General features: G+C 70.9%; 58 protein-coding genes and 1 pseudogene (2 of these 59 only partly in view). 16 read left to right on the top strand and 43 right to left on the bottom strand.

All coding sequences use genetic code 11. From position 1 onward, the window contains the following. A protein-coding gene (locus NON19_RS01135; RefSeq protein ID WP_255924604.1) for a glycosylasparaginase crosses the window boundary here: on the top strand, window positions 1–917 show its 3' portion. The gene continues 43 nt to the left of window position 1, outside the view; 917 of the gene's 960 nt are visible here — the last part of the coding sequence; its start codon lies beyond the left edge, outside the window; the stop codon is at window positions 915–917. On the opposite strand, the gene NON19_RS01130 is transcribed toward NON19_RS01135, so the two are convergent. The 6 genes from NON19_RS01130 to NON19_RS01105 form a co-directional block, all read right to left on the bottom strand. After that, a complete protein-coding gene (locus tag NON19_RS01130; RefSeq protein ID WP_255924603.1) occupies window positions 845–1525 on the bottom strand; it encodes an SMI1/KNR4 family protein in 681 nt (226 codons plus the stop codon). The genes NON19_RS01135 and NON19_RS01130 overlap by 73 nt on opposite strands. A gap of 209 nt (window positions 1526–1734) precedes the next feature. Further along, the gene (locus NON19_RS01125; RefSeq protein ID WP_372513953.1) at window positions 1735–2670 is read right to left on the bottom strand and encodes a L,D-transpeptidase family protein; all 936 of its coding nucleotides are present in this window, start codon (window positions 2668–2670) and stop codon (window positions 1735–1737) included. Window positions 2671–2899: 229 nt separating this feature from the next. Beyond that, complete coding sequence (locus NON19_RS01120; RefSeq protein WP_255924602.1) at window positions 2900–4537, bottom strand: APC family permease; 1638 nt, start codon at window positions 4535–4537, stop codon at window positions 2900–2902. Between the two features lie 13 nt (window positions 4538–4550). Beyond that, window positions 4551–5558 (bottom strand): non-homologous end-joining DNA ligase, encoded by a 1008-nt coding sequence (gene ligD, locus NON19_RS01115; protein WP_255924601.1) that lies wholly within the window; start codon window positions 5556–5558, stop codon window positions 4551–4553. Then, window positions 5555–6196 (bottom strand): DNA polymerase ligase N-terminal domain-containing protein, encoded by a 642-nt coding sequence (locus NON19_RS01110; protein WP_255924600.1) that lies wholly within the window; start codon window positions 6194–6196, stop codon window positions 5555–5557. Before NON19_RS01110 ends, ligD begins: the two co-directional genes overlap by 4 nt. A gap of 133 nt (window positions 6197–6329) precedes the next feature. Then, a complete protein-coding gene (locus tag NON19_RS01105) occupies window positions 6330–7094 on the bottom strand; it encodes a crotonase/enoyl-CoA hydratase family protein (protein WP_255924599.1) in 765 nt (254 codons plus the stop codon). Between the two features lie 580 nt (window positions 7095–7674). On the opposite strand from NON19_RS01105, the gene NON19_RS01100 reads away from it, so the two are divergent. Continuing rightward, window positions 7675–8946 (top strand): YVTN family beta-propeller repeat protein, encoded by a 1272-nt coding sequence (locus NON19_RS01100; protein WP_255924598.1) that lies wholly within the window; start codon window positions 7675–7677, stop codon window positions 8944–8946. Between the two features lie 37 nt (window positions 8947–8983). Here the strand turns inward: NON19_RS01100 and NON19_RS01095 are convergent, their stop codons facing one another. From NON19_RS01095 to NON19_RS01075, 5 genes are all read right to left on the bottom strand, one after another. Beyond that, the gene (locus NON19_RS01095) at window positions 8984–9262 is read right to left on the bottom strand and encodes a DUF6295 family protein (RefSeq protein WP_255924597.1); all 279 of its coding nucleotides are present in this window, start codon (window positions 9260–9262) and stop codon (window positions 8984–8986) included. A 13-nt stretch (window positions 9263–9275) separates the two neighbouring features. Further along, window positions 9276–10019 (bottom strand): dienelactone hydrolase family protein, encoded by a 744-nt coding sequence (locus NON19_RS01090; protein WP_255924596.1) that lies wholly within the window; start codon window positions 10017–10019, stop codon window positions 9276–9278. Window positions 10020–10130: 111 nt separating this feature from the next. Beyond that, complete coding sequence (locus NON19_RS01085) at window positions 10131–11141, bottom strand: M56 family metallopeptidase (protein ID WP_255924595.1); 1011 nt, start codon at window positions 11139–11141, stop codon at window positions 10131–10133. A gap of 129 nt (window positions 11142–11270) precedes the next feature. Next, window positions 11271–12164 carry a class I SAM-dependent methyltransferase gene (locus NON19_RS01080; protein WP_255924594.1) on the bottom strand — a complete coding sequence of 298 codons (894 nt, stop codon included), beginning with the start codon at window positions 12162–12164 and terminating at the stop codon, window positions 11271–11273. Window positions 12165–12298: 134 nt separating this feature from the next. Further along, complete coding sequence (locus NON19_RS01075) at window positions 12299–13792, bottom strand: MFS transporter (protein ID WP_255925001.1); 1494 nt, start codon at window positions 13790–13792, stop codon at window positions 12299–12301. Between the two features lie 150 nt (window positions 13793–13942). Here NON19_RS01075 and NON19_RS01070 point away from each other — a divergent pair, with 150 nt between their 5' ends. Both NON19_RS01070 and NON19_RS01065 read left to right on the top strand, forming a co-directional pair. Beyond that, a complete protein-coding gene (locus NON19_RS01070) occupies window positions 13943–15109 on the top strand; it encodes a winged helix DNA-binding domain-containing protein (protein WP_255924593.1) in 1167 nt (388 codons plus the stop codon). Between the two features lie 166 nt (window positions 15110–15275). Beyond that, window positions 15276–15590, top strand: coding sequence for an STAS domain-containing protein (locus NON19_RS01065; RefSeq protein WP_255924592.1), 315 nt, complete (start codon window positions 15276–15278; stop codon window positions 15588–15590). Between the two features lie 212 nt (window positions 15591–15802). Here the strand turns inward: NON19_RS01065 and NON19_RS01060 are convergent, their stop codons facing one another. Then, a complete protein-coding gene (locus tag NON19_RS01060; protein WP_255924591.1) occupies window positions 15803–16588 on the bottom strand; it encodes an ABC transporter ATP-binding protein in 786 nt (261 codons plus the stop codon). Continuing rightward, complete coding sequence (locus NON19_RS01055) at window positions 16581–17495, bottom strand: ABC transporter permease (protein ID WP_255924590.1); 915 nt, start codon at window positions 17493–17495, stop codon at window positions 16581–16583. Before NON19_RS01055 ends, NON19_RS01060 begins: the two co-directional genes overlap by 8 nt. A gap of 147 nt (window positions 17496–17642) precedes the next feature. Here NON19_RS01055 and NON19_RS01050 point away from each other — a divergent pair, with 147 nt between their 5' ends. Then, window positions 17643–18251 carry a TetR/AcrR family transcriptional regulator gene (locus tag NON19_RS01050; RefSeq protein ID WP_255924589.1) on the top strand — a complete coding sequence of 203 codons (609 nt, stop codon included), beginning with the start codon at window positions 17643–17645 and terminating at the stop codon, window positions 18249–18251. Between the two features lie 193 nt (window positions 18252–18444). On the opposite strand, the gene NON19_RS01045 is transcribed toward NON19_RS01050, so the two are convergent. The 6 genes from NON19_RS01045 to NON19_RS01020 all read right to left on the bottom strand — a co-directional run bounded on the left by NON19_RS01045 (window position 18445) and on the right by NON19_RS01020 (window position 24561). After that, window positions 18445–20193: a carbohydrate binding domain-containing protein gene (locus tag NON19_RS01045; RefSeq protein ID WP_255924588.1), complete on the bottom strand. Its 1749-nt coding sequence runs from the start codon at window positions 20191–20193 to the stop codon at window positions 18445–18447. A 91-nt stretch (window positions 20194–20284) separates the two neighbouring features. After that, a complete protein-coding gene (locus NON19_RS01040) occupies window positions 20285–20953 on the bottom strand; it encodes a response regulator (RefSeq protein ID WP_255924587.1) in 669 nt (222 codons plus the stop codon). Beyond that, complete coding sequence (locus NON19_RS01035; protein ID WP_255924586.1) at window positions 20946–22286, bottom strand: sensor histidine kinase; 1341 nt, start codon at window positions 22284–22286, stop codon at window positions 20946–20948. Before NON19_RS01035 ends, NON19_RS01040 begins: the two co-directional genes overlap by 8 nt. Before the next feature lie 47 nt (window positions 22287–22333). Next, on the bottom strand, window positions 22334–23116 hold the full coding sequence (locus NON19_RS01030; RefSeq protein WP_255924585.1) for an ABC transporter permease: 783 nt from the start codon (window positions 23114–23116) through the stop codon (window positions 22334–22336). Continuing rightward, on the bottom strand, window positions 23113–24015 hold the full coding sequence (locus NON19_RS01025) for an ABC transporter ATP-binding protein (protein WP_255924584.1): 903 nt from the start codon (window positions 24013–24015) through the stop codon (window positions 23113–23115). The genes NON19_RS01030 and NON19_RS01025 overlap by 4 nt, the downstream gene beginning before the upstream one ends. Window positions 24016–24321: 306 nt before the next feature. Further along, window positions 24322–24561 (bottom strand): chaplin, encoded by a 240-nt coding sequence (locus NON19_RS01020; protein WP_255924583.1) that lies wholly within the window; start codon window positions 24559–24561, stop codon window positions 24322–24324. Window positions 24562–24885: 324 nt separating this feature from the next. On the opposite strand from NON19_RS01020, the gene NON19_RS01015 reads away from it, so the two are divergent. After that, window positions 24886–25095: a hypothetical protein gene (locus NON19_RS01015; RefSeq protein WP_255924582.1), complete on the top strand. Its 210-nt coding sequence runs from the start codon at window positions 24886–24888 to the stop codon at window positions 25093–25095. Window positions 25096–25302: 207 nt separating this feature from the next. On the opposite strand, the gene NON19_RS01005 is transcribed toward NON19_RS01015, so the two are convergent. The 3 genes from NON19_RS01005 to NON19_RS00995 all read right to left on the bottom strand — a co-directional run bounded on the left by NON19_RS01005 (window position 25303) and on the right by NON19_RS00995 (window position 28821). Continuing rightward, window positions 25303–25878 carry a TIGR03086 family metal-binding protein gene (locus NON19_RS01005; protein ID WP_255924581.1) on the bottom strand — a complete coding sequence of 192 codons (576 nt, stop codon included), beginning with the start codon at window positions 25876–25878 and terminating at the stop codon, window positions 25303–25305. Between the two features lie 83 nt (window positions 25879–25961). Beyond that, complete coding sequence (locus tag NON19_RS01000; RefSeq protein ID WP_255924580.1) at window positions 25962–26660, bottom strand: ubiquinone/menaquinone biosynthesis methyltransferase; 699 nt, start codon at window positions 26658–26660, stop codon at window positions 25962–25964. A gap of 133 nt (window positions 26661–26793) precedes the next feature. Continuing rightward, the gene (locus NON19_RS00995) at window positions 26794–28821 is read right to left on the bottom strand and encodes a glycoside hydrolase (protein WP_255924579.1); all 2028 of its coding nucleotides are present in this window, start codon (window positions 28819–28821) and stop codon (window positions 26794–26796) included. Between the two features lie 193 nt (window positions 28822–29014). Here NON19_RS00995 and NON19_RS00990 point away from each other — a divergent pair, with 193 nt between their 5' ends. Both NON19_RS00990 and NON19_RS00985 read left to right on the top strand, forming a co-directional pair. Beyond that, window positions 29015–29971 (top strand): trypsin-like serine peptidase, encoded by a 957-nt coding sequence (locus tag NON19_RS00990; protein WP_255924578.1) that lies wholly within the window; start codon window positions 29015–29017, stop codon window positions 29969–29971. Window positions 29972–30103: 132 nt separating this feature from the next. Further along, window positions 30104–30829 (top strand): hypothetical protein, encoded by a 726-nt coding sequence (locus NON19_RS00985; RefSeq protein WP_255924577.1) that lies wholly within the window; start codon window positions 30104–30106, stop codon window positions 30827–30829. Between the two features lie 127 nt (window positions 30830–30956). Here NON19_RS00985 and NON19_RS00980 read toward each other — a convergent pair whose 3' ends face one another. Together NON19_RS00980 and NON19_RS00975 are read right to left on the bottom strand one after the other, a co-directional pair. Next, window positions 30957–32156: a cytochrome P450 gene (locus NON19_RS00980; protein ID WP_255924576.1), complete on the bottom strand. Its 1200-nt coding sequence runs from the start codon at window positions 32154–32156 to the stop codon at window positions 30957–30959. Between the two features lie 72 nt (window positions 32157–32228). Next, the gene (locus tag NON19_RS00975; RefSeq protein ID WP_255924575.1) at window positions 32229–32426 is read right to left on the bottom strand and encodes a ferredoxin; all 198 of its coding nucleotides are present in this window, start codon (window positions 32424–32426) and stop codon (window positions 32229–32231) included. A 189-nt stretch (window positions 32427–32615) separates the two neighbouring features. On the opposite strand from NON19_RS00975, the gene NON19_RS00970 reads away from it, so the two are divergent. After that, window positions 32616–33104, top strand: coding sequence for a MarR family winged helix-turn-helix transcriptional regulator (locus NON19_RS00970; RefSeq protein ID WP_255924574.1), 489 nt, complete (start codon window positions 32616–32618; stop codon window positions 33102–33104). An 84-nt stretch (window positions 33105–33188) separates the two neighbouring features. Here NON19_RS00970 and NON19_RS00965 read toward each other — a convergent pair whose 3' ends face one another. The 4 genes from NON19_RS00965 to NON19_RS00950 all read right to left on the bottom strand — a co-directional run bounded on the left by NON19_RS00965 (window position 33189) and on the right by NON19_RS00950 (window position 37974). After that, the gene (locus tag NON19_RS00965) at window positions 33189–34550 is read right to left on the bottom strand and encodes a S53 family peptidase (RefSeq protein ID WP_255924573.1); all 1362 of its coding nucleotides are present in this window, start codon (window positions 34548–34550) and stop codon (window positions 33189–33191) included. A 267-nt stretch (window positions 34551–34817) separates the two neighbouring features. After that, on the bottom strand, window positions 34818–35087 hold the full coding sequence (locus tag NON19_RS00960; protein WP_255924572.1) for a hypothetical protein: 270 nt from the start codon (window positions 35085–35087) through the stop codon (window positions 34818–34820). 72 nt (window positions 35088–35159) lie between these two features. Continuing rightward, window positions 35160–36410 (bottom strand): S53 family peptidase, encoded by a 1251-nt coding sequence (locus NON19_RS00955; RefSeq protein WP_303653197.1) that lies wholly within the window; start codon window positions 36408–36410, stop codon window positions 35160–35162. 595 nt (window positions 36411–37005) lie between these two features. Next, entirely contained in the window at window positions 37006–37974 is a 969-nt protein-coding gene (locus NON19_RS00950; protein ID WP_255924571.1) for a helix-turn-helix domain-containing protein, read from the bottom strand. 251 nt (window positions 37975–38225) lie between these two features. Here NON19_RS00950 and NON19_RS00945 point away from each other — a divergent pair, with 251 nt between their 5' ends. Further along, window positions 38226–38987 carry a G1 family glutamic endopeptidase gene (locus NON19_RS00945; RefSeq protein WP_255924570.1) on the top strand — a complete coding sequence of 254 codons (762 nt, stop codon included), beginning with the start codon at window positions 38226–38228 and terminating at the stop codon, window positions 38985–38987. A gap of 72 nt (window positions 38988–39059) precedes the next feature. Here the strand turns inward: NON19_RS00945 and fahA are convergent, their stop codons facing one another. The 3 genes from fahA to NON19_RS00930 form a co-directional block, all read right to left on the bottom strand. Continuing rightward, window positions 39060–40286, bottom strand: a complete 1227-nt coding sequence (fahA, locus tag NON19_RS00940; protein WP_255924569.1) for a fumarylacetoacetase — start codon at window positions 40284–40286, stop codon at window positions 39060–39062. Window positions 40287–40525: 239 nt separating this feature from the next. After that, window positions 40526–40657: a hypothetical protein gene (locus NON19_RS00935; protein ID WP_255924568.1), complete on the bottom strand. Its 132-nt coding sequence runs from the start codon at window positions 40655–40657 to the stop codon at window positions 40526–40528. A gap of 145 nt (window positions 40658–40802) precedes the next feature. Next, entirely contained in the window at window positions 40803–41339 is a 537-nt protein-coding gene (locus tag NON19_RS00930; RefSeq protein WP_255924567.1) for a winged helix-turn-helix domain-containing protein, read from the bottom strand. Between the two features lie 358 nt (window positions 41340–41697). Here NON19_RS00930 and NON19_RS00925 point away from each other — a divergent pair, with 358 nt between their 5' ends. Further along, window positions 41698–43758: an FUSC family protein gene (locus NON19_RS00925; protein WP_255924566.1), complete on the top strand. Its 2061-nt coding sequence runs from the start codon at window positions 41698–41700 to the stop codon at window positions 43756–43758. Between the two features lie 235 nt (window positions 43759–43993). Beyond that, window positions 43994–44815 (top strand): MerR family transcriptional regulator, encoded by an 822-nt coding sequence (locus NON19_RS00920; protein ID WP_255924565.1) that lies wholly within the window; start codon window positions 43994–43996, stop codon window positions 44813–44815. A 20-nt stretch (window positions 44816–44835) separates the two neighbouring features. Here NON19_RS00920 and NON19_RS00915 read toward each other — a convergent pair. From NON19_RS00915 to NON19_RS33875, 8 genes and pseudogenes are all read right to left on the bottom strand, one after another. Next, window positions 44836–44925 (bottom strand): annotated as a pseudogene (locus NON19_RS00915) (acyl-CoA dehydrogenase family protein); the annotation flags it as partial. 276 nt (window positions 44926–45201) lie between these two features. After that, on the bottom strand, window positions 45202–45996 hold the full coding sequence (locus NON19_RS00910; protein WP_255924564.1) for a glycosyl hydrolase family 16: 795 nt from the start codon (window positions 45994–45996) through the stop codon (window positions 45202–45204). A gap of 387 nt (window positions 45997–46383) precedes the next feature. Further along, window positions 46384–46884 carry a hypothetical protein gene (locus NON19_RS00905; protein ID WP_255924563.1) on the bottom strand — a complete coding sequence of 167 codons (501 nt, stop codon included), beginning with the start codon at window positions 46882–46884 and terminating at the stop codon, window positions 46384–46386. Between the two features lie 467 nt (window positions 46885–47351). Then, entirely contained in the window at window positions 47352–47522 is a 171-nt protein-coding gene (locus tag NON19_RS00900; protein WP_255924562.1) for a hypothetical protein, read from the bottom strand. A gap of 69 nt (window positions 47523–47591) precedes the next feature. Further along, window positions 47592–48011 carry a DUF6221 family protein gene (locus NON19_RS00895; protein ID WP_255924561.1) on the bottom strand — a complete coding sequence of 140 codons (420 nt, stop codon included), beginning with the start codon at window positions 48009–48011 and terminating at the stop codon, window positions 47592–47594. 105 nt (window positions 48012–48116) lie between these two features. Beyond that, window positions 48117–48251, bottom strand: coding sequence for a hypothetical protein (locus NON19_RS00890; RefSeq protein ID WP_255924560.1), 135 nt, complete (start codon window positions 48249–48251; stop codon window positions 48117–48119). A 95-nt stretch (window positions 48252–48346) separates the two neighbouring features. Then, on the bottom strand, window positions 48347–48712 hold the full coding sequence (locus NON19_RS00885) for a restriction endonuclease (RefSeq protein WP_308213644.1): 366 nt from the start codon (window positions 48710–48712) through the stop codon (window positions 48347–48349). Next, window positions 48709–49089 carry a DUF6197 family protein gene (locus tag NON19_RS33875; protein ID WP_443729328.1) on the bottom strand — a complete coding sequence of 127 codons (381 nt, stop codon included), beginning with the start codon at window positions 49087–49089 and terminating at the stop codon, window positions 48709–48711. Before NON19_RS33875 ends, NON19_RS00885 begins: the two co-directional genes overlap by 4 nt. 264 nt (window positions 49090–49353) lie before the next feature. On the opposite strand from NON19_RS33875, the gene NON19_RS00880 reads away from it, so the two are divergent. Beyond that, the gene (locus NON19_RS00880; RefSeq protein ID WP_255924559.1) at window positions 49354–49827 is read left to right on the top strand and encodes a hypothetical protein; all 474 of its coding nucleotides are present in this window, start codon (window positions 49354–49356) and stop codon (window positions 49825–49827) included. 149 nt (window positions 49828–49976) lie between these two features. Here NON19_RS00880 and NON19_RS00875 read toward each other — a convergent pair whose 3' ends face one another. The 3 genes from NON19_RS00875 to NON19_RS00865 all read right to left on the bottom strand — a co-directional run bounded on the left by NON19_RS00875 (window position 49977) and on the right by NON19_RS00865 (window position 52041). After that, window positions 49977–50213, bottom strand: a complete 237-nt coding sequence (locus NON19_RS00875; RefSeq protein WP_255924558.1) for a hypothetical protein — start codon at window positions 50211–50213, stop codon at window positions 49977–49979. A gap of 296 nt (window positions 50214–50509) precedes the next feature. Continuing rightward, the gene (locus NON19_RS00870; protein ID WP_255924557.1) at window positions 50510–50650 is read right to left on the bottom strand and encodes a hypothetical protein; all 141 of its coding nucleotides are present in this window, start codon (window positions 50648–50650) and stop codon (window positions 50510–50512) included. A gap of 164 nt (window positions 50651–50814) precedes the next feature. After that, complete coding sequence (locus NON19_RS00865) at window positions 50815–52041, bottom strand: acyl-CoA dehydrogenase family protein (RefSeq protein ID WP_255924556.1); 1227 nt, start codon at window positions 52039–52041, stop codon at window positions 50815–50817. A 190-nt stretch (window positions 52042–52231) separates the two neighbouring features. Here NON19_RS00865 and NON19_RS00860 point away from each other — a divergent pair, with 190 nt between their 5' ends. Next, complete coding sequence (locus tag NON19_RS00860; protein WP_255924555.1) at window positions 52232–52873, top strand: TetR/AcrR family transcriptional regulator; 642 nt, start codon at window positions 52232–52234, stop codon at window positions 52871–52873. Window positions 52874–52880: 7 nt separating this feature from the next. Here the strand turns inward: NON19_RS00860 and def are convergent, their stop codons facing one another. Next, window positions 52881–53426, bottom strand: coding sequence for a peptide deformylase (def, locus tag NON19_RS00855; protein WP_255924554.1), 546 nt, complete (start codon window positions 53424–53426; stop codon window positions 52881–52883). A 435-nt stretch (window positions 53427–53861) separates the two neighbouring features. On the opposite strand from def, the gene NON19_RS00850 reads away from it, so the two are divergent. Then, window positions 53862–55100, top strand: a complete 1239-nt coding sequence (locus tag NON19_RS00850) for a Mur ligase family protein (protein ID WP_255924553.1) — start codon at window positions 53862–53864, stop codon at window positions 55098–55100. 38 nt (window positions 55101–55138) lie between these two features. Then, window positions 55139–55345, top strand: the beginning of a protein-coding gene (locus NON19_RS00845) for a type 1 glutamine amidotransferase (RefSeq protein ID WP_255924552.1). The gene runs 525 nt beyond the window's last position; 207 of the gene's 732 nt are visible here — the first part of the coding sequence; its start codon is at window positions 55139–55141; its stop codon lies beyond the right edge, outside the window.

Genomic DNA, 55345 nt, shown 5'->3' with positions numbered 1-55345 from the left:
GCCTGCCAGCGGGGATGGACGTGCTACGGCGCGGTGGCTCCGCCCCTGACGCGGTGGAGGCGGCGATGCACCGCTGCGAGGACAACCCGAACGACCACTACGTGGGCACCGCCGGACTGCCCAACGCCCAGGGCGTGGTGGAGCTGGACGCGTCGATGATGCTCGGCTCCACCCGGCGCTTCGGCGCGGTGGCGGCGCTGCGCGACTACCCGCACCCCATCTCGGTGGCCCGGGCGGTGCTGGAGCAACTGCCGCAGCACTGCCTGCTGGTGGGCGAGGGGGCCGCGCTCTTCGCCCGCGAATGCGGTTTCGAAAAGGCGGAGTTGATCACCGAGAAGTCCCGGACGATGTGGCGGGAGCAGGTCGCGTGGTCCACCGCGTCGGTCGAGGGCGAGAACACCCCGGCGCTCTCCGGCGACCACCACTACCGCGCCAACGCGGTTGAGCTGATCCGCCGGTTGGCCCCGCACGCCGAGCCGTGGGGCACCATCAACATCATCGCCCTGGACTCCTCCGGTGAGATGTGCGTGGGCGTGTCGACATCCGGTTTCCCGTACAAGTACCCCGGGCGGGTGGGCGATTCGGCTGTTCCGGGTGCGGGCAACTGGTGTGACCTGCGGGCGGGCGGCGCGGCGTGCACCGGGCGCGGTGAGCTGGCGATGCGCGGCGGCACCGCGCGTACCGTGGTGGACCTGCTGGCCACCGGGCGCGATCCCGGTGGGGCCTGCCAGATCGCGCTGCGGGACGCGGCCACGCTGCCCGACGCGTTCCGTTCCGAGCTACGGGCGCTGGCCCTCACCCCGGACGGCAGGCACGGTGGCGCGGCCGGACAACCGGGCAGCACCTATGTGGTGATGACCACCTCCTCGACCGAGCCGGAGACACATCCGCGCAGGTCCCTGACCGCCCCGGGCTGAGCCGCCGCCCCACGGGCTCTGGCCTGCGCGCCCCAGGGGCGCGGCTGTATGGGCTCGGCGGCGGGGTCCGCCGCGGCCCAGTCGTCGTCGGCGTCCGGATCGCTGTACCAGCCGGTGCCGTCGAGGGAGGCCTCCAGCCAGTCGGCCAGATTTGGCGAGTCGACGAACCAGGCGTGCGCCCAGTCGTCCTCGGCCGCGTTGGGCTCGAACAGCAGCACGGCTCCCCACGGGCTGCGGCAGTCCACGCAGGCCAGCATGCCGCACCCATAGGTCATGATCGGCACCACGCCCTCCGGCCAGAACCAGCCCGCGTCCGACCGGTCGGGCGCCCGGCGGTCCAGATAGGCGGCGGTGAGCGGTCCCGCCGTCTCGCTCGGCTGACCGCCGTCGGACGCGGACAGCCGGAACAGACCGTATTCGGGGCCGAACCCGCCATCGGCGACCTCCCGGTACAGACGGCTCAGCAGTGGGTGCAGCGGGAACCCCAAAGTCTCCTGCGCCGCCGCCAGCTCGTCGTCGGTCACCGGCGGTCGTAGTGGAGCACAGCGCTCCTTGGCACGGGCGGCCACCCGGGCCAGGAGTTCGTCGTGGCGTGACGGATCTTCCATGCCGCCATCATGCCGTGCGCCACTGACAACACGCTTCGGCCGCCGGGCAGTTGGCCACCCGCCCGCCCGCCTGCCTCCCACCCGTCACCCACCACCACCCTCAACGGAGACCCTCCGGGCCGCTGCGCCCACCCGTCACCCACCACCACCCTCAACGGAGACCCTCCGGGCCGCTGCGCCCACCCGTCACCCGCCACCCTCAACGGCCGTCACTGGCGCAGCGCCGCCCGGTCGCCCATGACGATCACCGGGTGGGCGGCCGGGTCCAGCCTGCGCAGCAGTTCGATCATGTGCTCCCGGGAGAGCGCCACACAGCCGTGGGTCGGGCCTTGGTGGTCCACGTGCACCCACAGGCCCGCGCCGCGTCCCCGGCCGAGCGGTGTGCGCGAGTCGAGCGGTGAGCTGCCCGGGACGCGGTTGTAGTCGATCGCCACCACGTAGTCGAAGGAACCGGTGAGCGGCTCCCCCTCGAAGCCCGCCCCCACCGCGCGGAACGCCGAGGAGTGGTCGTACGGGAGCCTGGTGCCGGGGTTCGGGGCGAGGCCCCCGGCGGCGGTGAGGGAGAAGACGCCGACCGGGCTGCGCAGGTCGTCCACCCGGTGGAAGGAGGTCCAGCCGCGCAGTGCGTTGTGCGCGGTCCAGGTCTGGCCCGGGTGCCAGTTGCCGTGGTCGTCGCGGCTCCACAGGGTCGCACTCGACATCCAGGAGTCCGGTCCCTGGCCGACGACCACCAGCGCCTGCCGGGCGTTCGCCGGGATCGCCGCGCCGAGCCGCGCGCCGATACCGGGCAACCGCCGTACGGACGGCAGTGGTTGTGCGGCGGGACCGGCGGACGGGGCGGCCGGATGGCGCGCCGGGCGCACCGCGACGGACGTCGGCCGAGTGGACCGGAACACCGCGCCCGGGCTGGCGTACAAGGCGGTGGTGCCCAGCACCCCCAGACCGACACCCGCGCAGATCAGCCAGGTCAGCCGGTCCCGTTCCGCTGTCCGGTGCCGGGGCGGCCGCGGGTGCGGCGGGGCGGCGCCCGGGTCGTCGTGCGTCCCGTCCGGCCGCTGGGAGGCGTACCGGGTGCGCTGCTGCGGGGCGGCGGGCGCGCTGCGTGACCGGGGCTCCGGTCCGGCGGCAGGAGCGTATGGGGGCACGCCTCCTCCTTCGGGTCTGCGGCTGCGTACTGCGCGCGTGCGATCGGCGCGGTCGTTCGGGTTCAACGAGCCAACCCCGCGCGGAGCACGGCTTCTTGACTCACGGTCACCGAGAGGTAACCCAACGTCACCGATTGACGCGACGCCCCGCGCGCCTCGGGCGGAGCCTCACCATAGGCATGCCGTCAGCCGCGCGCCCGCACCCCACGCCGGGCGTCAGCCGGAGGCGTTATCGAACCGGCTCGACGGCCCCGACGTACTCCAGGGTCCGCTCGGCGGGCAGCCGGACGAGCTGTGCCCAGTAGTAGATCACCAGGCTGAGCGCCGCGATGACGGCGATGTCCCACCACAGCGGAATGCGGTCGGTGGCACCGCAGGCCACCCGGGACGCGGGGCCGGTGCTGCAGAACCCGCCCTGCCAGGAGATGACGCCCATCCCGATCAGGTACACCGGCAGCCACTGGGCGGACCTGAAGTCCATGCGCGGCGTCCTCGGGTTGAGCCTGAGCGCGGCGGAGCAGCCCAGCAGCAGGTAGCCGAGCACGATCGCCACGCCGAGGCGCCACAGGGTGTCCCAGCCCGCCCAGTAGATGATCAGGTTCGCCACGACGAACGCCACCGGCGCCCAGAAGCCACCGCCCGGCAGCCGATAAGGGCGGAGCCGGTCGGGGTCCTGTCTGCGCAGGCAGCCGAAGGCCAGCGGCGCACCGGCGTACATCAACACGCTGGCGGAGGTGATGAATCCGACGAGCTTCTGCCAGGTGGGGAAGGGCAGGAAGACGATGAGTCCGATGGCGAAGGCGAACAGCAGACTGAACCACGGCACCCCGCGCCTGCTGGTCCGTTCGAACAGTTCCGGCACATAGCCGTTGCGGGACAGGCCGTAGGAGACGCGGGACGTGGCCGTCACATAGATCAGCCCGGTGCCGGTGGGTGAGACGACCGCGTCGATGTACAGCAGGGCGGCCAGCCAGCCCAGCCCGATCGAGCTGGCGAGCCCGGCGAACGGTCCGGCCTTGCCGCTGAACGTCAGGTTGGCCCAGCCGTGTACGAAGGCGCTGTGCGGCAGGGCGGCGATGAAGACCACCTGCAGGGCGACGTAGACCAGGGCGCCGATGAGGATCGAGCCGATCACCGCGCGCGGGATGTCCCTGGCCGGGTGGCGGCTCTCACCGGCCAGTTGGTCGGCCTGCTCGAAGCCGAGCAGCGCGAAGATGACACCGCTGGTGCTCACCGCGGAGAGCACGCCCTTGGCGCCGAACGGGGCGAAGCCCTGGTAGGCGAAGTTGCCGCCGTGGAACCTGGTGGCGGCGAGCACCGCGACGGTGAACAGGGGGACGGCGATCTTCCACCAGGTGGCGGCGCTGTTGGTGTGGGCCAGCCATCTGACGCCCAGGAAGTTGACGACGACGAAGAACGCCATGAAGGCGACCGCCAGGCCGTAGCCGGGCGGGGTGAGGTGGTTCTTGCCGGTCTGCACCCAACTGACGTGCACGCTGAGGTAGTTGAGCGATGCCATGACCTCGATGGGCGCCACGGTGACCGCCTGCAGCCAGGAGAACCAGCCGAAGGAGGCTCCCGCGACGCTGCCGAAGGCGTAGTGCGGGAACCGCGCGGTCCCGCCCGCGACCGGATACATCGCGCCCAGCTCGGCGTGGACGAAGGCCAGCACGATGATGGCCAGCGCGCCGATCCCCCAGGACAGCAGTGCGGCGGTTCCGGCGGCCTGCGCGGCGTAGAGCGAGCCGAACAGCCAGCCGGAGCCGATGATGGACCCCTCAGAGGCCCACACCAGGCCGATCAGTCCGATGTCCCGCCGCAGCCCCGGGTTGCTGGGTGTCACGTGGGTGACCGCGGGTTGCTCCATGCGCACGCACCCCTTACGTCCCGCCGGGCCGTTCGCGCACCACTTCGCGGGCGCTCTTGTCGTCGCGCAGGCCGAGGAAGCGGGGGTGCCGCAGCTTGCCGTCCCGGGTCCACTCGGTGAAGCCGACCTGTGCGACCAGTTCGGGGCGCACCCAGTGCGCGGTGCGCTCCCCGACCTGTTCGGCGAACGGCGAGCGGCCCAACTCCAGCTCCTCCAGCCGCGCCCTGAGGCGGCGCAGGGTGGCGGTGTCGAAGCCGGTGCCCACCTTGCCCGCGTAGCGCAGTTCACCGCCGGAGTAGTAGCCCACCAGCAGCGCGCCCAGGCCGATGCGGCTGCCGGACGGTTCGGTGAAGCCGCCGACCACCATCTCCTGCCCGGCCGCGCACTTGAGCTTCAGCCAGTCCCTGGACCGCACCTGTGCGTAGCGCCCGTCGGCCCGCTTGGCGATCAGTCCCTCCCAGCCCCGCTCACACGCCTGCCGCAGCAGCTCGGGGCCTCCGGCATTGCGGTGGGTGGTGAAGCGCAGCGGTGGCCGGAAGTCGATGGTGCCGCGCAGCAGTGACTTGCGGGTGCGCAACGGCAGCCGGGTGAGGTCCTGGCCGTCCAGCCGCAGCAGGTCGAAGAGGTAGTACGTCACCGCCACGCCGCTCATCCGCACGTCATGCGGCCTGGTCAGGCCCATCCGCCGCTGCAGCAGGGCGAAACTGGTGCGCCCGTGCTCCAGGGCGACGATCTCGCCGTCCACCAGGAAGTCCTGGCACTCCTGCCGGTCCAGGGCCTCGATGATCTCGGGGTAGGTGGCGTCCACATGCCGTCCGGTACGGGACAGCAGCCCGGTGCGTCCGCCGTCGCGGTAGCCCAGCGCCCGCACTCCGTCCAGTTTGCGTTCGAAGATCCAGCCGCCGCCGAAGGACCGCTGATCGGTGAGGACGGCCAGCATCGGGCGCATACCGCGCGGGCTCGGGGCGGGGCGCAGCAGATCGCGCTGGTCCTTGGGCAGGCGCCGCAGTTCGTCGTTCATGACCGGCTGCCGTGCCGGTGCGCGTCATCGGTGCGTCTGCGTCCCTTGCGGCCCGCCCTGGCGTCGGCCGCGACCTGCTTCAGGGTGCGGTGGGTGCGCACCGACTTGGCGCGGCTCGGCTCCGGCGTGCCCGGGCGGGAGGCGTGCTGGTCGTCCTTCTTCACCAGCAGCCAGGCCTCGGAACGGATCCGGGTGAGGGCGAATCCGCCGTGTAGCTTCCTGCCGTCCAGCCAGAACGAGGCATGGCCGTCGGCCAGTGCCTTGGCGAACGGGACCTGTTTGCCGTGGCGCTCGCTCATGTTGCGGTAGGTCCCGGAGTCCCACACCAGTACGGTTCCGGCGCCGTACTGGTCGTCGCCGATGACGCCCTCGAAGTCGCGGTACTCCAGCGGGTGGTCCTCGGTGGGCACCGCCAGCCGCTTGTCGTGCGGGTCGGTGGACGGACCCTTGGGAATCGCCCAGGACTTCAGCACCCCGTCGACCTCCAGGCGGAAGTCGAAGTGGCGGGTACTGGCGTCGTGCAACTGCACCACGAACCGGCCCTCGCCCGACTCGTCGCCCTGGTCGCCCCGGGGCTCCGAGGTCCGGGAGAAGTCGCGTTTGCGGCGGTACTCCGCCAGCGGGTTTCGCGAGGTCATGGCGGTCTTCCTCCGGGTGCGCAGCGACCGCCGCGGACAGCGGGCACCGCCCGTGGCCCTCCCCCTGTAACCCACCGTTGCCCGCCAGGTGCGCGGGCGCAAGCGCTGGCGGCCGGGGGCGGCGGGGCAGGCTTCAGAGCCGGGAGAAGTCCCCGTGGCGTCCGGCGCCCGCGGCGAACCGGGCGGCGCCGCTGACCGCCTCGGCCATGGCCGCCTGGCCGTGCCGCAGCTCCACGGCCATCGCCGCCTCCTCCGTCAGACCGTCCTGGGCGAGGACGGAGGCCCGGTCACCGCGCAGACAGGTCTGCGGGAACCGGGCGATCTGGGCGGCGAGTTCCTCGGCGGCGGCGCGTGAACGGCCGTGCGGCACAAGGCGGTTGGCCAGGCCGATGGCGTGCGCCTCGGCGGCGTCCACCGGTCGGCCGGTGAGGATCAGGTCCAGGGCGCGGCTGGTGCCGATCAGCCGCGGCAGCCGTACCGTGCCGCCGTCGATCAGCGGTACGCCCCAGCGGCGGCAGAAGACGCCGAACACCGCGTCCTCCTCGGCTACCCGCAGGTCGCACCAGAGGGCGAGTTCCAGACCGCCCGCCACGGCGTGGCCGCTGACCGCGGCGATCACGGGCTTGGTCAGCCGCAGCCGGGTGGGACCCATGGGCCCGTCGCCGTCCGGCTCGACCCGGTTGCCGCGCTCGGTGCCGACCGCCTTGAGGTCGGCGCCGGAGCAGAACGTTCCGCCCTCGCCCCACAGCACGGCCACCCGCGCCTGAGGGTCCGCGTCGAAGGCGCGGAACGCCTCGGCGAGCGCGGCGGCGGTCGCCCCGTCGACCGCGTTGCGGCACTCCGGCCGGGACAGCACGACCGTGGTGACCGGACCGTCGCGCTCGACGCGCACACTCATTCCCGCGGCTCCTCGGTCGCCCCAGCGGAATCGCTACGCCGCCCATCCTACGCGGCGGCTGCCCCATACAGCCCGGGCGAACCAAGGGGCTTGACGCCGCATCACCGCCGTCCAGCTATCCACCACCTGGTCACGATCCCGCTCGGCGGAACCGGAACGATCAGCCGCGTCGTCAACGACACTGGTGGGCCGCCGAATTGGCGCACAGTGCGGCCGATCCGGCGTGGCGGCGGGTGTGGTCCGCGGCTCACCAGGGCGGCCACCGCGGCGCGCGTCCTGGTTGAACCGGGGTGGTTTACCGGACGTTGTTCAGGGCAGGCGCGTTACAGGAGTGCACTCTCACAGCAACGCCCCGCCTGTGGTGCCCGGCCGATCCCCCCACTATCGACCGGGCACCACAGGCGGGCTCCCCCTCCCGTGCGGCAGCGCGGAACGCGTACGTCCGCCTCCGCGCTTCCGCGAGTCGATCTTCATCCGTCCGTCCGGACCTGGCCCACGCCCCGGATGACGAGTCGCGACATCAAGGCACTGTGCCTACGTTTGTCCCGTATCGAGTCCCCACGACGACGGGAGAACAGCGGTGCGTGCGTGTCCCCTCCGCATCTCACTGGCCTGCGGCCTCGCGCTCACCGCGGGTGTCCTGGCGGCCAGTACGCTGTCCGCCCCCGAGGACCGCGCCAGCGCGTCCCCCCGCCCCAGCCGCCCGCAGCCGGTGCACGCCGGGCACGCCGTCACCGGTGCCCACCACCCGACCGGCGGGATCCCCTGGATAGCGCAGGGCGGCGCGGTGAACCCGGCGAACCGCCCGCCCGCACTGGCCGACGCCTATGCGTCCACCCGAACCGGAATGCTCAGCCCCACCGTCGCCCACGACCCCGAACTGGTCTACGTGCCCAACAGCGGCGAGACCGGAATGGGCGGCACCAACAACTCGCACAACCGCGACCGCGACACCGTCACCGTGATAGACCCCAGGTCCTTCCGCGTCGTCGGCCACTTCCCGGTCGGCCGCCTGCCCCAGCACGTCACTCCGTCCTGGGACCTGCGGACGCTGTGGGTCGACGCCAGCGGCAGCAACCAGCTCGTACCGCTCGACCCGCGAACCGCCAAGCCCGGCAAGCCGGTTGCCGTCGACGCCCCGTACAACCTGTACTTCACCCCGGACGGCGGGTCCGCCCTCGTCATGGCGGAGCGCCGCGACCACCTGGACGTACGGGATCCGCACACCATGGCGCTGCGGCGCACCGTCGCCGTGCCCTGTTCAGGCATCAACCACGCCGACTTCTCCGCGGACGGCGGCTACTTCATCGTCAGTTGCGAGTTCTCCGGCCAGTTGCTGAAGTACGACACGGCCACGCTGCGGATCCTCGGCGAACTCGACCTCGGCCCTCGGGTGATGCCGCAGGACGTGCGGCTCGGCCCGGACGGGCGCACGTTCTACGTCGCCGGTTTCCACACCGGGAACCTGATACTGGTCGACGGCGACACCATGCGCGAGCGGGGCAGGATCCCGACCGGGGCCGGGGCGCACGGGATATACCCCAACCGCGACGGGACGCTGCTGTACGTCTCCAACCGCCAGGACGGTTCGGTCAGCGTGGTGGACCCGCGTACCCGCACCACCACCGCCACCTGGCGGATACCGGGCGGCGGCTCACCGGACATGGGCGGGGTCAGCGCCGACGGCACGCAACTGTGGCTGTCCGGCCGGGACAACGACGAGGTGTACGTGTTCGGCACCGCGGACGGGCGGCTACTGGCCCGCATCCCGGTCGGCGCCAATCCGCACGGGCTCGCGTTCTTCCCGCAGCCCGGCCGCTACAGCCTGGGGCATACCGGCAACTACCGTTGAGCGTCACGGCGGTTGGCGAAGCGGCCTGTCCGGGTGGCTACTTCGCCGGGTCGGCGGAGGCGAGGCCGGGAGGGGCGGCGGCCAACGCGTCCTGGATGGCGCGTACCAGCGCCAGGGCGGACTCCTCGGTCAGCTCCACCGCCACCCGCGCCCCGGGTCCCTGCTCGGGGTTGATGAAGTCGATGTTCAGGGTGTGTTCCTGCGGCGCGTGCTGCGGGTGGTCCACATAGACCGTCGCATGGGTGAGCGGGAACCACCCCCGCGCCCCCTTTCCGCTGCCGTCTACGGAGACCTTCTCGGTCAGGTAGGTGCACATACCGGGCTCCTGATCAGGCGGAGAGGTGGCGGCCGAAGAAGTCGAAGATCCGCCGCCAGCCGTCGACGGCGGCCTGCGGCCGGTAGCTGGGGCGGTCGACGGCGAAGAACGCGTGCCCGGCGCCGTCGTAGGTGTGGAACTCGTGCTCCTTGCCCAAAGCGTCCAGTTCCGCGGCGAGTTGGGCGGTCTCCTGCGGCGCCGGGTAGGAGTCCTCGGCGCCGAACAGGCCCAGCAGCGGGCACGACAGCCGCGGCGCGAGACCGAGCACCGGCTTCATGGTGGCGGGCATGGTGGCCGGCGGCTCGTTGACGACGAAGGCGCCGTAGCAGTCCACCGCCGCGTCCAGCCGCATGGAACAGGCGGCCAGGAACGCCTGGCGGCCACCTGAGCAGTGGCCGATCACGCCGACTTTGCCGTTGGCGCCGTCCAGTGACTTCAGATGGCGTACCGCGCCCTCCACGTCAGCGATCAGCTGGTCGTCGGCGACGCCTCCGGCGGCCCGGACGGCGGCGGCCGCGTCGTCCGGGCTGGCGCCGGGGGCCTGGCGGGAGTAGAGGTTGGGGCACAGTGCCGCGTAGCCGTGGACCGCGAAGTCGCGCACCATCTGCTTGGTGGCCTCGTCATAGCCCGGCATGTGGTGGATCACCACGATGCCGCCGAACCCGGTGCGGTCCACCGGCCGGGCGAGGTACGCCTCGATGGGGTCGCCGTTTCCGGAGGTGATGGTCACCGTTCCGGCCGTCATGGTGTCGTTCATGTCGTCTCCCGTTGTCCACCGCGCCGCTCGCGTCCCACTCCCCTGCTGGCGACCGCGAGTTCCACGCATGCCTACCACACGTGCCCGTCCGGCTCACCGGACGAACCCGCCTCAGCCGCGCCAGCCCATCGTCAGCAGCGTGTGGAGCCCGGGCGCGAGCGTCACCACTACCGGGACCAGGATCATCAGCAGGCCCACCGCGGTGAGATTGAGCCGTTGCAACGGACGCAGCCGGGGCGCCCCGGTGAGCAGCCGGTCGACCCGCGCGGCCACCTCCTCCACCGGCGGTGGCGGGGGCGTCCCCGGGCTCCAGGCGGCGGGCACCGGGCGGGACGCGCCGAGCCGGGTCTCGTTGAGGTCCAGCAACGCCAGGGCGGTCGCCAGATGGCCGTGCCGGTACGCCGCCGCGTCGTCGGCGGCCAGCTCCACCAGCCGCGCGGAGTGGTCGGCGTAGGCGGTGAACAGCGACGCCTGGGGGAACGCGGTGGCCAGCGCCCCGGCGGACTGCAACAGCAGATGGTGCCTGGCCCTGGCGTGGGCCCGCTCATGGGCGAGCACCGCGTCCAGCTGCTCGCGGCTGAGCCGGCGCATCGCCCCGGTGGACACCACGAGTTGCAGCGGCTTGCGCGGCAGCGGTAGCGACCACGCCTGCGGCCGCGGGCTCTCCATCACCAGGAGCCGCTCGGCGCGCCGCGCCCGCCAGCCGTGGTCCGCCTCGTACGGCAGCGGCGGGGCGGCCTGCCGCAGTTCGCGGTAGCGGCGGCGACGGCTGATGCGGGCGAGGTGCGCCTCCCGCACCAGGTGCAGCACGACGTGGATCGCGGCGGTCACCAGCACCGCGGCGAACACCCCGCGCCAGGCCCCGCCCACCGTCAGGTCGTAGGAGTCCTGCACACCGGGCGGCGCGATCCTGAACAGCCGCTCGCGCAGCGGCGCCCACAGGGCGGCTACGGTGACGAGCAAGGACAGCGCGAAGCACAGCAGTACGGCGGCGACGGCGCACTGCCACACCCACAGCGCCACCACCGGTTCGCGCTCCTGCCAGTCGACCCGCGCCAGGATCCGCGGTGCCGCGATGGCGAACGCGACACCAACGAGCGGCAGCACGAAGGCCGTTCCCACAGTGTCCCTCCTCCCCCAGTTCGCGGTCTGCACACCGCAGCATGCCCGGCGAAACGCCGGATCGCCACGTGGACGTGCCAACCTGAGGAGGATCGCGCCGACTTCACGGCAGGAAGCGTCGTCCGCGGCTCAGCCGCGCCGTCGTGCGGCGCCCACCACCTTGGCCACCGAGGACGGCAGGACCCGGGCGGCCAGTCGGCGCGCCGTGGGCTGCGGGCGGTCCCCAGGCGGCCGCGGCGGCGCACCGGATGAGCGGTGCCGGGACGCGGGATGGGGCGGGGCGACGGCCTTCCTGCCGTCGATCCGGATCAGCGGCGCACCGGCGACGGACTGCACCTCGTGCCACAGGTCGCGGCGTCCGCGCAGCCAGCCGAGGAGTTCGTCGCGCACCGGGTCGGGGTCGCCCCAGGTGCCGTAGAACTTGGTGCTGGTGATGCAGACGGCGTTCAGGCCCCCGCTGGTGACCGCCTGCCAGGTGGCGGCTGCCACACCCGGGCAGTGCTCGGCGCGGAAGTCGTCCAGCGCGACGATGCCGTACGGCCGCAGCAGGGCACGGGCGCACCCGATGTCGGCGTGCACGTGGTCGTACAGGTGCGAGGCGTCGATGTGGACGAAGCGGCAGCTGTTCTGGCTGACATGTTCGGGGACGCGTGAGGACGGCCCCTGTACCACGGTGGGCAGCGCGTCGTGGAAGGAGAGGTAGTTGGCCTCGAAGGCGCGCCGGGTCAGGGTCGAGTAGGACTTCGCCATCTCGGCGCTGTTGGAGGAGTCCTCGGCGGGCGAGTCGAACAGGTCGCACACGGTGAAGCGGTCGCCGTCGCGTACGTAGCAGCCGCAGAAGATCGCGCTCTTGCCCAGGTAGACGCCCACCTCCAACAGGTCGCCGGATTCCTCCCGTTGGCGCTGCCGGGTCAGGAACCAGTCGAAGAGGAGTTGGTCGACCGGGAAGAACCAGCCGGGTACGTCGGCCAGTCGTGCGGGGGCGGGGAGCTGCTCGTCGGTGTCCACAGAAGAAGTGGTCATGAGCGTTCCGTTTTTCGGTCGGCAGGACCCGAGCAGGGTGCCGGACGCCGGTGTTGCCGAGGTGTTCGCCGCGCGTCGGCCCGGTGAACACCTCGGGCTGCCCGCCGGTGCGCGGCCAGTGGCGGCGGAGGTGTTTATTCCGCGCCCGGGTCCAAAGGCGGCGCCGGTACGCCGCAGTTCACCGTGCACTGTGGATGCGCGCAGGGCGCTCCCGGGCGCGGCCCCCGTACGGTGAACCAGGCGAGCGCTCCCCCGGCGGCCATCACCACGGCGCAGATGAGCACCGCCTCCTGGAACGCCCGGTGCACGCTGGGGCCGGAGGCGTACTGGGTGCCGGAGATCCCCACGGCGAGCGGCAGCGCGGCGACGGCGATCAACCCCGCGGCCCTGGCGGCGGCGTTGTTGACGCCGCTGGCGATCCCGGCGCGCCGCACCGGCACGGCGGCCAGCACGGTGGCGGTCAGCGGTGCGACGAACAGCGCCATGCCCAGCCCCTGCACCACGACGGCGGGCAGCACCGTGCTCCAGTACGCGCCCGCGGGTCCCACCCGGTGCAGCAGCGCGATGCCCACGGCCGCCAGCAGCGGGCCCACGGTCAGCGGCAGCCGGGGCCCGATGCGCCGGGCCAGATCCCCGGCGCGGGCGGACAGCGCCAGCATCAGCAGGGTGATCGGCAGCATGGCGACACCGGCCTGCAACGCGCTGTATCCAGAGGCGACTTGGAGCTGGACGGGCAGCAGGAACAGCACACCGCTGAGCGGTGCGTACAGGCACAGGGTGATCACGTTGACGACGGTGAACATCCGGGAGCGGAACAGGTCGGGCGGCAGCATGGGGTGCGGGAGCCGCCGCTCCAGGGCGACGAACGCCGCGCCGAGCAGACAGGCGGCGAGCGCGCAGCCGAGCACCGGTGCGGAGGCGCCCCCCGACGGCGCCTCGACCAGGGCGTAGGTGAGGGCCGCCAGCGCCAGCGCCGCCAGCGCGGCCCCGGCCACGTCGAAGGAGCCGGTGCGCTGCCCTTCCCGGCTCTCCGGGATCCAGCGCACCGCGACGGCCACCACCACCAGCGCGACCGGGCAGTTGATGAGGAACACCCAGCGCCAGCCCGGTCCGTCCACCAGCCAGCCGCCGACGAACGGTCCGATGGCCGCGGCCACCCCGCCCAGCCCCGACCAGGCGCCGACGGCCCGCGCACGGTCCCGCTCGACGTAGGTGGCCTGGATCAACGCCAGCGACCCGGGCGTCAGTAGTGCGCCGCCCACACCCTGCAGCGCGCGGGCCGCGATCAGCGCACCCATGTTCGGGGCGAGCCCGCAGGCCGCCGAGGCGAGCGCGAACCACACCGTGCCGACCACGAAGACCCGGCGCCTGCCGAACCGGTCGCCGAGCGATCCGCCGAGCAGGATGAGCCCGGCCAGGGTGAGCAGGTAGGCGTTGATCGTCCACTGCAGGGCGGCCAGTGAGGCGTGCAGGCTCCGGCCGATACGCGGTAGCGCGACGTTGACCACCGTGCTGTCGAGCAGCGCCATCCCGGAGCCGAGGACCGTGGCCAGCAGCACCCACCGGCCGCGCGGGTCGGCGAGGCGCACGCCTCCGGCCGCGTCGCTGTCCGCCGCGTTCGCCGTCATGGGTCGATCGTCGGCGATCAGCTCGCCTTCGGGCACGAGGCGCGCCACCAGTACGGTGGTCACCTGTTCAGGTCGTTCCTTGAGCCGCCCCCGGAGTCGCCCTATGCCGCCCATCCTCCCGGCCGCCCTGCCCGGCGCGGCGGTCCGCCGGTGAGCGCCCGGCCACGGCTGACGGCGCAGCAGCGGCGGGCTCGGCTGGGCGTGCGGCACCTTCTGTTGCCGGGCGGCAAGGGCGCGGCGGTGGAGCAGGTGGCGCACGCGCTGGTGGGGCTGCACGCCACCGACCCGGCGACGGTCTACCTCGCCGCGTGCGCCCGGCTGGCCGCGCCGGGTGTCGCGGAGGTCGAGCGGGGACTTTACGACGACCTGACGCTGACCCGGATGCTGTGCATGCGCCGCACCATGTTCGTCGTCCCGGCGGAACTCGCGCCGGTGGTGAACGCCTCCACCGCGCGCCGGGTCGCGGCGAAGGAGCGCGCCCACCACGCCCAACTCCTGCTGCGCGCGGGCGGTTTCACCCCCGAGTGGATCGCCGCCACGGAGGAGGCCGCCCTGGCGGCACTGCGGGTACGCGGTCAGGCGACCACGGCGGAACTCGCGGCGGACGTGCCCGCGCTGTGCGAGCGGATAGTCGTCTCGCCGGGAAAGCCGTACGAGAGCACGCAACGGGTGGCCAGCAGGATCATGGGCGTGCTGGCCGCGGAGGGCAGGGTGCGACGCGGCAGGCCGCTGGGCGGCTGGACGTCGAACCAGTTCCGGTGGTCCGCCGCACCGCCGCTCGCGGAGCTGCCCGAGGCGGCGGCGAAGGCGGATCTGGCCCGCCGCTATCTGGCGTCGTTCGGGCCCGCCACGGTCGACGACCTGAAGTGGTGGACCGGCTGGACGCTCACCGACACCCGAAAGGCGGTCGCCGCGACCGGCGCGGTCGCCGTGGACCTGGACGAGGGCACCGGCTATCTGCTGCCGGAGGACACCGAGCCGGTTCCCGAGCCGCAGCCGTGGGCGGCGTTGCTGCCCGCCCTCGACCCCACCGCGATGGGCTGGCGGCACCGGGACTGGTACGCGGACCCGGACGTGCGGCGGCCACTGTTCGACCGGTACGGCAACATCGGCCCCACCGTGTGGTGGAACGGCCGGGTGATCGGCGGTTGGGCACAGCGCCGGGACGGATCCCTCGGTTACCGGCTGCTCACCGACGCCGGTCGGCAGGCTCGGGCGGCGGTCGACGGCGAGGTCGAGCGGCTGGCCGGATGGCTGGGCGCGAGCCGGGTCACACCGAGCTTCCGGACCCCGCTGGAGCGCGAGCTGGCCGGATGACCACGGCGCACGCCCGGCGCACGGGTGCACGGTCAACGCGCTTCGGGCGGTACCGACCCCCCGCTGCGGTGACCTACTTCCGGTAACCGGGGTGAAGCGCACGCCAACGCCTCTACGCTGATCTTCCCCGCCGTTTCCGGCGGCGCGCTCGCGAGAGGAGCACGCCATGGCGACCACTGTGACGCTCGATGGTGAGCTGGACCTGCTCACCACCGCACGCACCACCAACCTGCTCGCCGCCGCGGCGCTCACCACCTCGGACATCGTGGTCGACCTCAGATCGGTGACCTTCATGGACGCCACCGGCCTCGGGCCGCTGGCGCGCACCGCGTGCCAGGTCCGGGGCCGGGGCGGCCGAATGACGCTGGTGGTCGCCGACCCGCGGCTGGAGCGGGTGCTGCGCCTGGCTCGGCTGAACGACCTGTTCACCGTGGTACGGGACGGCGGCGGCACCGACACGCACTGCCAACGACACGCGTGAACAGGGGCGTTCGGGAACGGGATCGCCCCCCGTACCGCCGCCGCGGCGGTACGGGGGGCGCGGCGTTCAGTGCCCGATCGGGAGATCAGCGACCGGACCTGTCCGCCGTCGGCGGGTGCGGGCCTGGCGAGCGCCGCACACAGATGGTGATACCCGCCCTCTGTAGGGATCCGGTGAGTAGGAATCCGGTGAAGACGGCGGCGCGGGCGCGGTCACTTGCCGCCGGTGTGCTCCTCGTACGCCTCAAGCACCTCTTCGGTCGGGCCGTCCATCCACAGCTCGCCCTTCTCCAGCCACAACACCCGATCACAGGTGTCCCGGATCGACTTGTTGTTGTGACTCACCAGGAACACCGTCCCGGCCTCCGCCCGCAACTGACGGATCCGCGCCTCCGACCGCCTCTGAAACGCCCGGTCCCCCGTCGCCAGCGCCTCATCGATCATCAACACATCGTGCTGCTTGGCCGCCGCGATCGAAAACCGCAACCGCGCCGCCATGCCCGACGAATACGTCCGCATCGGCAGCGAGATGAAATCACCCTTCTCATTGATCCCCGAGAAGTCCACAATGTCCTGACACTTCTCACGAATCTCGGAATTACTCATCCCCATGGCCAAGCCACCCAGGATGACGTTCCGCTCCCCCGTCAGGTCATTCATCAACGCCGCGTTAACACCCAGCAGCGACGGCTGCCCATCGGTATAGACCCGACCCCGCTCCGGCGGCAGCAACCCCGCGATCGCCCGCAGCATCGTCGACTTACCCGAACCGTTCGAACCGATCAGCCCGACCGCCTCACCCCGGTACGCCACGAAACTCACCCCGCGCACCGCGTGCACCTCACGCACGTTCGGCGAGGTCTTCCGCTGCACGATCCGGCTCAACGCCGCCGTGGCACTGCCCTTGCCACTACCCGCGCCATGCACCCGGTAGACGATGTGCAGATCGTCCACGATCACCGTGGGAACCCGCTCGGTCCCCTGCTGCCGCTCAGCCACGACCGTACTGCTCCTCAGCCTTCCAGAAGAACACGAAGCCCCCGACGCCCATGACCACCGCCCAGCCCAGCGCCAGCGGCCACACATGCGCGGGCAGGCTCCGCGCGGTCACCGTGTCGATGAGGGCGTACCGCGTCAGCGCCAGGTAGACCAGCCCCGGGTTCGCCTCCAGCACCGCGGCCACCCAGTGCGGGGCGTGCGCCGTGAACACCCGCAGGTCGTAGAAGATCCCGCAGAAGTACATCCAGGTGCGCAGCAGGAACGGCAGGAGCTGGGCGACATCGGTGACCTTCGCCCCGATCCGTGCCAGGGCCAGCGCCATCCCGGCGTTGAACACGCACTGCAGGAGCAGCGCCGGGACCGCGAGCAGCCAGTGCGCGGTGAGCGGCACCCCGCAGGCGAGGACGATCGCGCCCAGCACACCCATGGAGAACAGCAGTTGCTGGAGCTGGATGAGCGTGACGGCGATCGGCAGACAGGCCCGCGGGAAGTGGAGCACCCTGATCAGCCCGAGGTTGTCGGATATCGCCCGCGTCCCGGAAAGCGCCGAGGACTGGGTGAAGTTGAAGACGAAGACGCCGGTGCACAGATAGGGGATGTAGTGCGCGATGCCATGGCTGGTCCCCAGCAGCAGGCCGAACACCAGGTAGTAGACGCCCGCGTTGAGCAGCGGGGTCATCACCTGCCAGGCCTGGCCGAGCTTGGCGGTGGCGTACATCGCGGTCAGCCGCGAGGTGGCGTAGGCGACGACGAAGTGCCGTCGGGCCCACAGCTGCCGGACGTACTCGGGCAGCGGGGGCCGGACGCCGCTCGCGCTGAGGCCGTGGGCGGCGGCCAGTCGCGCTGGGTCGGGCTCCCGCAGCGGGGCGGTGACGACCACCGGCGGCGGCGCTAGGTCAACGGTCACGTGAGGTTGCTTTCGTCCGAGGGCGGGCACAGGGCGGCGACATGGCACGGGCGTCGGAACGAGACCGTCTCGTCGCTTGACTGGGACGCTATCCCGGAAGAGGATGGAACGCAACCGTTCCGTCGCTACGCGGAGTAGGCTCGGCCCATGACCCCGTCGCCCCGCCGAACCCCCGCCGGAGCCGCCGTGCTCCGGGAGGACGTGACCGCCGCCATCCGTACCGCCGTTTTCGAGGAACTGGCCGCGGTGGGATACGCGCGGATGACCATCGAGGGCATCGCCCGCCGCGCCGGGGTCGGCAAGGCGGCGGTCTACCGCCGGTGGCGCTCGAAGCTTCCGCTGGTCCTCGACGTGGTCTCGCAGGTCGCCGTCCAGGGCCTGCCGGTTCCGGCCACCGGCAGCTTGCTCGGCGACGTACGCGCGCTGTTGGAGGTCACCGCCCGGGCGCTGGGGCACCCCATGGCCTCGCAGATCATCCCGGACCTGCTGGCCGAGGCGGCCCGCAACCCGGAGATCGCCGAGGCGCTGCGGACCGCACTGCGCGGCATCCAGCAGGGCATCGCGCAGGCCGTGGTCGGCGGCGCGGTCCAGCGCGGTGAGCTACCCGCCGACATCGACCCCGATCTGGCCCTCGACCTGCTCGCGGGCCCGCTCTACTGGCGCCTGGCGGTCTTCCGCTCCCCGGCGCCCGCCGCCGACCTCGACGCCCTGGCGGCTGCGACGGTCGCCGCCCTCACCGCCGCGCGGCGCGCGTGACGCGGGAGGCCCACGGGGTTGCCTCTCCCCGTGAGCCTCCCGCGTCGTGGCGCGGTCCTACGGCCGCTAAGCAGGTCGGGCGAGGTCCGCTGCGGTTCGGTGGCGCCCTCAACAGGCGCGGGGAACTGCGCGCCCAGCCACCATGGCGCCGCGGACGATCGACGGCACACCGCCCGCACTCCCAGCGGGGCGCCTAGCCGAGCGAGAAGTCGTCCGCGTACACATCGCTCTGGCCGTACCAACCGTGCACGTAGACGGTGACGTTGCCCGACGAGTCGGTGGTGAACGGCACCGTCAGCTTGGTCCAACCGCTCGACGAGGCCCATGTGCTGGCGGTCGCTGCGCCCTTGACGCCGATGTACGCGTAGTCGCCCTGGACCCAACCGGTCAGCGTGTAGGCGGTGTTGGGGCTGAGGGTGAGGGACTGGTCGCACTCTCCGGTCTGGCTCGCGGTCGGCGCCACCTGGAGCGCGTGGTTTCCGGAGTGGACCGGACTGCTGACCACCGTGCCGCCCGGCTGGCAGGTCCACGGACTCGTACCGCCGCTTTCGAAGCCGCCGTTGACGATGGCGCCGGAACCCCCGCCGGAGCCGGTCACCGTGAGGGTGTAGGTGACCGTGTGGCTACCGGAAGTGCCGGATCCGGTGATGGTGATCGGGTAACTGCCGGGCGCGGCCGCCGAGGAGACCGACGCCGTCAGCGTCGCCGTGCCGCCCGCCCTCACCGACGTGGGGTCGAGCTTGACCGCCACCCCCGCGGGCGCACCGCTCGCCGTGAGGGTGAGGTTCTGCGCGGCGCCCGAGGTCACCGCGGTGTTCACGTTGGCGCTCGCCGTACCGCCGGGGGCCACGGAGGCGGACGGCGGCGACACCGCGACGGAGAAGTCGTTGCCCACCGGACCGCTGCCGCCGGTGAAGGGTTCGAAGGTGTGGCTGAAGTACCACTGGCTCTGCGCGACACCGGAGCAGGTGTCGGAGCCCCCGGTGCCCGGGCAGCCGCCGTTGTCACGCTGGAGCGCCCAGAACGACAGGCTGCTGATGCCCTTCTGGACGGCCCAGTTGTAGACCGTGGTCGCGTCGTCGGTGGTGAAGGTCTCCGCGGCGCCGTAGTCGTCGATGCCCGGCATCTCGGTGATGCCCACCATCGCCCACAACTGCGCCGGGGTCTTCGACGGGTAGAGGCTGGCGAGTTGGCCGTACAGGCCGGAGGCGGCGTTCTCGGTGTCCGTCGCCATCTCATGGGTCGCGCCATCGTAGTAGTCGAACGTCATGATGTTGACGATGTCGATGCGCGCCCCGTTGGACACCGCGTTGCGCAACACGGCGAGCCCGCTGTCCGCCAGGCCGCTGGTGGTGGTCGGCAGGGTGTAGGAGAACTGCACCGTACGGCCGCTGGCCGCCGCCCAGTCCTCGACCTGCTTGATCGCCTTGTTGCGGCGGTCGATACCGGCGCTGTCGGTCAGCGAGTTGTCCTCGGTGTCGAGGTCGATGCGGGTGACACCATAGGTGGTGATCACGCTTTCGTACGCCGCGGCGATGGCGGAGACATCGGTGCAGCTGTCCGCGATCTCCGTGCCGGTGTGGTCCGCGGTGTAACCGCCGAACGAGGGTATGACATCTCCGCCGTTCGACTGGATGGTGGCGATGTCCGAGCCGAACGACGAGGCGGCGATCGGCTTCGCGGTGTCCCCGTTCCAGTACGCGGTGCACGAGCCCTTCGACGCGGCCTGGATGAACGCCATGGTCAGGTACTTCGCTCCGGACGCCGCCGACAGTGCGGCAGGACTGTCGCCGTTGTACGCCTCGAAGTAGGGGGCGAAGACGTGCGCGGGAAGCGGGGTCGCGGCGTGCGCCGCGCCGCCGCCGGTCACGATGAGTCCCACGGACGCGGCGGCTGTCGCCACCGCCGTCAGGGCAGCGCGAACCGATGGTATTCGTCTCATGTTTGCTCCCAGCAGGGTGAGGCGGCGTGGGGGGCCTCGGTGCGGCAAACATGATTGGACTAGACCAAGCGACTGTCAATACTCCTAACAATTAACGCGGTTGACCACTGGGTGCCCGCAACAGCCCCTTCTCGTAGGCGACCGCGACCGCGGCGGCCCGGTCCTTCACGCCGAGCTTGGCGTAGATGTGCAGCAGATGGGTCTTGACCGTGGCCTCGCTGATGAACAGCCGAGCCGCCGTCTCCCGGTTGGTGGAACCGGCGGCGACCAGCCCCAGCACCTCGATCTCCCGTGGACTGAGCGGCTCTTGTTCCGGAGCGCGCACCTGCCCGAGCACCCGGCTGGCCACTGTGGGAGACAGCACCGACTCACCCCGCGCCGCCGCCCGCACCGCCCGGACCAGTTCGTCCCGTGCGGTGTCCTTGAGCAGGTAGCCGGTGGCCCCCGCCTTGACCGCGGGCAGCACATCGCTGTCGGTGTCATACGTGGTGAGCACCAACACCCGAGCGGACAGGCCGCGTTCGGCCATGGCGCGGATCGCGCAGACCCCGTCCAGTCGCGGCATCCGCAGATCCATCAGCACCACGTCCGGCCCCAACCGCTCGGCCAGCACCACCGCCTCCGCGCCGTCCCCCGCCTCGGCCACCACCTCGAAACCGGGGTCACCGGCGAACATCCCGCGCAACCCGTCCCGTACCACCGGGTGGTCATCGGCGATCAGCAACCGAACCGGAGCGCCGCACCCGGGGGTCTCAACCATCGAGGCCATCCCGGCCGATCGCCGGAAGCGTGGCGGACACCGCCGTACCGCCGCCGCACTCCGACTCGACCTCCAGCCTCCCGCTGAGCCGCCGCACCCGCTGGCGCATCACGGTCAGCCCGAAGCCACCACCCTCCGCCCCGGCGCTGCCCGGCTCCGGCAGGGTCAGCGGGTCGAAACCCGCGCCGTCGTCACGTACGTCCAGGGTCACCACGTCCTCCATGTACGACAGGGTCAGTCCGACGCGGGACGCCCCCGCGTGCTTTGCCACGTTGGCCAGCGCCTCCTGTGCCGCCCGCAGCAGCGTTATCTCCACCTCGGGGTGGAGCGGCCGGGCGGTGCCGGTGATGGTCAACTTCGCCTCGGTGCCGTGCAGTTCGCGCCACTGGCCGACCGCCTCGGCCAGTGCGGCGGGCAGCCCTGCCTGCTCCAGCGGCTCGGGCCGCAGCGCGCGTACCGCGCGCCGGGCGTCGGCCAGGCCCTCCCTGGCCAACCGCGCCGCGTTCACCAGATGGCGACGGTCGGCGTCCGGGCCGCCGCGCTCGCGTGCCTGGTCGGCGGCGTGCAGCTGGGTGACGATCCCGGCGAGCGCCTGGGCCAGGGTGTCATGGATCTCCCGGGCCATGCGCTGGCGTTCGTCCAGCACACCCGCCTCCCGGGCCTGGCTGATCAGTTGGGCGTGCAGCCCGCGGTTCTCGGCGAGCATCGCCGCCAGCCGTACGGTGGCGGTGCTCAGGGCCGCGTTGGAGGCCTTCCTGCGGTTGCTCTGCCGCTCGGTGATGCCGTCCAGGGCGATCACCGCGCCGACCGAGACCACGTTGAACAAGAACGCCACCGCCAGGTTGACGAAGGCCGCGCTGGTCGTCGGCAGCATCCCACCCGTCTGCGAAACGGACACCGGCATGGCCGTCACCAACCCCCCTACAATCCGCCAGCCCCCGCGCAGATAGCGCATGGCGTGCAGATACCCCGCGAAGCCGAAGTACCCGAAGACCGGGTCAGCCAGGGTCATCAGGAAGATCAGCGCGATAAGGCCGCTGAAGTGCAGCACCGTCACCCACAGGCGCCCATGGTCGTCGCCTGCGAACCGGTCGTAGTGGTCGTAGCGGTCCAGCACCGACCGCAACAGCAGCCAACCGAGCGCCGCCACGGACAGGGAGAGGCAGTACGGGAAAGGCTTCGCCGTCGGAACCGGAACCGTCGCCGCCAGCAGGACGGAGACCACCAGCGCCGTGTACGGCAGATAGACCAGCATGGCCTGCAGCCGCTTCTCCCACAGCTCCAGCCGTGCGTCCTCGTCCGTGGTCGGCTTGACCCCCCTTCCACCGGCCATGGCGTTCGGCCCCCCTCTCCCCGCTGTCTGTTCCTGCTGGTTCGGGCTCACTCCCAGCGGAAGAGTTTGGCCGCCGCGCCCCCGGCGACCAGGGCGAACACCGTCATCATCGCCAGATCACCGGTGTGCGGCCATTGACCGTGCCAGGCGTCAAGCACCGCGTCGGTGGCGGCACCGCTCGGTATGAAGTCCCCTGCGCGGCGCAGTACGCCGGGCATCAGATCGCGCGGCACCCACAGTCCTGAGAAGAACATCAGCGGGAAGAAACACGCGATGCCGATGGCGTTGCCCGCCTTGGCGGACGGCGCCAGCGCCGCGAGCAGCATACCGGCGGCGAACAGTGAGGCCGCGGCCAGCAGGAAGGCGACCAGGAAGGCCAACGGCGCCCGGGGCAGCGCGATGTGGAAGGCGAGCCGCCCCACCACCGCGACCAGCGCCAGGGAGACGACGGAGACCACGGCGTAGAGGATGGTCAGGGCCGCCAAGATCATCGCCGCGGGCACCGGGCTGGCCGATATTCGCCGCAGTACGCCCTTCTCCCGGTAGGCGGTGAGGACCGGCGCCATGCCGTTCATGGCCAGCATGACGAGTGTGAAGACGACCATCACCGGCGCGTAGACCTCTATGGTCGACAGGCCGTGCAGTTTCGGCGTCGTCCTGCGGAACGCGGGGACGGCGCCGAGGACCGCCAGCAGCAGTACCGGAAAGACCAGGGTGAAGAAGGCGGCGGCCGGATCCCGTAGGAACAACCGCCCTTCGGTGATGGTGAGTTTACGTAGGGCGTACATCGTCTTCCCCTGCTGGGCGATGTGGTGGGTGGTGGACTTCACCTGCCGCGTCCGGTGATGGCGACATACGCGTCGTCGAGGCTGCGCTCGTGGATGCGCAGGTTGGACACGACGATCCGGTTGCGGGCGAGCAGGGCGGTGACCTCGTCGATCACCGATCCGGTGCCGCTGACCACCACCGTCTCCGCGCAACGCTCGACCCGGGTGACGCTGGACAACTCGGCCAGCGCCGACAGGTCGAGCTCCTCGATGGTCCGGAAGCTCAGCGCGCTGTGCGCACCGGAGCCGTATATCAGCTCGCCGGGAGTGCCCTCCGCGACGATCCGGCCCCGGTCGAGGATGGCGGCGCGGTCGCACAGCGCGGCCACCTCGTCCATGAAGTGGGAGACCAGGACGACCGTCACCCCGCCGTCTCGCAGTTGCCGGACCAACTCCCAGATGGCGCGGCGGGCCTGCGGGTCCAAACCGGTGGTGAGTTCGTCAAGGAAGACCACACGCGGATCGCCGACCAGCGCGAGCGCTATGAACAGCCGCTGCTTCTGCCCGCCCGACAACTTGCCGAACATCACCTCGCGTTGGTCTTCCAGGCCCCACTCGGCGAGCAGTTCACCCAGGTTCCGAGGACTCGGGTAGAAGGAGGCGTAGAGGTCGAGCGCCTCTCGGACCCGCAGGGTGTCGGGCAGATGCGCCCGCTGTAGCTGTACGCCTATCCGGCGGCGCAGTTCACGCCCCTGCCGCACCGGGTCCAGGCCCAGGACCCGTACCGTGCCCGAATCGGCGCGCCGCAGCCCCTCGACGCACTCCACCGTCGTGGTCTTCCCAGCGCCGTTCGGACCGAGCAGTCCGAAGATCTCGCCGTCCTCGACGGTGAAGGAGACACCGTCCAGCGCGGTGTGTCCGCCGTATGTCTTGGTGAGGTCCGCGACCTCGATGACCGCCATGCCGATCAACTCCTCATCCGCTGTTCCCAGGCCACTCAAAGCGTCCCGTGCGGACCCGCCCCCACGCGTCGCCCGACCGGTTGGACGGGCAGATCGGTGTGGTGGACGCGGCGTGCCCACCGGGTGGTTGATCGGCATCCACCGATCGGTTGATGCGACGTGTTCGCCAACCCACCGGTTCACGCGGCGAGTTCGCCGAAGGACCCAGTGCGCCCCGACACACGACGGCGCCCACCCGGAGGAACCACGGGTGGGCGCCGTGCGCAAGAGCCTTCGGCCGGAGCGGGGCGGGCGCCCCGCGACGGCTTACCTGGTGGTGCAGGCGTTGCCGAAGGCCGGGTTGAGGATGCCGATGATGTCGATCGTGTTGCCGCACAGGTTGATCGGGACGCTGACCGGCACCTGGATGGCATTGCCCGAGATGACACCCGGAGAGCCGACCGCGACGGCCCCCGCACCGGCGTCAGCCGCGGCCATTCCAGCGCTGCTCGCGACAGCGGCCCCACTCACAGCGGTCACCACGAGCGCCTTGGCGATTCGCGACATGGTCAATTCCTTTCATGCATGAAGAACAGCGGATCACGCTCCCCGCCGACAGCGGCCAGGGACACTGACCAACGCGTAGATGCACCGTTTGTGGCGCAATGCCCCTCGAACAGGTGAATACTCGTACAGCAGTCGGCCCAATCGTGACGCAACCGGCGAAATCCCCCGCACCGCACCGCCATCAGATCCGAGCCCCTCCGGTTTGACGACGCACCAGACAGCCCACCGCCCCGATGGAGCAGCGGACACCCAGCTCACCGCGACAGACCGGCACTGCCCACATAGCGCCATAAAGTCTCACTGGCACGTTTCGAGGAGCTCAACGTGAAGAAGTCCCTCGTCCGTGGCGCCGCTGTCGCCTTCATGTCGGCCGCCGTCGTCCTGCCGCTGTCCGGTGTGGCCCAGGCGATGACGCCCGCCTGGCACCACCACAGCCACTGCGGCCATCACCACAACATGCGCCAACTCTGGAACGACGGCTGGTCAGCCCCCTGGGCCTGGCGCGACCACCGGGGCCTGTTCGAGCGCCCCTGACCCGGCGCCCCCAGCGGCACGTCGATCGACGGTCCCCGGCAACCGCCGGGGACCGTCGCATGCCGAGCGGTGAGCCGTGCTGGCCGACGCTGCGTCGACGCTTCGGCGAGGTCCGCCCGGCCGCGGCGATGACGGTGCGCGGTCTGGCGGACGCCCGGATGAAGTCCGAGATCGAGGTCCACGCCCGACCGTCCGCGCTGGGCCGCCCTAGGGGCGCCGCCCCAGCAGGCACAGGAGCTTCGTCTGGTCATCCGCCCCGGCCGGCGGCTTGACCGGCTGTTCGAACAGGCCGCTGCTGGACAGGCCCTTCGCATAGGGCTCGACCTCGCGCAGACAGGCGGCGGCCAGCCCTTCCGGCATCTTCTCGTCGGCGCCGATCGCCCGGGCCAGGTCCCAGGCGTGGACGGCGGCGTCCGTGGTCATCTGGGCGCAGTAGGCGCTCGCCGAGGTGTCGCCGTAGGACAGATGGACGGTGCGCTCCAGTGCGCCCGGGATGCGGAACGCCTCGTAGGACGCGGCCGAGGCACGGTCCCAGGCGCCCACCGGATCGTCACCGAGCTGGTCCCCGTCGTACGCGTCGCCCACGTCCGCGATGGTCGACCCGTCGAGCACCAGGTCGGGCACCCACAGCTGTTCCACGGTCAGATGGTTGACCAGCTCACGCACGGACCACTCGGTGCAGGGAGTGGGAGCGTGCCACTGGTCGTCGCGCACCGCGCGCACCGTGGTGGTGAAGAAGTCGATCGCCTCTTCGTGTCGGCGCAGGATCTCTTTCTCAGACATGCTGCCGATTCTTCCCCCCGCTGCCCGCGCAGGCATTCCGACAGCGCGCGTCGGGGGGCGGCGCGCCGCCCCCCGACGCCCGGTCAGCGCAGCGGGGCGATACCGCTGTGCAGATGGACCACCCCGCCGTCCAGCGGGCGCCAGCGCACCCGGTCCCATCCCGCGGCGGCGATCCGCGCCCCGAGGGCCGCCGGACCCGGCCAGGCCTCTATGGACTCACCCAGGTAGGCATACGCCTCCGGATTGCTGCTCACCCTGCGGGCGATCAGCGGAACGACGTGCCGCAGATAGCCGCGGAACAAGGCGCGCCGCACAGGTGTCACCGGCAGGCTGAACTCGCACACCGCCAGCAGCCCGCCGGGCCGGGTGACCCGCAGCATCTCGGCCAGCACCCGAGGGGAGTCGGCGACGTTGCGCAGCCCGAAGGAGATGGTCACCGCGTCGAACGTCCCGTCGGCGAACGGCAGTTGGTGGCCGTCCCCGACCACGAAGTCCATCGCCGGGTGCCGACGGCGGCCGATGGCCAGCATGCTCGCCGAGAAGTCGCAGGCCACGACCCGCGCGCCGCAGGCGGTCAGCGCCATGCCGGAGGTGCCGGTGCCCGCCGCCACATCGAGGATCCGGCGGCCGGGCCCGGCACAGACACTTGCGGCCATCTGCCGGCCCCAGCTGTTCATGCGGCCCAGCCACAGCCGGGCGCGGGTGCGGTCGTAGCCCTGCGCGACTTCGTCGAACATGGCGGAGACCTCCGCCGGATCCTTCTCCAGGCCTGCTCTGACCACGGTTTTCCTGTCTTCCGGAGGACGGGGGACGGGGGACAACACTCCCATGTCCATGGCGAAAACGCTTCCCCCCTGTCCGGCCGGATCGTCATGGTCAGCCGCGTCAGGTGGCGCCGCGCGTCAACTCACCCCCTCAGCCCGTGACCTTGGCCGGACAGAGCCGCTGACTGCCCTGCCCGCCGCGCAACGCGGCGTCCACGCATCCGCCGGGCAGCCCGTCGTGCGCGGTGGTGCCGAAGTTGGCGGTCACGGTCAGCACTCCGTCGCCGAACTCGCTGCGCTGCACCTGGTGGTCGGCGGTGAGGTAGCGGAACGAGGTCATCGGCTGGGTGCCAGCGGCCTCGTGCAGCGGCGCGAAGTACTTCTGCAGCGCGGCGAGTTCGCCGCCGTGCTGCCGCAACGAGGGTCCGTCCAGCACGAAGTTGAGCGGCACGTTGTACAACATGGCCAGCAGGGCACGGGTGTTCTTCTGCTGCGGCAGCTTGTCGAACGGCAGCTCCCAGCGCTCCACGTTGACCACGGAGTCGTGCAGCGCGGTCTCGTAGAGCGGCACCCGGTACTTCGGGTCGTACATCGCGGTGGCCAGGTCGGCGGGCAGGTCAACCGGTTTGAAGAAGGCCCCGGGCGCCTTCGCCGGGGCATAGCCGCCCCAGGCCTGCTTGTCCTTCTCCAGCGGCCACAGGCCGTCCGCGACGGGTGTGGCGGAACCATGGTCGTAGGCCAGCACCTGGTTGGCCCAGGAGCCTGCCGCCTCCGAGCCGAGGACCAGCTTGTCACCGCTGGACAGCCGCTTCATCCGGGCCAGCCGGTTGGCCCGGTCCTGGGCCTGGGTCATCGGGTGCGCGGCGCTGTGGTCCTGGTACAGCTCGCCAGCGGCGTCCACGTCCAGGAAGTAGCTGTTGACGCCGTTGGCGGTCATCTGCCGGGTGCGGTCGGCCAGGTAGTGGTGGCCCGGCTCGGCCTGCTCGAACGCCTGGGAGCTGAGGTAGCAGCCGCGGTCGTGGAAGCCGGGGACCGGCTTGCCGTCCGCGCCCTGTACGCAGAAGTCGGGGTACACGGTGCCTGGCCAGCTGGAGGTCGGGCTGTCCGAGGTCTTCGGGTCCTGCCCGTTGGCCCATGAGTCGTACGGCCCGACCAGATATCCCGCCTTCTTGGCGGCGGCCACCGCGGCGGCGCTCATCGGCGAGCCGTCGGCGTCGTAGCCGAGCCACATCCGGGACACGCCCAGCTTCTTCAGCTCGGCCACACCCTGGGGGGTACGGGCGTCGCCCCACAGATAGGCGTGGAACGCGCCGAGGAGCTTGGCGTTCTGCGGATTGGCGGCGATCTTCTCGCGCAGGCTGCCGAGTTGGCCGTGCTGGGACAGCCAGCCGCGGTAGTCGACCGCCGGGGCGACCAGGGAGCCGTCGGTCAGCGCGAAGGTGACCGTGTAGTCGTCGGTGGCGCCGGTGCGGGAGAACCGGTGGCTGGTCGTGGTGCGCAGTCGGCCCTGGTCGGAGCTGAAGCGCAGGGTGCTGCCGATGTCGGTGGGCACCAGATAGCTGACGCCGTGCCGGGTGTCGCGCAGGGTGTAGCCCCACATGGGCATGCTCAGGTCGGAGGACATGTCGGCGGCGCTGCCCGCGAGCCCGGCGGCGGAGGAGTTCCAGAAGCGGTCGCCCACGGGGACGGACAGCCCCTCACCGCGCGGGAACTGGACGGCGTCGGCGGCCGGATCGGTGCCGGTGACCGGCCAGTTCAAGGTGGTGTCCCGGTGCGCGGTGGCGGTGACGCTCAGCCGTCCGTGGTCGGCGCGGGCGGTGAAGTCCAGCCCGGATCCGGCGTAGCTCCAGTGTGCGGCGCCGTCGGAGACGGTGACGCGGCCGGGGGTGCCGGGCGCGGTGGCCGGTGCGTCGGACAGCCGCACCGTGCGGCCGTCGTCGGTGCGCGCGATGACCCGCAGTGCCGCGGTGTCGATGCTGGCGGTGCCGCCCTGGACGGGAACGTCGACCCGGTTGCCGTCGACCCGGGGCGCGGTGGCGGGCCGGGCGGGACCGGCGTTGGCGACCACGGCGGTGGCCGCGGCCACCAGTGCGGTGGCGGCGGCGAGGAAGGGTACGGCACGCCGGACCCGGCCGCGCCTGCGGTGTGTCGTCGGTACGTGCGTGGTTGGTGAGTCCATTGAGTCCATGAGGAGTTGATAGGGACCGATCCTGAACGGTTCCTGAGAACGGCCCGGCAACCCCTGGGTTCCGATTCCCCCGGTTTTTCGCGCGCTGACCACTCGTCACTTACCCGCCGTTCGTACGACGATGGCAGCGTTGTGCCGCTCGTGTCGCCGGTCCCGCACCTCGTTTCCCGTGGAGGAACCGCTCATGTGCAGATCGACCGCTCTACGTGCCCTGGCCGCCCTGCTCCTGGCAACCCTGGCCGTCGCCCACGGCGGCCCCGCCTCGTACGCGGCCGCGCCGCCGCCCGCGCCCGGCGCCTCGGCGCCGACGTCCGCGGCCACCGACGACTTGTACTGGACGGCGCAGCGCATGCGGGAGGCCCAACCCGTCCCGGACAGCAAGCCGCTGAAGGCGTCCATACGGTCCGACGCCGTGCCGCCGAGCCATCCGTTCAACGGGATACCGCAGGTGGGCACGTTCTTCTGGACCGACGGCAAGAACGTCGGCCGCTTCTGCGGGGCCACCGTGGTCCGCAGCCCGGGGCGCGACCTGGCGGTCAGCGCCGGGCACTGCCTGAGCCACCCGGACCCCAAGAGGTATCTGTCGTTCGTCCCGCGGTACCACGACGGACTGAAGCCGTACGGCATCTTCCCGGTCACGGCGATATACATCGATCCCCGGTACTACGCGCTGGGGTCGGGCAAGGGAGCCCGCTGGGACTACTCGGTGGAACGGCTGGCGCCGCGGCAGGACGGGCGCGAGGTACAGGATGCGGTCGGCGGCTTCGACCTGGCCGTCTACCCGGGCTACGCGCACTCGCATGTGCGGTTGATCGGATATCCGGGGTTCAGCGACGCCAGCCATCCCAAGCCGTTGGACTGCTGGTCCTCCACGCACAAGTACACCAGCACCGACCCGGGCGCGCCCGGTGACTTCCTGGAGATCGCCTGCGCGGCGTACATCGACGGCACCTCCGGTGGACCGTTCCTGGTACCGGACCCGTTCGGCTACGCGCTGATCGGCGTCATCGGCGGCTACCACACCGGCGGTGACACCCCCGACATCTCCTACAGTTCGTACTTCACCAAGGACACCCTCGCGCTGTACGTCCACGCGGTGCTCGGCGATCCGCCCGCGGGCGGCGGTCAACCGGTTGCCTGACGGTGGTGCTGACGATGGGGCGGGTGACGCCGATCCGCCTCGTCGTCACGTATGGCTGACCACAAGTTGCGCTGTGTGGCGGCCTCTCGCACGGTGGTCGAGTCTGAACCCGCCACGTATGTGAGGGACCCCATGCGTATATCCCGGAAGACCGGCATCCTCATCTCTTCCGCCACCGTCACCGCGATGACGCTCGGCACCGCCGGGACCGCGGCCGCCGTCACCGCCGACCCTCCCGCTCGACGCGTCGCCAAGGCACCGGCGCCCGATCCGACCGTGGTCCTCAACCAGTTGTCGAACATCGGCGCGGTGAGCAAGGTCGTCGAGTCGCTCCAGGCGGCGATGACCGACAAACGGCATCCGGCCAGGGTCAGCCGACTGGTCAGCCAGGCGAAGCTGCAACTCGACGAGATCGCCGCCACGGCCAGGGCCGCCAGACCCGGCGGGACCACGAAGCCGGACAAGGCCCACAAGCCCGGCAAGGCCGTGAAGCACAGCGCCTCAGGCCAGCCCACGGACTCCACGTCCAGCACTGACGCCCTGATCACCAAGGCGGTCAACCAGCTTGAGGCGGAGCTGAACGCCGTCGTCAAGGCCGTGGAAGCGAACGACCCGACGAACATCCTGGACGCGGTGAACGCCGCCTTGCTCTCCACCGTCAACGTGGCCTCCGCCGTGCTGACCGCCAGCGGACTGCCCCCGGTGAGCCTGCCGAGCCTGGCCCAGACCCCCAGCCTGCCGAGCACCGCCACCGTCAAGCCCGCGGCGCCCGGCACCGCGACCGCGCCCGCGAAGCCCGGCACTCCGAGCGCCCCCGGCGCCAAGCCCGCCGCCACCGGCGCCGCCGCGCACAACTGACCGCCCCCATGGGCCTGTTCGGCCGGGATCGGCCCGGCCGGACGTATCCGGGCCTGGACCGTCCCCGGAGCGGTCGGGAGCGGTCCAGGCCGTCGGCCCTCACGGGCCGCCGGTCACCGTGACGGCGTCACCAGGCCACCGGCAGTTCATGGACACCGTAGATCGCCATGTCGGTACGGAACCGGATGTCCTCGTACGGGACGGCGAGCCGCAGGCCGGGCAGTCGGCGCAGCAGCGTCTCCAACGCGATCTGCAACTCCACCCGGGCCAGCGGCTGGCCGAGACACTGGTGGACGCCGAAGCCGAACGCGACATGGCGACGGGACTCGCGGCCGATGTCGAGCCGGTCGGCGCCCTCGAAGACCTCCTCGTCCCGGTTGGCGGCGGAGAGCATGCACAGCACGCCCTCGCCCGCGCGGATGGTCTGGCCGCCCACTTCCAGGTCCTCGGTGGCGACACGGGGCAGCCCGAAGTGCACGATGGTGAGGAACCGCAGCAGTTCCTCGACCGCCGGCTTGACCAGCGCCGGTTCGGCCCGCAGCCTGGTCAGTTGGGCCGGGTCGCGCAGCAGTGCCAGGGTGGACAGCGAGGTCATGTTGGCGGTGGTCTCATGGCCCGCCACCAGCAGGAGCAGGCCCGTGGAGGCCACCTCCTCGTCGGTCAGCTCACCGCGCGCCACCAGGCGGCTGATGATGCCGTCATCCGGCTCTCGCCGCTTGCGCTGCGCCAACCGGCCGAGGTACTCGGTCAGTTCGTCGCGTGCCTGCCGGATCTCGTCGGCCGTCGAGCCGTTGTTGAGCATGATCCGGCTGCGTTCCTGGAAGTAGGTGTGGTCGGCGTAGTCGACGCCGAGCAGGAGGCAGATCACCAACGACGGTATGGGCAGGGCGAATTCGGTGACGAGGTCTGCGGGGGCACCGTGCTCGACCATCCGGTCGAGGAAGTCGTCCACGATGCGCTGTACCCGCGGGCGTAACACCTCAGCTTTCTTGATCATGAAGTCGGCGGTGAGCATCCGGCGCAGCCGGGCGTGCTCCGGATCGTCGAGCCGGATGAAGCTGGTGCTCTCGTTGGCCAGCGCGCGTCGGCCGTCGGTGACGAACGGGAAGCCGGGGCGCCGGGCGTCGGAGCTGAACCGCTGGTCGCGCAGGACGACGCGGACATCGGCGTGCCGGGTGACCATCCAGCACTGCGAACCGTCCCACAGGGTGACCCGGGTGACCGGCTGCTCTCTGCGCGCCCGCTGGTAGGCGGGTGGCGGGTCGAAGGGGCAGGCGCCGCGGGGGGCGGGGAAGCTCAGCGGGGTTACGGGGTGCGCGGTCGTCATCGCGGATCTCTCCTTCACGGTCAGGTGCGGAACGCGTGCGTGCGGCCCCCCGGATGGGTAGCGCCCGCGCGCTTACGCCTCGTGCACTTCGATGGCTCCGGACGGGCAGACGGTGGCGGCGGTACGGATCTCGTCGTGGAGTTCGGCGGACGGTCGCTCATCGAGGAGGCGGACGATGCCGTCCTCCTCGCGCTGGTCGAAGACCTCGGGGACGGCCAGCACGCACTGGCCGGAGCCGCAGCAGCGGTGGGTGTCGACACTGACTCGCATGGGCTCTGTCCTCCACCGGGGTAGACCCGTATGTCTGGGCAACTAGATACCTAACAAAGGCAATTAATGCTGTCGACACGCTACCTCCCGCGCCCGGCGGGGAAACAAGGGGTCAGCTCCACCGGACGGAAGTTGGCCGGTTCCCGACGACCTGGTGTCCGGGGTGCCCCGCGGGACTAGAGTTCCGCCATGTCCGACGCCCCCGATGCCGACGACGCCACCGCGGCCCTCGAACGCGTTCTGCTCAGCCTGTCCTACCTGCTCACCCGCCCACAGACCCATGACCACTCGGTGACCCGGGCGGACGTTCGGATCGGAAGGTCGGACGTGCACCTGCTGATGGCGCTGGACAACGACGGCGGTTCCTGCCGGGTCGGCGACCTGGCCGCTCGTCTGCTGGTGGAGCCGTCCCATGTCACCCGCCAGGTGGCCCAACTCCAGCTCCAGGGGCTGGTGGAGCGCACCCCGGACACCACCGACCGCCGCGCGCGCAACATCACGATCACGCCAATGGGCACCTCGGTGCTGGTGCGGCTGCGCCGCTCCAACCGCGAGGCGCTGCGGGAGGCGCTGCACGACATCGACGAGCGGGACATCGACGCCACCGTGCTGGTGCTGCGCAGGCTCGTCGAACGGTACGTCCGCCGGGTGCGGGCGGGCGAGCCATGGGTGCGGTGAGCACGCGAACGCCGGAAGGCCCGGATCCGTTGTGCACGGATCCGGGCCTTCCGCTTCGAGCCGCTCAGCGCCCCCGGGAGGGGGTCAGCTCAGCCGCGCCAGGGCCGGGACGAAACGGGCCGCGTCGACGGTGCCGACGCCGGTCGCCATGTCGTAGCCCTTCACCGCGGTGTAGCCGGTGACGCCCGCGTAGCTGTTGTTGGTGCCGTCCTTGACGTCCACGATCCCGGTGAACGGGTTGTGCGCCGACAGGCTGTTCAGCTTGTACAGCGCCTTGTGGATGTCGCCCACCCGGTGGCCCGCCACCTGGTCGGCCAGCGCGATGATGCCGGAGAACAGCGGGCTGGCCTCGCTGGTGCCGCCGGAGATGTCCCAGCCGACCGAGGTCGGGTCGTAGCTGGAGTACACCCAGGCGCCACCGTCGACCGCGGCGGCCATCGACACGTCCGGGGTGCCGCGGCGGGTGCCGACGACGTTCTTCACGCTGTCCTGGAAGGCCGGGCGGGTGAAGACGTGCGACTGGCCGCCGCCGCCGGCGCCGTGGTCGTTGTAGACGCTGTCCGGCTTGAGGCGGTCGCCCTTGTCGTTCAGGTGCAGCTGCGTACCGCCGAGCGAGGTCACCAGCGGGTCGGAGGACGGCCAGGAGTTCACCCGGTACTTGTAGTAGCCCTTGCCGTCCGCGGTGTTGTCGGTGGCGCCGCCGTCACCGGAGGACGCCAGCACCGTCACCTTGTGCTTGGCCGCGTCCTTGAACGCGTAGCGCAGGTTGTTGATGCTGGAGAAGTCACCCTTGTCGAAGCCCGGGAAGGTGTTCTCGGTGGCCCCGAAGCTCTGGGTGATGACATCGCCGATGTTGTGGTCGATCGCCCACTTCTCGGCGTCCATCATCTCCGGCAGACCGGTGACGCCCTCGGTCTCGGCGACCGCGGTCTCGATCAGGACGATCTTGGCGTCCGGCGCGATGGCGTGCGCCATCTCGACGTCGAGGGTGGTCTCACCGGCCCAGCCGGTCATGTCGGCGTTCTTGGGGTCCCACGGCGGGACGTTGCCCCACTTCTTGATCTGGACCTGGGTGTGGGGCAGGCCGAACGTCTTGCTGTAGACGTCCAGGTCGTGCTGGACCGTCGGCGAGCCGAACGAGTCGACTATCACGATCGTGCGCCCCTTGCCGGTGACGCCCTTCTTGTACAGCGGGTTCAGGTCGTAGGCCTGACGGTACTGCAGCGGTGTGTAGCAGGCGAGCTTCCACTTCGCCTGGCACTGCTCCGTGGTCAGCGGAGCGCTCACGCCCTTGATCAGGGAGTGACCGGCGATCGCCGGGACCGGCTTGACCTGCGGCGCGGCGGCCGCCGTCCCGCTCAGCGGGGAAATCGCCGCGGCGACGACCAGGGCGGTGGCCCCTGCGGCTGCGGCCACGGCGCGCGGCCGGGGACGAACTCTTCGCATGAACTCTCCTTGTATGGAGGGAAGTCGTACTCGGACGACTGCGGCGATCCCACCTGGCAGGTCATGACCTGGACAAGAGTGTTTGGTTTTTACTATCAAATGCTTTACCTCCCTGCGTGAATCTTTGCCGTCCACTGACCAGACCTTGACCGGAATTCACCTACGAAGCGGGACATTCGCCCCCGCCAACCGCCACCACTGAGCGTGGTGGATGTCAAGTCGCTTGGAGCCCCAACAGGCCACTACCCGTACGGAGGTGATCGGCAATCAGTAACGGCGTGTCGCCGGGAGCGCCGGAGGCCGACGGGGCGTCAACTCTTCGGCGCGCGCGCAGCGCGGCGCGCCCGCTCCCTCCGTGGGCGTCCGGCTGCGTGCGCCGCGCACCCGCCCCAACTCCCGGGAGACGGGGACCACATAGCCGTCGCCGGTGCGCTGCGCGGCCGCCGCCGTCCGGCTGGCCCAGGACAGCGCCGCGCACCCCGCGTACACCTGCCCGAGCGTGCGCACCACGCTGGCGACGACGCGGATCAGCGGCATCGACGACGCGCCGGGACCACTGAGCCCCGGCCGCGTGGCTCGCGACCGGGGCTCGGTGTCACATCAGGGGCGTCAGCCGGTGAACGCCTTCAGTCCGTTCGGGGTGCCGAGCCCGGTCGGGCCGTTGTAGCCCTGGCCGCCGTTGCACAGGTACGACGGGTTGCACGTACCGTTGGAGCCGGACGTCACGTTGTTCAGCGCGGACGCGTTCTTGTAGGGGAACGACGCCGGGTTGCTGCCCGAGGACGGCGCACCGGCGAGCGCGTACACGCTGGCGATGATCGGCGACGAGGCGCTGGTGCCGCCGACGACCTGCCAGCCGTTGGACTGGTAGGTGTCGTAGACCGCGACACCGGTCGCCGGGTCGGCGACCGCGGAGACATCGGCCACCGTGCGCTTGGCACAGCCGTTGTCCTTCTGCCAGCTGGGCTTGGCCTCGACGGTGGAGCAGCCGGAGCCGGTGCCCTCGCCGCCCGCGCTTGTGCCCCAGACCTTCTCGCTCCAGCCGCGCTGGCTGGAGTCCTTGGTGAGCGAGGTGCCGCCGACCGCCGTGACGTTCGGCGAGGCCGCCGGGTACTCCACGCCGAACCCGGAGTCACCCGCCGAGGCGGTGATGACCACACCCGGGTGGTTGAAGAACTGGCTGTCCGCCTGGGCGTCCGTGGCGTCCTCGCCGCCGCCGTAGCTGTTGGAGACGAACTTCGCCCCGGACTTGACGGCCTGGTTGACCGCCGCGCCGAGGTCGTTCATGTTCGCCGAGTTCGCCTCGACCAGCAGGATGTTGGCCTTGGGCGCGATGGCCGAGACCATGTCCAGGTCGAGGGAGATCTCACCGGCCCAACCGGCGTCAGCCGACGGGTAGTTGGTGCCGCCGTTCTGGTCGATCTTCTTGAAGCAGCCGTTGCCGCAGTCCGGCAGCCCGTACTGCTTGCGGTAGGCGGCCAGGTCCTGCGCGGCGTTGGGGTCGTCCTGGGCGTCGACGATGGCCACGGTCTGGCCCGCGCCGTCACCGGTGAGGTTGTACGCCTTGCGCAGGTCGGCGGGGCCGAAGCCCTGCGGGGTGTCGTTGGCGCCCGCCATGTTGTGCTTGACGATGTCGGTGCGCACCAGCGCGAGACAGGACATCATGCCCGGCTGGCTCGGCTGTGAGCACATCCGCTTGACGTGCGGCTGGCTGGCGGCGGTCGACGTGGTGGACGCCGCGCCCGCCGGGGCGACGATCGCGTAGGTACCGGCGACCACGGCGCTCAGTGACGCCGCCGCGATGGCACCCTTGCGGAATCCGCGCTTGCGCCTGTGCGCGGAGGGAGACGATATAGGCAATGAACGGCCCTCCCTGGGGGGATGGGGACAGCGCTGAAGGCCACCCAGGGGGGTGGAACCGAACCCGGCGCTGTCCCGGGAATCGCCACTCGCACGTGTGCTGCGCCCTGCCGTGATGGGGGCACGCCAGGGGTGGGGGTAGCACGCGGACGGCAGGAGACAAGCATGCCCATGACATGCGAGGCGAACTGCCACCCCGTTGAGTGGTGTCTGGCGCTCAGGAAGCTAGCCGACCGAACCGCCTCGGGACAAGGTCGCGATCCCGCCCCGTAGGCCGTGAAACACCCATGTAACCAGGCCACGCGGCCATCAGGGAAGGGGTGTTCGGGATTCGTAACGGCTCGCCCGGGGCGGCGCGCCGAGCCCGACAGACTCGGCCCCAACTGCGACTACCTGCGGTAATGCGTTCACCAAGGGCAGGCAATGGGGAGTACGGCGACCGTGAACTGACAGCGCGTCATACCGTCGGGCGGGCCACCAAGCGCACTCCGGAATTACGCAGGATTCCTCAAGAAATAATTTCGCCCGCCGCTCCCCGAGGAGACATTCACCCCATAAGGTGAACTCCTGGCAAGTCCTGATGAACGGTAAGGAACTACAGCAGTCCGGCCCGGGCCGCCTGGATGCCCGCCTGGAACCGGGTCCGTGCGCCGAGGGCGTCCATCACCTCGCGCACCCACCGCTGGACGGTGCGCGGCGAGACGCCCAACTGGCGGGCGATGCTGTCGTCGGTGAACCCGGCCGACAGCAGCGTGAGGAGTTCCCCCCTGCGGTCCTCCGCGCCGAACGCCGGGCCGCCCGCGTCCGGCACCCGTACCGCCCGGTGCCAGTACGCCTCGAACATTCCGGTCAGCGCGTCCAGCAGGGACGAGGCGCGCACCAGTACCGCGGCCCGCAGTTCGGATCCGGTGGCCACCGGGAGCATCGCCCAGCGGTCGTCCACCATGGCCAGCTTGCACGGCAGTTCCGGCAGCATCCTCGCCTCCTCCCCCGCCGCGACCACCTGGCGTATTTCGGCCAGTCGGCCGGGGGCGCTGACCGAGCCCGCCTCGTACACCGCGCGGACGCGCACTCCACGGGTCAGCAGGGAGCGCTCCAGTTCGGTGTCGGTGCGCGAGATGTGCGGGGGCTTGTCGAACAGCAGCAGGTGCCGCCGCGCGCCGTCCTGCATCTGGCGCCAGCGCTCGGCGATGGCGGCCGTGCCGGTGACCACCTCCACCAGATCGGCCGCGTGCGGCTGCTGGGCCCGCCGGTAGGCCCGCATCAGCTCGCTCACCCGGCCGCGGGTGCGCAGCAGTTCCTCCTCCCGGCGTAGCAGTAGCGCCTCGACGGCGACATCGGGCGCCGCCGCCGACCAGCGGACCGGGATGCCGTCATGCCGGGTGACCAGGCCGTGTTGGGCGAGCGCGGCCAGCAGCCGCTCGGCGCGGTCGGCGGTGACGCCCAGCTCCGCGGCGAGACCAGCTGCCGTACAGTGCGGAGAGGCGAGGACACGTAGGTAGGTGCTCTGTTCCGCTTCGGGAATGCCAAGGCCTTCGAGCAGACCGCCCGAGGCCGCGCGCATGGGCGCCGACCAGTGGGTTCCGCCTGACACCGCGTGGAAACCGGCTGGGAACACCCTGACCGCCCTTCGGTTCCGGGCGGGCCGAGCTCGACGAGCGGTACCCGCCACCACCCGCTATTGTGTCATGTTCTCGCCATGGCGGGTTCCGGTTGGCCCCTGACTCTTGAGGGTTCACGCAGGCCACACCCACGATGAACCCCGGTCTGACAGGCCCCCGAACATCGACTCCATCCCCCACAGGAGACCGGTACATGGGCACGAATGCAGGAACCAGACGCAATCGTTTCACCGGCCGGGCGGCAGCCGCGGGTCTGCTGCTCGCCGCCGCTGTGATCCCGGCGGGTGCCGGAACATCAGCGGCCGCCTCCGGTACGGGCTTCGGCCCGCACGCGGGACGCTTCCAGGACAGCAACTGGGGCGGCTATGTCGCCACCGGAAGCTTCAGCACCATAAGCGGCTCCTGGACCGAACCGCATGTCACCTGCAACAGCAGCAGCGACCTGTTCGCCCCCTGGATCGGCCTGGACGGCTACGGCTCGCAGACCGTGGAGCAGACCGGTGTGCAGACCGACTGCTCCAGCGGCTCGCCGGTGCTCTCCGCCTGGTACGAGATGTACCCCGCCGCCCCCGTGTACTGGAACGACCCGGTCTCCGAAGGCGACAGCATCACCGCCTCAGTGGTCTCCAACGGCGGCGGCAGCTACACCCTGACGCTCACCGACAACACCAAGGGCTGGACCGAACACGTCGACAAGGACCTGGCCGCGGAGAACGTCAGCGCCGAGGCGGTCATAGAGTCCCCCACCCAGAGCTATCCGTCCTTCAGCCAACTGGACTTCTCCGGTGTGACGGTGGACGGCCAGTCGCTCGACGCGACGAACCCGCAGGCGTTCACCAGCGGCGGCTACGCGCCGGGCCCGCTGTCCGGGGGTTCGTTCTCCATGACGCCGAGCGGCGCCGCCGCCCGTACCCCGCACGCGCCCGCCAAACGGCCCAGCGTCATCCGCTACTGAGGGCCGCCCAGCGCTACCGTGGAACCGCAAGGGGCGCCCGGACCGCGACCGGGCCGGGCGCCCCCCGGTTGGTCACACGGCGGGCGACACCCGGCCGGTGACCTCGCCGAAGCCGACCCGCCTGCCGTCCGGACCCGGAGCCCAGGCGGTGATGGTGACCTCGTCGCCGTCCTCCAGGAAGGTGCGTGAGACGCCACCGCTCAGCCGTAGCGGATCACGGCCGTTCCAGGTCTGCTCCAGCAGGCAGCCGCGCTCGTCGTCACCCGGACCGCTGACCGTGCCGGACGCGAACAGGTCACCGGTGCGCAAGGAGGCGCCGTTGACCGTCATATGGGCCAGTTGCTGCGCCGCCGTCCAGTACATCGCGGCGAACGGCGGGCGGGAGACCACCTCCGCGTTCAGCGCAACCTCCAGCCGCAGGTCCAGGCCCCACCACTCGGACTTGGCGTCGTCGAGGTACGGCAGCAGCGCGGTGTCCCTCGCCGGTGGTACGACCCGTGCGGCCTCCAGCGCGTCCAGCGGGACGATCCAGGGTGAGACCGACGTCGCGAAGGACTTGCCGAGGAACGGGCCCAACGGCACGTACTCCCACGCCTGGATGTCGCGCGCCGACCAGTCGTTGACCAGGCAGACGCCGAAGACGTGGTCCGCCAGCGCGTCCAACTGCACCCGCTCGCCCTGCCGGGTGGGCGTGCCGACCACGAAGCCGACCTCGGCCTCGTAGTCCAGCCGGGTCGACGGGCCGAAGACCGGCTCTGGATCACGCGGCGCCTTGCGCTGCCCGGTGGGGCGGACGACATCGGTGCCCGAGACGACCACCGTTCCGGCCCGCCCGTGGTAACCGATGGGCAGATGCTTCCAGTTCGGGGTGAGCGCGTCCGCGTCGGGGCGGAAGATCCGGCCGACGGTGGTGGCGTGGTGCTCACTGGCGTAGAAGTCGACGTAGTCGGCGACCTCGAAGGGCAGCCGCAGTCCGACCGAGTCGAGCGGGTGCAGCAGCGGTTCGACGGTGCCGCGGTGCTCGGGCTCGGTGAGCCAGGCGGTCAGCGCGGCACGCACCCGCCGCCACACCGGCCGACCGGCGGCCATCAGCGGGTTGAGCACCGGCTGGGAGAGGAGCACCGCGTCCTCGGAGCCGAGCGCGCGGGCCGCGGCGCCCGCGTCGAGCACATGGTCGCCGATCCGCACGCCGATCCGCGCGGAGCCGGGGGCGTCGGCGGTGGTGAAGACCCCGTACGGGAGATTGTGCGGGCCGAACGGGCCGCTTACGGCCGCATCCAGCGGGCTGACTTCGGGCATCGGTGGCGCCTCGCCTTCCACGTCGCGGGTGAACGCGGGGGTAAGGCTACGACGTCAGGGCCTTCGGCGGGGGCACGGGGTCGGCCACGCCGACGGCGCTTTTCGGGCAGTGGGCGGGGCGTCCCGTGGTATCGGCGAGCAAGCCCGACGGCGCGGTCCAGCGCAGGACACATCACCGCAGCCGCCGAACGCGCCGCGCGGCCCCGGGGCGCGGGACGCCGACCGGTCCGCCGGGAGGCCTACCAGCGGCGCAGCGCCATCAACCGCCGCCGCACATCCACCCGTTGCTGCCGCGGCACCGCCTCACGCTCCTGTGGCGCGTCGGGCGAGCGCGTGCCGTCGGGGGTCGAGCGATCCGCGTCCTCGTTCATCGCTGGCGCATCCTTAAGCCGGTCGGAGCGGGTGATGGACTTCAGGACGCCCACCCCACGGCTATGGTTCCCCGCCCGGGCGACCCCGCACCAACAACGCGGTGCGGGCCGCCATGGTCACGGCCCCGCACCGCGTCGCGTGCGGTCAGTCGCCGGTGAGCGGCGCGTACTTGTACCCGACCCGGCGGACGGTCACGATGCCCGCCCGGTGCTCGGGACCGAGCTTGCGGCGCAGCCGGGCGATATGCACGTCCACCGTGCGCCCGTCACCCACGTGGCCGTAGCCCCAGACGGTGTTGACCAACTGGTCGCGGGTGTGCACCCGGTGCGGATGGGCCACCAGGTGCGCCAGCAGCTCGAACTCGAGGTAGGTCAGGTCGAGCTCGCGCCCGTCGATGCTGGCCGTACGGCGTTCGTGGTCGATCAGGATCGGGTCGCCGGAACCGGGCGGTTCGGCCGCCTCCGTCGGCGGGGCCTGGTCGGCGGGGACCAGTACCAGGTAGCCGACCATCGGCGGCTGCCCGGCGGCCGCGGGCAGCGAATGCCCGGGGGCGGGGATCCAGGTGGCGCCCGGTGGCAGGAAGTCCGGCGCCGGAACGACCTCGTCGGGCCGTACCGCGCGCAGCCGCTGGCGGGCCGGGATGGAAGCGTGCAGGGTGTGGGTGCTGGAGATGTTCGGCATGGGGTCTCGGCTCTTTCGCGCGAAGGGACGTGCGGACGTCGTGCGCGGGGCCGGGCCGTACCGACGGCGGTGGCCGTTTCCGGGTCAGCCGTGGGCGTGGGCCCGCGCGCGGTTCGCGCGGCAACACAGGCGGTCGAAGTCGTGCGCCTGCCGAGACGGCCAGAACGGCTCAAGGTCACTGCGACCCGTCGCGGTGTCATTCAAGCTGGCCATGACGCCATTGAACCAGAAGGTCGGCGCCTGCCGCGCCAGTTGATGTACTCCACATGCTTCCGGTCGCGGTTCCAGCCGGGATTTTCCGCCGTGCGCCGCCGAGGGGTGCTATCTGTTTCATAGGGATCATCCCTATGATCCGGGAATGACCTGGCAGCGTTCGCTCCGCGAGGCGGTCCGTTCCGGACTGTCCGTCGAGCGGGCCCAGCTGGAGCCGCTGGCCGCCCTGCGCGGTGCCGCCGGAGTGGCGGTGGTCATCGCGCTGGCCCTGTGGCTGACCACACCGGCGTTCGCCGCGTCCTGCGCGTTCGGGGCGTTCGCCGCCGGAATCGCGACCTTCCAGCGCAGTTGGCGGCCGCGCCCGGTGCTGGCGCTCACCGCCGGCGGCGGGCTCGCGGTCAGCACCTTCCTGGGATACCTGGCGGCGGGCCGCACCGGCGCGTTCGTCGCGCTGCTGGCGCTGTGGTCGCTGGGCGCCGGAACGGCCTGGGCGCTGGGACCCACCAGCGGCGTGGTCGCCGCGCTGACGGTCACGGTGATGCTGGTCGTGGTGACGTTGCCCACCAGCGTGCTGGGGGCGCTCGGCCATGCCGGGGTGATCGCCTTCGGCGGTCTGGTGCAGGCGGCGTTGATCGTCCTCTTCCCGATCCGCCGGTGGGGCGCCCAACGCGACGCGCTGGCCGAGGCGTTCGCCACGGTGGCGGACTACGCGCGGCGACTGCGGCACGACCCGATGGCGCCGTTCGAACCCGAGCCGATGATGACGGCGCGCAGCGCGGCGGCGGTGACCCCGCGGCAGGCCCGGCGGCGCCCGGCCCAACTGCGCGGCGGGCGCGCGGTGGCGGAGCGGATCCGACCGGTGCTCGCTTCGCTGGCGGATCCGGCGCTGGGCGCGGCGTCCGAGGGTCCGGAACGGGACCGGGCCCGCCAGTTGCTCGGCGGCGCCGCCGAGGTGCTGGACGCGGTGGCGCACGCGATCCGTACCGGCCGCCCGGTGCGGCTGTCGAGCCGGACCGCCGCGGCCCTGGAGGAGCCGGAGGGCGGCTCGCCGCTGACGGGTCCGGCGCGGCGGGCGGCCGGACGGCTGACCGCGCTGCTCGAGGAGGCCGTCGAGGAGGCGAACGGCCCGAGCGCCGCCGACCAGGCGGCCGTGCAGGGCGCGCTGCTGCGGCCGACCGTGCCGAAGCTCCTGCCGCTCGCGGTACGGGCGGTGCGGCGCGAGATGCGCTGGGACTCCCCGGTGCTGCGGCACGCGATACGGCTGTCGGTGGTGGCTTCGCTCGGCTATCTGCTGGGCCGGGCCCTGCCGTTGGGGCACGGTTACTGGGCGCCGGTGACCTCGACGATGGTGCTGCGGCCGGACTTCTCCCAGACGTACGCGCGCGGGGTGGCGCGGTTCGCCGGAACGCTGGCCGGGCTGGTGGTGGCCGGTGCGGTGATGCGGTTCGCCGCTCCCGGGCCGCTGGTGTGCGCCGGACTGGCGGTGTGCTGCCTGGGGTTGATGTACCTGCTGCTGCGCACCGGATACGCGGTGACCTCCGCGTGCATCGCGGCGTACGTGGTCTTCCTGCTCGGCATGATCGGTGTCGGCTGGCATGAGGCGGTCACCGACCGGGTGCTGCTGACGCTGATCGGCGGTGCGCTGGCCATGGCGGCGTACGCGGTCTTCCCGGCCTGGGAGACGCCGCGGTTGCGCGAGCGGCTGGCCGACTGGCTCGAGGTGACCGGGCGGTACACGGCGGAGGTGGCCGCCTGCTACGCGCACCCGGCGGACCGCCGCCGACACCGCCGGGTGCGCGAGGCGCTGCTGGACTTCCGCTCGGCCCGGCTGGCCTGGGACCAGGCCGTTGGCCGGGCCCGCGCCGAGCCGGTGCGCCATCGCGGCCTGTCGCCCAGGGCGAGCGAACTCGCCAAGGACGCACTGACGTTGATGGCCCGCGGCGGAATGCTCCTGGAGGCCCACCTACCGCCCCGCGACGCACCCCCGCTTCCGGAAGCCGACGCGTTCGCCGAGGCGGTGCGCTCCACGGCGGCATCCATGTCAGCGGCGATCCGGCAACGGGAGCCTGTTCAGGCCCAGTTGGGCTCCGCGGGCCAACGGACCGCCGACCCGGTCCTGGCGCGGGCGGCCGAACTGGTCACGGAAGCACTGGAGGACCTGGCGCACGCGGTACGGGCGCCCTCAACCGCGGTGCGGGAGAAGTGAGGTTCGGGCGCCGCACGGGGGAAGCGGCGCCCGAACACCATCAGCATAGCTGACGGATGGCCATTACATCTACCCCCGTACGAAAGGAGGTTGGCGGGCCGGAGAGTTCGCGTCGTCGCTCCGGGAATCGGATCAGGCTTGACCACCTCAGGCTTGACCACCGCGTCCGGAGCCGGTGCGGTGGTGGCCGATGCTTGACCCTCACATCGTGTGAGGGCCTACACCCGGAGACGCCATGTTCAGTATCGGAGACTTCGCCAGGCACGGTCGGGTGTCGGTCCGCATGCTGCGTCACTACGACGCGATCGGACTGCTCCGGCCCGCGCACGTCGACCCCGCGACCGGCTACCGCTCCTACGAGGCGGGCCAGTTGTCCAGGCTCAACCGCGTCGTCGCGTTGAAGGAGTTGGGATTCACCCTGCAGCAGGTCCAGCAGATCCTCGACGATCACGTCACCGCTGGGGAACTGCGCGGAATGCTCACGCTGCGGCAGGCTGAGCTCCAGACCCAGATCGCGACGGACACGGCTCGACTGGCGCACGTCCAGGCGCGGCTCCGGATGATTGAGAGCGAGGGGACCATGCCCAGCGAAGAAGTGACGATCAAGCGCATTCCCGCCGTGCGGGTCGCGGAGATGACCGGTACCGCGAAGACCCTGGAGCCGTTGTCGATCGGCCCGGTCGTTCGCGAACTGTACGCCGAACTGTGCTCGGCCCTGGACCGGGCGGGGGTCACTCCGGTCGGTCCGGCGACCGCCTACTACGAGGACGCTGGGGACGGGGAAAGCGTCATCGTCCACGCCGGTCTTCCGGTGAACGTCGAGCCCGATGATGCCTTCGACTTCGCGGTGGTCGACCTTCCGGAGGTGGAGCAGGCGGCCACGATCGTCCATCGCGGCTCGATGGACGACTGCCTGCCCACCTACCAGGCGCTGGCCCGCTGGATCGAGGATGCGGGCTACCGCACCGCCGGGCCGAACCGCGAAGTGACCCTGGCCTGCCCCGAAGACCTCGACGGCATGGTCACCGAACTGCAGGAACCGATCACCCAGCAGTAGCGTCCTGCCGCCCCAATCGCTCAGCGGATCGGCAGCCCCGAGATGCTGCGGGCGATGACCAGGCGCTGGATCTCGCTGGTGCCCTCGAAGATGGTGTAGATGGCGGTGTCGGCTGGGCTGGCCCTGCGCCAACTCAGTTCCGCTGCTGGTCAGCGCTGCGTTACTCCGGGGTTGCTCCGCGCTGGATCGGTGTTGTTCCGGGTTGCGCGGGCAAGATCGTCTCCCATTTCTCCCCCGAAACGGCATGAGCCCCCTCCCGCGTCCGGGAAGGGGCTCGCTCAGTGCCGGGACCTACCGAGGGGGACCATCCACTGCGGGAGATCCCGACACGCCTGAGGGTGTTGCTCACTCTGCAATAGTCAACAGCGCGCAGAGCATCGCGTCAGTCACCCAACAGGGTGAACGAAGTTTCGATTTACGGCGACCGCCACCCACCCGCGGCGTGCACGGTTCCGCAGGTCCGGCTGTTCAGCTGCGGGCTCCCATCGACCTCTTCCAGTGTCAAGGGCATCACTCAGGTCGGGAACGTTGCCCTCGGTGAACCGCAGCAGGAAGTGCCAGCGTCCCCATGATTGGCCGGTGTCGACGGCTACTTGTTCGCCGTAGTTGGAGGGGTGCATGAACCCGGCGACCTGCGTGTCCCCCTCCGACTCCGGGAAGTCGTTCTCCGAGCACTGGTCCGAGTTCGACACGGGCCACAGCAGGTGGGCGCTCTTGTAACCCTTGGCGACGTGGGAGACGCGCCACCGTTCCTGGTAGGCCCCGTACTTGAGACCCATGGCGGCCTTGGGTACGACGGTCGCGGAGTGGACCGGGCCGGACGAGCCGCGCCACATGCGGATGTGCGACTGCCCGTCGCCCCACGGCGAGGGTACGACCCACAGGGTGGTGACGGGGTCGTAGTAGCCGCCGACCGGGTAGCCGCGCTGGGTCGCGGTGTCCGGCCAACCCGCGGGGTAGGCCCACCAGTTCGCGCGCATGCTGCCGGTCAGGCCAGAGCGGTACACCTGCGGGGTGTCGTCGTTGTGGTCGCAGCCGGAGAAGCTCCCGAGCGGTGTGCGCTGGTTGAACCCGTCGGCGAAGATCAGGCGGAAGCCGTGTTGAGCGGCTGGAGCAGGGGCGGCGTTGAGTCCGAGGAGTGCGGCGACCATCAGACCAACGGCGGCGAGGCGACGACGCACCGGGTCACCTCCCATCAGGTGATCCAGGGCGAAAGCGCGGCTGTCTAGGCGGCGTTGTAGGTGCGGCGGGCGCGCTCCCGGGTGGCCTTCTCGGCCTTCACCACGTCGATGGCCCGGTACTTCGGGATGCGGCACTTCTCGCAGGTGGCGCGCTTGAGGTGCCCGCGGTGCGCCCAGATCCGGATGACACCAGACTCGACGCCCGCTGCCCCGGCCCCTCGGCGGTGGTCGAGAGGGTGTGTTGTTGGTCGAGGTCTCCGTCAATGCTGATCACGGGTCTCTCCTGGCATGCGAAAGCCCCAGAGCCGAGGGGCTTCGGGGCTTGTGGATCGGTGGGCACACCTGTACCTGCCGATGAAGTTACGCGTAACACTGTTCATTCGTCAACTAAGCGGCGGCTTGCGCGTACTCGACGGCCACGGCCTTGGTGTGCGCGAACAGCTCCGCCGGGGTCAACAGCAGGCCGCAGTTGGAGTTCCGGCACTCGATGTAGTCGTCACCGTCCGCACGGAACAGGGCCAGCAACTCGCAGCGGGGGCACGGCACACGGTGGTGCTCCAGCCTTGTGTCCCGGGCGGTGAACCGTAGGGCTGTGCGGTGCCAGCCGTGGATCTGCGCGGCCGGGTTCCCGGACAGCCGGTCGTGGACCTCGACGGCGAGCGGGTGGTGGGCCAGTGCCCAATCCAGGTGTGCGGCGAGGAACGTCATCGCGGCGTTCGCGGTGGCGCCTTCCCGTCCGCGGGCTGACCTCCGGATGAGGCTGCGGAGTTGGCGGATGCCCTCCTCCAACTCGACTAGGGCGCCGAGGATGTGGTCGGTGAGGAGTCGGGATGCTTGTCCGGGCCATGCGGGGTGGGTGGGGTGGCGTCCGATGGTGCCGGTGGGCATGCCGCGTGTGCCGTGGACGGCCTCCAGCCTATGGCGGTGAGGAGTTCGGTGTGGGCGCGGTGGGTGCAGCGTGCGCAGTGGACGGGGTCGCCCCAGGTGGGCTGGAGGTCGTGGGTGGTGCCGTGGGTGGCGTTCGGTTTCTGCGCGGCGCCATGGGTTGTTGCACAGGCCAGGGCAGGGTCTCGGGGTCGACACGCGCGGGGCCTCCCGGGTTGCGTGAGGGTGCCGCGCCCATTGTGCTCCTGGTGCGCGACAACGCCCGGATGTGACCAATTGGCCCACTCAGGCGGGTTTCATGGTCCACTTGCTGTTATGGCGGTGAGGCACGCGGATACGCGGGAGGAGTGCGCCGCCGCCCTCGACGAACTCTGTTCCCAGCTGGGTGCGGTGCCGACGATGAAACCGGTTCGCATGTCGCTCGACCGCCGATGGATCGCCCGGGCGATGATGCCGCGGTCGACAGGCTGCTACCACTGCCAGTTGGACGATCCGCAGTAGTAGCTACCGACGGGGTTACAGGGGTCGCCGCCCGTGTGCCAGTGGTGTGGGTGCCAGGCGAGCCAGATCAGGCCGATGGCCAGCAGTATGTAGAGGATTCGGCGGATCGGTCGGCGGCGGCCTTTGAATGGGTTCGTCATAGTGTCCCCCGGTGCTGCGAACCTGTGGCCTAGGGTCTCACTACTCGGCTCGCATGCGAAAGCTCCGCGTCACCGCTGCTCCTCCTGTTCCGTCCAGCCCCAGGCTTCGGCGAGCAGCCGGACCGTGGGGCACGGGAACACTTCGGGTCGGAGGTCGTAGTGCTGACCTTGGGCGCAGGTCTTGCAGGCGACTGTGAGCACACCGGGCTCGGGCCCATCCACGTCCGGGTAGATGTACGCCTCGCGTTCCGGCTGGTGCAGGGCGAGGAGTTCGCGTTCGGCGGCGATCCGGCGTAGCACTGCGGCCGGGTCGGCGGCCGCGGTCAGGCACCGGATGGTGTCGTCAGCTCCGGCGATCAGGATGTTGCTGTCTGTGTAGACCTCGATACGTTCGGCTTCGGGCGGCCACCACAGGTCATCGCGTAGGGCCCGTGCGATCTCCTCGGCCCGTCCGTGGGCCGCTACCAGGAACTCCAGTGGATCAGTCATCGCCCGCCTCCCGGCGCTCTCACGGCCAGTATGCGCCCGGCCCGCGACCATGCCCGGGCATGCGAAAGCCCCGCGCGACGGTGCGCGGGGCGGCGGTAGGCGGTCTCACCAGTAGAGGGTGAAGTCGCGGCAGATCCAGTCGATGAGCGGGGTGGCCACGTAGCGCAGTATCGCCAGGCTTCCGATCACCAGCACGCTCACGGCGACTAACGCGATCCGCACCTGCCGACGCTTCCCCATCGTGCCCCCTGGATCTGCATACCGGCGAACAGCAGGTCACGGGCGTCGGTTCGGGCATGCGAAAGCCCCGCGCATGGGCTCAACAGTCGGCCGGGTTACTGCCAGGGCGCCGGACCGGTTCGGGAGGCCCACCCGGCGAGGGCGTCGACGTCATAGAGGCCGATGCGCATACTCCTCCCGTAGTTTGCGGCGTCCTTGGTGAACGTCGAGGTCGTCACGAGCGCGGCGATATCGGCTCGGTGCCAGGCGTAGCAGGTGCCGCCGAACTTTTGCATGTCCCCGGAGCCGACCTTGTTGCTCGGCCCGTAGCGCTTGCACTGGATGACGATGCGGCGCCCGTCGGGGGCTATGGCTTTCACGTCGGCTCCGAGGTCCCCGCGGCCACCAACGACTTGCACGTCCGTGCAGCCGTCTCGCTGGCATAGGTAGGCGATGCCCTCTTCGAACTGCCGCGGACTCATGACGTGGTAGTTGGCGATCTCCCGGGAGCGGGTCTCCTCGATTCGGGCTTGCTCGGCTTCCCATATGCCTGCTGGGGGGTGCGCCCGGGCTGCTGGTTCCAGTCGCCGATCAGGTGTGGCCAGCCGCGGTCACGCAGGACGTGGAGGACGTGCCCTGCGGCCCGGTGTGCGGCGTGCTCGGAGCCGACGCCGAGCGCCACGGCGGCGCAGATCGCCCCGCATACGCAGCGGGCGCCGCGCCGGTTTCGGAGGTGGTGAGGCTGCTGCTGCCAGCCCCATTCGCGGAGGATGCCCTCGGCCACGTGCAACTGGACGGACGGCGGGTGATCGAGACGCCGCGCGTACTCGGGGCCGCACAACGTAGCGCTGAGACTCACTGCGGCCAGCCCGGCACGATGAAGGCCGAATAGAAACTTTGAGTTTCTGATCAATATGGCATGGCCTTGACAGCTGGCATATGGGACGGGAGCCTATTGGATGCCTGAGTGCCCATGCTTTCTTCCCGAGTAGCCGCCCCGACCTCAACAGGGGGACACATGTCTCGCACTCGTACTCGATTATTCACTACCCTTCTTGGTGCTGTTCTGTGCCTGTTTGTCGCGGCCCCCATGGCCAGTGCCACCACGGGAGACCTCGGTGGCATGGAGCTCAATGAGTACTGCCAGGCGATGCACTACCAGGGCGCCGAGAAGATCGACAATGGCAATTCCAACCCCTGGGTCTGTTACTACAACAACGGCGCGTACTGGACGCCGCTGAACCTGTTCGCCGCCTGCGACTGGCAGTTCAGCGATCTGGTGCGAGCCGGCTTCAACGTCCGGTTCGTGGGCGGACGCTGCTGGGCGATCAACGCGATCGACTATTCATCCCCCAGCGACATGCCGCTGGGCGGCTACTGTAAGGCCCTCGGGTACAACACCCCGGCTCTCGACGTACACAATGTCGCGGGATGGCGATGCGTCGGATACAACGGTGTCCACTACGCCATCGACTTGCACGCCGCCTGCCGCTGGCTCAACCCGACGCTCGTCGCCCAGGGATACAGCCTGGTCTCCTACTTCAACCGCTACGGCGACGTATTCGGCATCCGCTGTCTGGCAATGAAACACAGCTGAGAGCAGCGGTCAGCTGCACCCACGAGATCTTCGGAGGAGCACGCTGACACGACGCTGCGCCCCGGCCTCGTCATCGAGGCCGGGGCGCAGCGTCGGGGGACTAGCTGAGCAGCTCGTCGGGCTAGGTCCGCGATGGAGCCGCTGGAGGCTCAGGGACCGGTGACGATGTAGCCACCTGTCAGAAACCCAAAATCCAACCCGCCGGCACTGGCTTGCATCGTTACCGTCACGGTAGAGGTCGTAAGATTCTTCAAGATGACTTGGGGTTTTTGATCAGAACTAATGACTGGCCCGACATCCTTGATCTTCGCGCCATTGAGGAATGCCTGGAAATCAGCGGCCTGTACCGTCCCGGTCTGTGCCGTCGCGTCGCTCGTGACCCGCACAGAAAGGGTTTCCCCGGGGCCAACGTCGACAGAGCCACACGACACATAGGAAAGGGGGACGACGTTACAGCGCAAAATGGAGCCGCCGGTATCAGTCGTCTGCGCATGGAACCCTCCTGACAGGCCTGAGAGATCGGCCGGACACGTACTCGGCCGCGTGGCTGACCGGAGAGGGCAAAATGCCGGGGCGACAAAGACCGCAACAGTGGCGGGCCTTCTGCCGCACACACCTGAAGGTCTTGTTTTTTAGAATCTACGCCGCCAAACGGGTGATCACACGACCAGGCGTTCCCTCCTCAGTCATCCCCAGGCTCGGGCTCGCCCTGGTCGTCGTGGGGGTCGTCGAGGTTGCGGCACGTCTGCGAGCACCACACCACGCGGGCGCGTATCGGCCGCTCGCAGCATGCGCACATCGCGGCGGGCAGGACGGTGGTCATTCGGCGCTCCACTTGTCTCCGTTGCGGGCCCAGCAGATCCACTCCTCCCACCGGCCCCAGCGGCTGTTTGATCACCCCATTGCGACACCTGTGGGCCCTCCCAGATGCTCTGGGAGGGCCCTTTCTTCAGCGGCTATCTACGCGTGGCCTCCAGGTGTTTCCCGTCAGCGGATCGGCAGCCCCGAGATGCTGCGGGCGATGACCAGGCGCTGGATCTCGCTGGTGCCCTCGAAGATGGTGTAGATGGCGGCGTCGCGGTGCATGCGCTCCACCGGGTACTCCCGGGTGAAGCCGTTGCCGCCGAGGATCTGCATGGCCTGGGCGGTGACCCACTTCGCGGTCTCGCCCGCGTAGAGCTTGGACATCGAGCCCTCCGCGGCGGTGAACGGCTTGCCCGCGGTGGCCATCCAGGAGGCCCGCCAGACCAGGAGGCGGGCGGCGTCGATCCGGGTGCGCATGTCGGCGAGGGTGAAGGCGACGCCCTGGTTGTCGATGATGGGGCGGCCGAACTGGACCCGGGTCTTGGCGTAGTCGAGCGCGACCTCGTACGCGGCGCGGGCGATGCCGACCGCCTGGGCGCCGACCGCCGGGCGGGAGGCCTCGAAGGTGGCCATCGCCGCGTTCTTGGTCCGCTTACCTCCCGCGCGCTGCTTCTCCCGGGCGCGGGCCAGCCGTTCGTCGAGCTTCTCCTTGCCGCCGAGTAGGCAGGAGCCGGGCACCCGTACGCCGTCCAGTACGACCTCGGCGGTGTGTGAGGCGCGGATGCCGTGCTTTTTGAACTTCTGCCCCTGGGACAGCCCCGGCGTGCCCGGCGGGACGATGAAGGACGCCTGGCCGCGCGCGCCGAGTTCGGGGTCCACCACGGCGACGACCACATGGACGTTGGCGATGCCGCCGTTGGTGGCCCAGGTCTTGGTGCCGTTCAGCACCCATTCGTCCTTGGCCTCGTCGTAGACCGCGCGGGTGCGCATGGCGGAGACGTCCGACCCGGCGTCCGGCTCGGAGGAGCAGAAGGCGGCGACCTTCACATCGTCCGCGGTGCCGAACATCTGCGGCACCCAGGTGCCGATCTGCTCCTCGGTGCCGTTGGCGAGCACCCCCACCGCGGCCAGCGTGGTGCCGACGATGGACAGGCCGATTCCCGCGTCACCCCAGAAAAGTTCCTCCATGGCGACCGGGATGCCGAGCCCGGTGGGGTCGAAGAACGCCTGGGCGTAGAAGTCCATGGAGTACAGGCCGATCTTGGCGGCCTCCTGGATCACCGGCCAGGGGGTCTCCTCGCGTTCGTCCCACTCCGCGGCGGCCGGGCGCATCACGTCGGCGGCGAAGCCGTGCACCCAGTCGCGGACGCCCTTCTGGTCGTCGTTGAGCTCCAGCGAGAAGTCACCCATCGTTCCCCTCCACCTGCTTGTTACTTACGGTAACACGCAGTGTGTTACCGGCCGGTAGGGATGTCAACCGCCAGCTTGCGCACCAAGGCGCCACCTGCCGCCCGCCGGGAAGCCGCAGGGCATTGCGGCGTTCACCGGAAAATGCAGTACGTTGCGCACAGCGCGAGAATCGAACGGGCGGGGAGGCTCGATGCAGACCAGCCAGCGACTGGACCAGCAGCAGGCGACGGAGAACCGGCGCCGGGAGCTGCTCGAAGCCGCGGACCGGGTGGTGCTGCGCGACGGACCCGAGGCGTCCATGAACGCCATCGCCGCCGAGGCGGGGATCACCAAGCCGATCCTGTACCGGCACTTCGGCGACAAAAGCGGTCTGTACCGGGCACTCGCCAAGCGGCACACCGACGCGCTGCTGGACAACCTGCGCACCGCGCTGGACTCCCGCAGTGCCCGCCGCGACCGGGTCGAGGCCACCTTGGACGCCTATCTGACGGCCATCGAGGCCCGCCCGCAGGTGTACCGCTTTCTGATGCATCCCACCGAGGACGCGGACGCCGAGAAGGGCTTCGACACCCGCCGCTACTCCGCGCCCCTACTGCGCCGACTCGGTGAGGAGTTGGCGAAGATCATCGCCGAACGGCTCGACCTCGGCCCCAACGGCGAGGAGCTGGCGCGGGTGTGGGGCCACGGCATCGTCGGCATGATGCACGCGGCAGGCGACTGGTGGCTGGCCGAACGCCCCTGTGAGCGCGGCCAGTTGGTGGCCCATCTGGCCGACCTGCTGTGGGGCCGCCTCGCGGCGGCGGGCGACGTGCCGGGCAGCCCCGGGTTCTGAGGGCGCCCTACCCGCCGCGGGCCCACGGCGCGCGACGGGCGGCGCGCAGGGCTCGGCGGCGGCGCAGCCCGGTGAGGCGGTCGGTGAACAACTCGCCGCCCAGGTGGTCGCATTCGTGCTGCAGGCAGCGGGCGAAGAACCCGGTGCCCTCGATCCGTACCGGCTCGCCGTGCGGGTCGAAGCCCTCCACAACGGCGCGGTCGAAGCGCGGGGTGGTGGCGGTGACACCGGGCAGCGACAGACAGCCCTCCGTGCCGCCGACCACCACGCCGTCCGCCTCCGTCAGGCGCGGATTGACCACCGCGCCGAGGTGGCGGCGGTCCTCGTCGTCCGGGCAGTCGTAGACGAACACCCGCAAGGGGACACCGATTTGCGGCGCGGCCAGTCCGACGCCGTCGGCGGCGTACATCGTGGCGTACATGTCCTCCACCAGCCGCGCCAGTTCCGGGTCGAAGCCGGTCACCTCGGCGGCCGACGACCGCAGCACAGGATCGCCGAGCAGCCGCATCGGCCGTACGGTTCCCGAGCTGCCGGGGATGGTGCGGGGTCTCATGGCGGCAAGGTTACGTCGCCGCGCCGGGACCGCCGTCCCGGCGATCCCGGGATGCGGATGTCCGGCGCGACGGCGAGCAACCGCAACGCCGCGGCCCCAGGTGCCGAACCTCCCGCAACGCACCAAAGATCCAACCCCAACACCACCCCGAAACAGGGCATTTCACCGCCCAGCAGCAAGCCGAACGCCCAGCCGGCGACCCCCGGCGGATCGCGTACCCCGGCCGGGCAGGCCATGGCGCGGTGCGGGGGCGGCCCGAGGACTCGATAGGCTGATCCGCGACCGAAGCCTTCCGCCCCGGCGGACCGGCGCGGCCCGCGCGGGCATCCCAGCCGCGGTGCGGCACCGGCGGACGCGCTACACCACCCCCATCCAGGCGGTGGTGCACAACGCACCCGGAGGCCCGGTGTCGAACGCGAGGAGGATCGAAAGACGATGGCAGGCAACACGGAGCCGCTGTCGCCGCGGGCGAAGCTGGCCGTGACGGCGGGCAAGGCCGCGGCGGCGGTGTCGCGCGCCGCGGGCCGTGGCAGCGGATCGGTGATCGGCGGCCGGGTGGCCCTCAAGCTCGACCCCGAGCTGCTGGGTCGGCTCGCCGGGCACCTGGACGTGGTCCTGGTGTCGGCGACCAACGGCAAGACCACCACCACCCGCCTGATCGCCGAGGCGCTGCGGGCGGCCGGTCCCGTCGTCTCCAACGCGCTCGGCGCCAACATGCCCGCCGGCATCACCTCCGCCCTGGCGGGCGGCTCGGACGCCCGGTACGGCGTGATCGAGGTCGACGAGAAGTACCTGGCGGGCGTCGCCCGCGATGTGTCGCCGAAGGCCATCGCGCTGCTCAACCTCTCCCGCGACCAGCTCGACCGCGCGGGCGAGACCCGGATGCTCGCCGAGAAGTGGCGCGAGGGCCTGGCCGGCACCGAGGCGATCGTCATCGCCAACGCTGACGACCCGCTGGTGGCCTGGGCCGCCTCCTCCTGCCCGACCGTGGTGTGGGTGGCCGCGGGCCAGGAGTGGAAGGACGACGCCTGGTCCTGCCCGTCCTGCGGCGGTGTGCTCCAGCGCCACACCGAGGACTGGTTCTGCGGCGAGTGCGGATTCCGCCGCCCCCAGCCCACCTGGGCGCTGTCCGGCGACTACGTGATCGCCCCCGACGGTGTCGCCTGGCCGATCCAGCTGCAGCTTCCCGGCCGGGCCAACAAGGCGAACGCGGCCACCTCGGCCGCCGTCGCCGCGGTCTTCGGGGTGGCCCCCAAGATCGCGCTGGAGCGGATGTACGCGGTGCAGGCGGTCGCCGGACGGTACGACGTGGTCTCCTACCTCGGCCGTGACCTGCGGCTGCTGCTGGCGAAGAACCCCGCGGGCTGGCTGGAGACCTTCTCGCTGATCGACGGCCCGCCCGCCCCGGTGCTGCTGTCGGTGAACGCGCGCAGCGCGGACGGCACCGACACCTCGTGGCTGTGGGACGTGGACTATCCCCGGCTCGCCGGACACCCGATCTTCGTGATCGGCGACCGCAAGCTGGACCTGGCGGTCCGCCTCGAAGTCGCCGGACTGCAGTTCCGGGTCTGCGCCGACGTGGACGAGGCGGTGCGCTCGGCACCACCCGGCAAGATCGAGGTCATCGCCAACTACACGGCGTTCCAGGACCTGCGCCGAGCAGTCGGCAACTGACCGGCCCGTACCAGGACTCCTACAGAAGGATTGCGAGCATGAGCGACACCAGCCTGCGCCTGGTGTGGGTCTACCCCGACCTGCTGAGCACCTACGGTGACCAGGGCAACGTCCTGGTGGTGGAGCGCCGCGCCCAGCAGCGGCACATCCCCGTCACCCGTATCGACGTACGCTCCGACCAGCCCATCCCCACCTCGGGCGACATCTACCTGATCGGCGGCGGTGAGGACCGGCCGCAGCGGCTG

This window comes from Streptantibioticus rubrisoli, assembly GCF_024436055.1.
Classification (GTDB): Bacteria; Actinomycetota; Actinomycetes; order Streptomycetales; family Streptomycetaceae; genus Streptantibioticus_A; species Streptantibioticus_A rubrisoli.
This window is presented reverse-complemented; position numbering and strand designations above follow the sequence as displayed.

Bases quoted from the DNA above. Each gene is read 5' to 3' on its own strand.
- NON19_RS01130 (WP_255924603.1), bottom strand. From the start codon at position 1,525: ATGGAAGATCCGTCACGCCACGACGAACTCCTGGCCCGGGTGGCCGCC.
- NON19_RS01120 (WP_255924602.1), bottom strand. From the start codon at position 4,537: ATGGAGCAACCCGCGGTCACCCACGTGACACCCAGCAACCCGGGGCTG.
- ligD (WP_255924601.1), bottom strand. From the start codon at position 5,558: ATGAACGACGAACTGCGGCGCCTGCCCAAGGACCAGCGCGATCTGCTG.
- NON19_RS01110 (WP_255924600.1), bottom strand. From the start codon at position 6,196: ATGACCTCGCGAAACCCGCTGGCGGAGTACCGCCGCAAACGCGACTTC.
- NON19_RS01105 (WP_255924599.1), bottom strand. From the start codon at position 7,094: ATGAGTGTGCGCGTCGAGCGCGACGGTCCGGTCACCACGGTCGTGCTG.
- NON19_RS01095 (WP_255924597.1), bottom strand. From the start codon at position 9,262: ATGTGCACCTACCTGACCGAGAAGGTCTCCGTAGACGGCAGCGGAAAG.
- NON19_RS01090 (WP_255924596.1), bottom strand. From the start codon at position 10,019: ATGAACGACACCATGACGGCCGGAACGGTGACCATCACCTCCGGAAAC.
- NON19_RS01080 (WP_255924594.1), bottom strand. From the start codon at position 12,164: ATGACCACTTCTTCTGTGGACACCGACGAGCAGCTCCCCGCCCCCGCA.
- NON19_RS01075 (WP_255925001.1), bottom strand. From the start codon at position 13,792: ATGACGGCGAACGCGGCGGACAGCGACGCGGCCGGAGGCGTGCGCCTC.
- NON19_RS01065 (WP_255924592.1), top strand. From the start codon at position 15,276: ATGGCGACCACTGTGACGCTCGATGGTGAGCTGGACCTGCTCACCACC.
- NON19_RS01050 (WP_255924589.1), top strand. From the start codon at position 17,643: ATGACCCCGTCGCCCCGCCGAACCCCCGCCGGAGCCGCCGTGCTCCGG.
- NON19_RS01045 (WP_255924588.1), bottom strand. From the start codon at position 20,193: ATGAGACGAATACCATCGGTTCGCGCTGCCCTGACGGCGGTGGCGACA.
- NON19_RS01040 (WP_255924587.1), bottom strand. From the start codon at position 20,953: ATGGTTGAGACCCCCGGGTGCGGCGCTCCGGTTCGGTTGCTGATCGCC.
- NON19_RS01035 (WP_255924586.1), bottom strand. From the start codon at position 22,286: ATGGCCGGTGGAAGGGGGGTCAAGCCGACCACGGACGAGGACGCACGG.
- NON19_RS01025 (WP_255924584.1), bottom strand. From the start codon at position 24,015: ATGGCGGTCATCGAGGTCGCGGACCTCACCAAGACATACGGCGGACAC.
- NON19_RS01020 (WP_255924583.1), bottom strand. From the start codon at position 24,561: ATGTCGCGAATCGCCAAGGCGCTCGTGGTGACCGCTGTGAGTGGGGCC.
- NON19_RS01005 (WP_255924581.1), bottom strand. From the start codon at position 25,878: ATGTCTGAGAAAGAGATCCTGCGCCGACACGAAGAGGCGATCGACTTC.
- NON19_RS00995 (WP_255924579.1), bottom strand. From the start codon at position 28,821: ATGGACTCACCAACCACGCACGTACCGACGACACACCGCAGGCGCGGC.
- NON19_RS00990 (WP_255924578.1), top strand. From the start codon at position 29,015: ATGTGCAGATCGACCGCTCTACGTGCCCTGGCCGCCCTGCTCCTGGCA.
- NON19_RS00985 (WP_255924577.1), top strand. From the start codon at position 30,104: ATGCGTATATCCCGGAAGACCGGCATCCTCATCTCTTCCGCCACCGTC.
- NON19_RS00980 (WP_255924576.1), bottom strand. From the start codon at position 32,156: ATGACGACCGCGCACCCCGTAACCCCGCTGAGCTTCCCCGCCCCCCGC.
- NON19_RS00975 (WP_255924575.1), bottom strand. From the start codon at position 32,426: ATGCGAGTCAGTGTCGACACCCACCGCTGCTGCGGCTCCGGCCAGTGC.
- NON19_RS00970 (WP_255924574.1), top strand. From the start codon at position 32,616: ATGTCCGACGCCCCCGATGCCGACGACGCCACCGCGGCCCTCGAACGC.
- NON19_RS00965 (WP_255924573.1), bottom strand. From the start codon at position 34,550: ATGCGAAGAGTTCGTCCCCGGCCGCGCGCCGTGGCCGCAGCCGCAGGG.
- NON19_RS00960 (WP_255924572.1), bottom strand. From the start codon at position 35,087: ATGCCGCTGATCCGCGTCGTCGCCAGCGTGGTGCGCACGCTCGGGCAG.
- NON19_RS00950 (WP_255924571.1), bottom strand. From the start codon at position 37,974: ATGCGCGCGGCCTCGGGCGGTCTGCTCGAAGGCCTTGGCATTCCCGAA.
- NON19_RS00945 (WP_255924570.1), top strand. From the start codon at position 38,226: ATGGGCACGAATGCAGGAACCAGACGCAATCGTTTCACCGGCCGGGCG.
- fahA (WP_255924569.1), bottom strand. From the start codon at position 40,286: ATGCCCGAAGTCAGCCCGCTGGATGCGGCCGTAAGCGGCCCGTTCGGC.
- NON19_RS00935 (WP_255924568.1), bottom strand. From the start codon at position 40,657: ATGAACGAGGACGCGGATCGCTCGACCCCCGACGGCACGCGCTCGCCC.
- NON19_RS00930 (WP_255924567.1), bottom strand. From the start codon at position 41,339: ATGCCGAACATCTCCAGCACCCACACCCTGCACGCTTCCATCCCGGCC.
- NON19_RS00925 (WP_255924566.1), top strand. From the start codon at position 41,698: ATGACCTGGCAGCGTTCGCTCCGCGAGGCGGTCCGTTCCGGACTGTCC.
- NON19_RS00920 (WP_255924565.1), top strand. From the start codon at position 43,994: ATGTTCAGTATCGGAGACTTCGCCAGGCACGGTCGGGTGTCGGTCCGC.
- NON19_RS00905 (WP_255924563.1), bottom strand. From the start codon at position 46,884: ATGCCCACCGGCACCATCGGACGCCACCCCACCCACCCCGCATGGCCC.
- NON19_RS00900 (WP_255924562.1), bottom strand. From the start codon at position 47,522: ATGACGAACCCATTCAAAGGCCGCCGCCGACCGATCCGCCGAATCCTC.
- NON19_RS00895 (WP_255924561.1), bottom strand. From the start codon at position 48,011: ATGACTGATCCACTGGAGTTCCTGGTAGCGGCCCACGGACGGGCCGAG.
- NON19_RS00890 (WP_255924560.1), bottom strand. From the start codon at position 48,251: ATGGGGAAGCGTCGGCAGGTGCGGATCGCGTTAGTCGCCGTGAGCGTG.
- NON19_RS00885 (WP_308213644.1), bottom strand. From the start codon at position 48,712: ATGAGTCCGCGGCAGTTCGAAGAGGGCATCGCCTACCTATGCCAGCGA.
- NON19_RS00880 (WP_255924559.1), top strand. From the start codon at position 49,354: ATGGAGCTCAATGAGTACTGCCAGGCGATGCACTACCAGGGCGCCGAG.
- NON19_RS00870 (WP_255924557.1), bottom strand. From the start codon at position 50,650: ATGACCACCGTCCTGCCCGCCGCGATGTGCGCATGCTGCGAGCGGCCG.
- NON19_RS00865 (WP_255924556.1), bottom strand. From the start codon at position 52,041: ATGGGTGACTTCTCGCTGGAGCTCAACGACGACCAGAAGGGCGTCCGC.
- NON19_RS00860 (WP_255924555.1), top strand. From the start codon at position 52,232: ATGCAGACCAGCCAGCGACTGGACCAGCAGCAGGCGACGGAGAACCGG.
- def (WP_255924554.1), bottom strand. From the start codon at position 53,426: ATGAGACCCCGCACCATCCCCGGCAGCTCGGGAACCGTACGGCCGATG.
- NON19_RS00850 (WP_255924553.1), top strand. From the start codon at position 53,862: ATGGCAGGCAACACGGAGCCGCTGTCGCCGCGGGCGAAGCTGGCCGTG.